The following is a 55,598-nucleotide window of genomic DNA, read 5'->3' on the forward strand; positions in this document are numbered from 1 at the left end:
GTCCCGCACCCGGCCCGGCGGTACCCTGACCCCGTGCTCGTCCTCGCCGTAGACACCTCCACGCCCTTCGTCACCGCAGGGGTGTGCCGACTCGTGCCCGGCGACCGGGACCCGCAGGTGGAGGCACTGGCCACCCGGGTCACCGAGGACGCCCGCGCCCACGCGGAGCTGCTCACCCCGCACATCCTCGAGTGCCTCACCGCCGCGGGCCTCACGCCGGGCGAGCTCGACGCCGTGGTCGTGGGCATCGGTCCGGGACCGTTCACCGGCCTGCGCGTGGGGATGGCGACCGCGGCCGCGTTCGCCGACGCCATCTCCAGGCCGGTCCACGGGGTGTGTTCGCTGGACGGGCTCGCGGCCTCCGCGCGCGCCGCCGGGGCGACCGGAGACCTCGTCGTCGTCACCGACGCCCGCCGCCGGGAGGCCTACCACGCCCGCTACTCCGCGGACGGCGCACGGACCTCGGGCCCCACGGTGGGCCCCGCCGCCGGGATCGACGTGGACGGCGTCGACCACCTGGTCGGCGACCCCGTGCGCCTGGGAGAGGTCACCGCCGCCGGCCACGCCGCCGCGGGGATCCTCGAGGCGGTCACCGCGCCCGACCCCGCCGGCCTCGTCACCGTCGCGGCCCCCGACCTCCTCGCGGGCACGGCCCCGGCGCCGCTGGAACCGCTCTACCTGCGTCGGCCCGACGCCGTCCCGCCCCGGCGCGCCGCACCCTCGACCGCGCTGCGGGGGGTCCAGCGGTGACCGGGACGCCGCCGGACGCGATCGTGCACGACCATCTGGTCGCCGACGACGCCATGCGGTGCGCGGACCTCGAGAGGGTGCTGTTCCCTGCCGACGGTCCGTGGTCGGCGGCGGCGTTCCTGTCGGAGATCGGTTCCCGGCACACCCACTGCTTCGCGGCGCGGGCGGACGGGGTCCTCGTCGGCTACGCCGTGCTGGCCGTGCTCGGCCCCGTGGGCGACCGTGAGTACGAGGTGCACACCATCGGGGTCGATCCGGCCCACCAGGGTCGGGGGATCGGGCGCACGCTCCTGCGCCGCATGCTCGACGTGGCGGACGCGGACGCGTCGCCGGTGGTGCTGGACGTGCGGACCGACAACGTCCCGGCCCGCACGCTGTACGAGGCCCACGGGTTCGAGGTGGTGGGGCTGCGTCCCCGGTACTACCGACCCAGCAGGGCCGACGCGCACCTCATGGTGCGGCCGGCGGGAGCCGCTGGTCAGAACGAGGCAGGGAAGGTGAGCGGCCGGTGAGAACCGTCATGGGGATCGAGAGCTCGTGCGACGAGACGGGGGTCGCCGTCGCGCGCGTGCACGACGACGGCCGCGCCGAGTTGCTGTCCGACGTGGTCGCCTCGTCGATGTCCGAACACGCCCGGTTCGGCGGGGTCGTCCCGGAGATCGCCTCCCGCGCCCACCTCGAGGCGCTGGTGCCCACCGTCCGCGCCGCCCTCGCCGAGGCTGGGGTGGAGCGGCCGGACGCCGTCGCCGCCACCATCGGGCCCGGCCTGTCCGGGGCGCTGCTCGTGGGGTCGTCCGCCGCCAAGGCCTATGCGGCCGCGTGGGGGGCCCCGTTCTACGCCGTCAACCACCTCGTCGGTCACGTCGCCGTCGCGGGCTTCGACGGTGACCCGCTACCCGAGTGCGTGGCGCTGCTGGTCTCCGGTGGGCACACCCAGCTGCTGCACGTGCGCTCGCTCACCGAGCCGGTCGTCGAACTCGGCTCGACCGTCGACGACGCGGCCGGGGAGGCCTACGACAAGGTGGCCCGGCTGCTCGGCCTGGGGTACCCGGGCGGACCCGTGATCGACCGGCTCGCCCGCACCGGTGACCCCGCGGCGATCGCCTTCCCGCGGGGGATGACCGGCCCGCGCGACGCCCGGCACGACTTCTCGTTCTCCGGGCTCAAGACCTCGGTCGCCCGACGCATCGAGGCCGCCGAACGCGACGGCGACCAGCTCGACGTGGCGGACGTCGCGGCCTCGTTCCAGGAGGCGGTGGCCGACGTGCTCACCATGAAGGCGGTCCGGGCCTGCACCGACCTGGGCGTGGACACCCTGCTCGTGGGTGGCGGGGTCGCCGCCAACTCCAGGCTGCGTGACCTCGCCGCGAGCAGGTGTGCCGACGCGGGCCTGACCCTGCGCGTCCCGAGGCCGCGGTTGTGCACCGACAACGGCGCGATGGTGGTGGGGGTCGCCTCCGCGCTCCTCGCCGCGGGCGCGGACCCCAGCCCCCTGACCGTGGCGGCCGACCCCGGGCTGCCGGTCGAGGTCACCCAGGTCGCCTAGTAGCCGAGGAGCGCCATCCCCACGGTGGTGAACGTGAACGCCATCAGCAGGAACGAGGCGACCCCGGCCAGACAGAGGTAGCCGATCACGAGGGCGGACACGGCCATCTCCCTTCCGGCCTCGCCGCTGCGGGTGATCTGCCTGAGGGACGTGTGTCCGATCGCGACCACGACGACCGCGACGGCGGCCGGGACCAGTGGCACGAACAGGCCGAGGAACGAGCCGAACACCACGTTCGCGACGGCGATCACGAGGGCGACGACGGCCAGAGTGTTGGTCCCGGGAGGGTGGAACGATCCCGGCGTGCCGTCGGCGCCCCCGGTTCGGCGGCGCGGCCCCTCGGGCCGGTCCCCTGGCTTCTCGGGTGGGTGCATACGAGGAGGTCACTCCCGGGGTGGGTTGGGATGGCCCGCCGGTGCGCCGGCTGAGCGGTCGATCCGCGTCCGTTGCGCGAAGTACAGTCCCAGCCCCGCGAGGGTGATCCCGCCGATGAAGTTGCCGACGTGCACCGGGATCTGGTTCCACAGCAGCCAGTCGGCGATGCTCACATCGGCCCCGAGCATCATGCCCGCGGGGATCGTGAAGTGGTTGACGACCGCGTGCTCGTAACCGAGGGCGAAGAACGTGAGGATCGGCAGCCAGATGGCGAGGATCTTGCCCGAGGTGCTCGTGGAGGAGAAGGACATGATCACGCCGAGCGCGACCAGCCAGTTGCACAGTACGGCGCTCAACGTCACCCAGCCGAGTCCGGTGACGACGCCGGCCTCCTTGTAGGCCACCGTCTTCTCCACCGCGAGGTCCACCAGGCCCTGGGCCCCGGTGGCGTCGGGTTCGGTCCCCATCCCGGTGAGCACGGAGGTCAGCATCCACGCCGCCGCGAGCCCGCCGACAGTGTGCCCGAGGATCATCCAGCCGAAGATCCGTAGGCAGTCGCGCGCCCGGATGCGGCCCTCCATCGCGGCCAGCGGGACCAGCCCGTAGGCGCCGGTGACGAGTTCCCAGCCGAGCAGGACGACCATGGTGAGGCCCAGTGGGAAGAGCACGGCGCCGAGGATCGCCACTCCGGTCGCCTCGGTGGCCACGACGGCCAGAAGGGTGGCCGCGCCGAGCAGGTAGACGGCGAGGAAGCCGCGGAGGGCCAGTTGCCACCCCGGGGCGTCGGCTTTCGCCTCCCCGCCCTCGACTGCGGCGGTGACGATGTCCGGGGGCGCGACTGCGGTCATTTCTGGGCCTCGCTGTACTCGATCGGGATCGGGTCGGGCAGAGGGGGTGGTCCGGTTGATGTCCGTGCGGTGCGGGTGAGCCTACCCGCGGCGCAGGCCCGCGCCGAGCGTTCTCCGATCCCCGTCGGACCCCGATGGCGGCGAACCCGCACGCGGTTTCCTTGAGTGCTGGCACTCGCCTGTGTAGAGTGCCAATAGACACGGAGCTCCGAGGGCGCCACCCGCGACGGTGCACGCGGCAGCCCGGGTCGTACATAAACCACGGGCCGCCTTCCGGCGTCCCGATCTGTCCAACCACACTCCGAGTCGCCCGGCATCCGGGCGGCCACACCCCATACGGGAGGATCATCGTGGCGATCAAGCCGCTTGAGGACAAGATTCTCGTCCAGGCCCTCGAGGCCGAGACCACCACGGCGTCGGGTCTCGTCATCCCGGACACCGCCAAGGAGAAGCCCCAGGAGGGCACCGTCGTCGCGGTCGGCCAGGGCCGCTTCGACGAGGACGGCGACCGCATCCCCATGGACATCAAGGAGGGGGACAAGGTCATCTACTCGAAGTACGGCGGCACCGAGATCAAGTACGAGGGCAAGGAGTACCTGATCCTCTCCTCGCGTGACGTCCTCGCGGTCATCGACTGACGTGAGCTGTTGACCCCCGCCCCGGCGGCGCCGGCCAGAGCCAGGCACCACCGGGGCGGAGGTGTCTCACCCCGCGGTACCCGCCCGTCACGACCACCCACTTCCCTCCAGGAGTTCCATCGATGTCCAAATTGATCGCGTTCGACGAGGAGGCCCGCAAGGGCATGCTCGCCGGTGTCGACGAGCTCGCCGACACCGTCAAGGTCACGCTCGGCCCGAAGGGCCGTCACGTCGTGCTCGCCAAGGCCTTCGGCGGGCCCACCGTCACCAATGACGGTGTCTCCATCGCCCGCGAGATCGAGCTCTCCGAGCCGTTCGCGAACCTCGGCGCACAGCTGGTCAAGAGTGTCGCCACCAAGACCAACGACGTCGCGGGCGACGGCACCACCACCGCCACCGTGCTCGCCCAGGCACTCATCCGCCAGGGGCTGCGCAACGTGGCCGCCGGCTCCAACCCGATGGCGATGGGCAAAGGCATCGAGAAGGCCTCTGCCGCCGTCGTGGAGTTCCTCCGCGGGGCAGCGACACCGGTCTCCGGCTCGGACGCCGTCTCGCAGGTGGCGACCGTCTCGTCGCGTGACCCCGAGATCGGTCGCATGGTCGCCGAGGCCATGGACGCCGTCGGAGTCAACGGCGTCGTCTCCGTCGAGGAGTCCCAGGGGCTGCACACCGAGGTGTCGGTCACCGAGGGCATCGCCTTCGACAAGGGCTTCCTCTCGCCGTACTTCGTCACCGACCCCGACGAGCAGAAGGCCATCCACGAGGACGTGCTGATCCTGATCCACCGGGAGAAGATCAGCTCCCTGCCGGATCTGCTGCCGCTGCTGGAGAAGGTCGCCGAGACCGGCAAGCCGCTGCTCATCATCGCGGAGGACGTCGACGGCGAGGCGCTGTCGACCCTCGTGGTCAACTCAATCCGCAAGACCCTCAAGGTCGTTGCGATCAAGGCGCCGTTCTTCGGCGACCGGCGCAAGGCCTTCCAGGAGGATCTGGCGATCGTCACCAAGGGGCAGGTCATCAGCCCCGACCTGGGCATGAAGCTGTCGGAGTGCGGCCTGGACGTGCTCGGTCAGGCCCGGCGGGTGACCGTGTCCAAGGACGACACGATCATCGTGGACGGTGCCGGCGACCAGGCGGACGTCGACGCCCGCGTCGCGCAGCTGCGCCGCGAGGCCGAGGCCACCGACTCCGACTGGGACCGCGAGAAGCTCGAGGAGCGCGTCGCGAAGCTCGCCGGCGGTGTCGCCGTGATCCGCGTGGGTGCGGCCACCGAGACCGAGTTGACCGAACGCAAGCTCCGCGTCGAGGACGCCGTCAACTCGGCCAAGGCGGCCGTGGAAGAGGGCGTCATCGCCGGCGGTGGCTCCGTGTTGGTCCAGGCGGCCGCGGCACTCGAGCGGCTGGCCGCCGACACCGCCGACGCCGACGAGGCGGTCGGGGTGAACGTGGTTCGCAAGGCGCTGTCCGCCCCGCTGTTCTGGATCGCCGCCAATGCAGGCGAGGACGGCTCCGTCGTGGTGAGCAAGGTCTCCGAGATGGGCCCGCGCGACGGCTTCAACGCCGCCGTGGGGGAGTACGGTGACCTGGTCTCCGCCGGGATCATCGACCCGGTGAAGGTCACCTCCTCCGCCGTGGTCAACGCCTGCTCGGTCGCCCGTATGGTCCTCACGACCGAGACGGCGATCGTCGAGAAGCCCGAGGAGAAGGGCGCCGGCGGTCACTCGCACGCCGGTCACTCGCACTGATCGCGTCCGGCCCCCGGGCCCCGCTCTCCGCGCCGCGGGGGACGGGGCCCGGCCCCGTTCCGGGCCGGTCACGTGGTCCCACACGCCCCCCAGCGGTTACGCTTGGCGCTCAGCAGTGGTCCCACGACCCAGGGGTCACACGCCTATTCTGAGCCCGAGCCACCTCGGCCGCTGACGGGCCGGGACGTGGGATCCGTCGTGACGTGCATCGCGACCCGAGAGAAAGGCCGTGCCCCGTAACACATCCGTGTAACACGGGGCCCCCGTAATCCGATGACAGGTACAGCAGACGAGTTGGAACTCGCCGTAGCCGAGGCGGTCAAGGGTGACCGTGTCGCTGCCACGCGGGTGCTGGAGCTCGTGCGGCCCGGTGTGGTGCGGTATTGCCGTTCCCGCGTCGGCGGCTCGGAGAGGGTCAACCTGTCTGCTGACGATGTCGCCCAGGAGGTTCTGATCGCGGTTCTCTCGGCTCTGCCGGGGTACCGGGACCAGGGACGTCCCTTCATGGCCTTCGTGTACGGGATCGCGGCCCACAAGGTCGCGGACGCCCATCGTGGCGCCGCGCGGAACAAGTCCGACCCCGTGGAGTACCTTCCCGAGGTGCTCTCGACCGACACGGGGCCGGAGGACCACGTCCTCGACGGCGAGGTGTCGAGAGCGGTGAGCCGCCTCCTCGAGACCCTGCCCGAGAAGCAGAGGGAGATCATCCGGCTGCGTGTGGTGGTCGGACTCTCCGCGGAGGAGACCGCGGAGATCGTCGACAGTACGGCCGGGGCCGTGCGCGTCGCCCAACACCGGGCGATGAAGCAGCTCCGGGCGAGGATCGAGCAGGACGGAGAGGAGCGATGGCGATGAACGACGAAGTCGATCCCGGCACCCGGGACGATGACGCCTCGCTCCACGGGCATGACGTGGACGGCCACGACGAGGACCGGGTCGAGGACGACCGGGTCGAGGTGGATCGCGACGACGAGCTCCTCGACGCGCTCGGACGCGGCGATCGTCCCGAGGGGGATGAGCCTCTCGTCGCGCTGCTCGCGGACTGGCGCGCCGAGGTGGACTCGGCCGGACTCCCGGACCTGCCCAGCGACGAGCAGATCGAGGTGGCCCTCGCCCCGAACGTCTCCCGGTTGTGGCCGCGCCGCGGGTGGGTGCACTCGGGCGAACATCACCACGGCCAGCGTCCGGCCCTGTGGCAGGCGGTGACCGGCGCTGCCGCAGTGGCGGCCGTGGTCGTCGGCGGCCTGTCCGTGGCCGCGCATAGCGCGATGCCGGGCGACCCGCTCTGGGGCGTGTCCAAGACGATGTTCTCCGACCGTGCCGGGAACGTCGAGCTCGTGAGCGATCTCAGCGAGGACCTCGCCGCCGCGGACCTCGCCGCCCGCGAGGGGGACCGGAACGAGGCCGAGCGACTGCTCGATGAGGTGAGCGAGCGGCTCGACGAGGTCTCCGACGCCTCCGAACGTGTCGAGCTGATGAAGCGTCGGGACGCCATCAAGCGCGATCTCAGTCGGGTCACCCCGAGCGTCGTCCCGTCGCCCGCCCCGGCACCCGCGCCGGCCCCGTCGCCCCCGCCCGCTCCGGGTGTGGCGACTCTCGTTCCCGGCCTCCCCGTGCCGTTGCCGTCCAACCTGGTCCCCCCGCCGCCTCCGGGGATGCCGGTCATCCCGCTCCCGCTCGACGGGCTGCGGATCTCGACCACGCTGCAGATCCCGATCGACACCCAGCGGATCCAGGATTTCCTGTCACCGACGACCGGACGACAGGGTGACGAGGCGGACGACGACCGGGTGGTGCCGGCGCCGACGCCGAGCCGCACCACCGTGACTCAGGTCCCGACCCCCACGCAGCCGGCGGCGACCGATTCACAACAGACCTCGCAGTCGGTCCGGCCGACGAACTGACCCCGGGAAACGACTCGATCCCCGCCCTCTCGGAGGGACGGGGATCGAGTCGTCCGGGCCGGGCCGGGCCCGGGTCGAACGGGCGGCACCCGCGCGCGGCGACCGCCTCTGTTCAGCGGCGCCAGTTGAGTCGACGGGGGCGCAGGGCGCGGGCGGCGTCCGCGTAACCGCGGCAGTACTCCCAGGTGACGTAGTCGTCCGGGATCGGGTCGAAGGCCGGCTCGTGGGGGAGCAGGGAGCCGTCCTCGAGGAGCTGCATGAGGTTGGCGCGGAGCATGTCCCACTCGTGGTAGTGCTCCTCGGCGCAGTCGTCACACTGGACCGCGACCCCCTTCACCCCGATCGGGGCCAGCAACCGACGGAACTCCGAGAGATCCGCGAGGTCCTCCTCGATCGCCCGCCGCTCGTCCGCGTCGAGCGGGCCCGTGGGCATGTCGTCATCGACGGGGTCGAGCTCGGCCAGCTCCGCGGCCGGATCATCCGGATCTCCGGCGAACGGGTCGGGCGGCATTCCGTGCCGTAGGGGATCGTCCACGACCTCCACCGTACCCGTGACCACGGTCTCACGTGGTCGACGGTTCGAGCCGTGGCCCCCGGAACCACTATCCTCGAAAGTCAGCACCTAGACGACCCCCCAGGAGGACGGCAGATGAGCGAGTCGAATGGCCCCGTGCGCACCGGCGGCGACGACCCGACCAAGGTCGCGATGGTGGGCCTGACGTTCGACGACGTGCTCCTCCTCCCGGCCGCGTCCGAGGTGGTCCCGAGTGAGGTCGACACCAGCACCCGCCTGACACGGGACATCACCCTGCGGGTGCCGCTGATCTCGTCGGCGATGGACACCGTGACCGAGGCCCGCATGGCCATCGCCATGGCACGGCAGGGCGGGATCGGCGTCCTGCACCGCAACCTCTCCGTGGGGGACCAGGCCGCCCAGGTCGAGACGGTGAAGCGGTCCGAGGCCGGGATGGTGACCGACCCGGTGACCTGCGCGCCCAGCGACACGTTGGCGGAGGTCGACGAGAAGTGCGCCCGCTACCGCATCTCCGGATTGCCGGTGACCGACGAGCGCGGTGAGCTGGTCGGCATCATCACCAACCGCGACATGCGGTTCGAGATGGACAAGTCCCGGCGGGTCGACGAGGTCATGACCCGGGCGCCCCTGGTGGTCGCGCGGGAGGGTGTCACCGCGGAGGCGGCGCTCGGCCTGCTGCGCCGGCACAAGATCGAGAAGCTGCCGATCGTCGACGGTGACGGGCGACTGACCGGACTCATCACGGTGAAGGACTTCGTCAAGACGGAGAAGCACCCCGACGCCACCAAGGACTCGGACGGCCGGCTGCGCGTGGCCGCCGCCGTCGGCACCGGGGAGGACGCCTGGCAGCGCGCCGGGGCCCTCACCGACGCCGGGGTGGACGCCCTGGTGGTCGACACCGCCCACGCCCACAACCGCAACGCCCTCGACATGGTCGCCCGGGTCAAGCGGGAACTCGGCGACCGCGTGCAGGTGATCGGGGGCAACCTCGCCACCCGCGGTGCCGCCCAGGCGATGATCGACGCGGGTGCGGACGCCATCAAGGTGGGCATCGGCCCCGGGTCCATCTGCACCACCCGGGTGGTCGCGGGCGTGGGTGCTCCCCAGATCACCGCGATCCTCGAGGCCTCGGTTGCCGCGCATGCCGCGGGCATCCCCGTCATCGCCGACGGCGGTATGCAGTACTCCGGTGACGTGGCCAAGGCGATCGCCGCCGGCGCCTCGGCCTGCATGTTCGGGTCCCTGCTCGCGGGGTGCACCGAATCGCCGGGTGAGCTGATCTTCGTGGACGGCAAGCAGTACAAGGTCTACCGCGGCATGGGTTCGCTGGGCGCGATGCGCGGGCGCGGCAAGCCCGGGCAGGAGAAGTCGTTCTCCAAGGACCGGTACTTCCAGGACGACGTGCTGTCCGAGGAGAAGCTGGTGCCCGAGGGCATCGAGGGGCGGGTCCCGTATCGGGGAGACGTCGGTCAGGTACTCCACCAGCTCGCCGGCGGGCTGCGAGCGGGCATGGGCTACACCGGAGCCGCCACCATCCCGGAGATGCACCGTGCCCAGTTCGTCCAGATCACGGCCGCGGGGCTCAGGGAGAGCCACCCGCACGCGATCCAGATGACGGTCGAGGCCCCCAACTACAACGTCAAGGACTGAAGTCGCGTGCGCAATGTCGTGGAGATCGGCCTGGGTCGCGAGGCCCGTCGGATGTTCGGGCTGGGCGAGGTCGACATCGTCCCCTCCCGCCGGACCCGCAGCTCCAAGGAGGTGTCCACCTCCTGGCAGATCGACGCCTACCAGATGGACATCCCGGTGATGACCCACCCGACCGACGCGGTGGTCTCCCCGGACTCGGCGGTGGAGTTCTCCAAGCTCGGTGGTCTGGCCGTGCTCAACGGAGAGGGACTGTGGGCCCGTCACGCCGATCCCGGTGCCGTGATCGCCGAGCTGCGGGAGCTCGCGCTGGAGGACGTGACCGGACACCGGGCCGTGGCGCGACTGCAGGAGCTGCACCGTGCCCCGATCGACCGCGAGCTCCTCGCCGCTGCGGTTCACCGCATCCGCGACGAGGGCGCGACCGTGGCGGTGCGGGTCTCACCGCAGCACGCGCGCGAGCTCACCCCGGGGCTCGTCGCGGCGGGGATCGACCTGCTGGTGGTGCAGGGCACGATCATCTCGGCGGAGCACGTCAGCGGTGAGGACGCCCCGCTCGACCTCAAGGAGTTCATCGGTGGCCTCGATGTCCCGGTGATCGCCGGCGGCGTCGTCGACTACAAGACCGCCCTGCACCTCATGCGCACGGGCGCCGCCGGTGTGATCGTGGGATACGGCGGGGTCGACGGCATCACCACCACCGGCCAGGTGCTGGGTATGGAGGTCCACATGGCCACCGCGATCGCCGACGCGGCCGCAGCCCGGCGGGATTACCTCGACGAGACCGGAGGCCGCTACGTGCACGTGCTGGCCGACGGCGACATCTACACCTCTGGTGATATCGCCCGCGCCGTGGCGTGCGGCGCCGACGCGGTGGTCCTGGGTCCGCTGCTCGCGGGCTCGTTGGAGTCCCCGGGCCGCGGTGTCTACTGGGACGCGGTCTCCGCCCACCCCAAGGTGCCGCGTGGGCATGTGTCCGAGGTGGAGGACGAGACGGCCCTGGCGCCACTGGAAGAGGTCCTCGAGGGGCCCACCAGCGTCCCCGACGGCACCCGCAACCTCATGGGCGGACTGCGTCGCGCGATGGCGAAGTGCGGCTACTCCGACGTCAAGGGTTTCCAGAAGGTGGACCTGTCCGTCCGGCCCTGATCGCCCGACCGGGGGTCGGACGGCCCCACTCTCTGGACAAATCGTGACCTACTGTCGGGTAGGTTCGAGGGTGCTCGGGTACTGTGATGCCCACCATCGACCACTCCTGGGAGTTGCACCATGACGCCGCACACACCGTCGACCCCGACCGACGCCCCCACCACGCCGACGGACACGGATGTCGTCGTCATCGGATCCGGTTTCGGTGGCAGCGTCACGGCCCTGCGGTTGTCGGAGAAGGGGTACCGCGTCACGGTCATCGAGGCGGGTCGCCGCTTCGAGGACGCGGACCTGCCCAAGACGTCCTGGCGACTCCACCGGTACGTGTGGGCGCCCAAGCTCAAGCTGTTCGGGATCCAGCGCGTCCACATGATGCGCGACGTGATGATCCTCGCCGGCGCGGGCGTGGGCGGGGGATCGCTCAACTACGCCAACACGCTGTACAAGCCCACGAGCCAGTTCTTCAAGGACCGGCAGTGGGGTCGCATCACGGACTGGGAGTCCGAACTCTCCCCGTTCTACGACCAGGGTCGCCGCATGCTGGGCGTGGTCACCAACCCCACGCACACCCACTCTGACGAGGTCATGAAGAAGGTGGCCCGCGACATGGGCGTGGAGGACACCTTCGTCTACACCCCGGTCGGCGTGTTCTTCGGCGAGAAGACCGGCGGTCAGGGCAAGCCCGGCGAGCTCGTCCCCGATCCGTACTTCGGCGGGGTGGGGCCGGACCGCAACGCGTGCATCGAGTGCGGCGAGTGCATGACCGGCTGCCGGCACAACGCCAAGAACACGCTGATGAAGAACTACCTCGCCCTGGCCGAGCGCGCGGGCGCCCGCATCCTGGACCGGACCACGGTCAGCGACCTGCGCGAGCGCGGCGACGGCACGTGGGAGATCACCCTCGAGCGGACGGGCGCCTGGACGCGTCGTGGCAAGCGCACCACCACGGTGACCGCCGGGCAGGTCGTCGTGGCGGCCGGCACCTGGGGAACCCAGCACCTGCTCCACTACGCCAAGGACTCCGGGTCCCTTCCCAAGCTGTCGGATGCGATCGGTCGGCTCACCCGCACCAATTCCGAGGCGATCCTCGGGGCGATGCGACCGAACTACAAGCCGGAGCAGGACTTCTCCGAGGGGGTGGCCATCACGTCGTCGTTCCATCCCCGGTCGGACACCCACATCGAACCGGTCCGGTACGGCAAGGGCTCCAACGCCATCGCCATCCTGCAGACCCTGCTCACGGACGGTGACGGGCCGCTCCCGCGGTGGCGCACCCTGCTGGGCGAGGTCCGCCGCAACCCGGCCATGTTCATGCAGCTGTTCTACCTGCGCCGCTGGAGCCAGCGCTCGGTGATCGCCCTCGTGATGCAGAACCTGGACAACTCGCTGCAGACCTACGTCAAGCGCTTCGGTCCGTTCAGGTACGTCACCAGCAAGCAGGGTCACGGGGAGCCCAACCCCACCTGGATCCCCGCCGGAAACGAGGCCACCCGCAAGATCGCCGAGGAGATCGGCGGCCTGCCCGGGGGCACGTGGGGCGAGATCGCGAACATCCCGCTCACCGCCCACTTCCTGGGCGGCTGCGTGATCTCGGATTCGCCGGAGACCGGGGTCGTGGACCCGTACCACCGCGTGTGGAACTACCCGACGATGCACATCGTGGACGGATCGGCGATCTCCGCGAACCTCGGTGTCAACCCGGCGCTCAGCATCACCGCCCAGGCCGAGCGGGCCATGTCGCTGTGGCCCAACAAGGGTGAGGCCGACCAGCGCCCGGCCCAGGGCGAGGACTACCGGCGCCTGTCGCCGGTCCCGCCCGTGTCGCCGATGGTCCCGGAGGCCGCGCCGGGAGCCCTGCGGCTGCCGATCGTCCAGGTCAGCTGACGGTCTACCCGTGGTCAGGAGGCGGTGAGCCCGGTCAGGGGGCGGTGAGCTCGAGCAACTCGTCGAGCGCCGCCGCGATCCCACGGGCCACCGCGTCCGGGTCCGGCACCAGGTGTTCGCACGAGATCACCCCCAGGTCGAGCCGCCCGTCGGTCGACAGGCTGGTCACGGACAGCCCCGCACCGTGGAGCAGCGGGCCGAAGGGGTGCATGTGGGTGATCCGCGCGCCGAGGAAGTAGAGGGCGTGACGGGGGCCGGGCACGTTCGAGACGATGAGGTTGTAGATCACCGGGTGGACGTCGGCGAGTCTCAGCGCCTCGTACGCCCGCATGCCCATGTCGAGTAGCCGACGGGGGCCCATGCGGGCCCAATTGTCCAAGAGCGCCGGTCGGATGCTCGCGGCCTGGCGCTTCGTGGTCTCCGCTGCGGCGGAGATCCGCTCGTACCGTTCGACCGGGTCGGCCACATCCGTGGCCAGGGAGGCGAACATGGCCGACACCTGGTTGGCGCCACCGGTGGCCAGATCGTCTCGGGTGGACATGGGGACGATCGCCACCATGGAGGAGGCGGGGGCGTCTCCGTGGGCCTCGAGGTAGGACCTGACAGCGCCGCCGACCACGGTGAGGAGGACGTCGTTGACGGTGCCGCCGAGGCGGGCGGTGACGAGCTTGACGGACGCCAGGTCGAGTGATGCGGTGGCCACGGCGCGGTGCGGGGTGAGCGAGTGGTTGAAGAGGGTCCGCGGCGCCGTGAACGGGGCCGGCATGGATTCCCCGTGGCCGGCCCGGCCGCGGGCGCGTCTCATGGCCGCGGGGACCGACAGCGTCTCGGGGAGCAGACGGAGGAGGGCCAGGGGCCGGCCCAGCACGTCGCGGGCGCCACCGGCGATCAGTTGCAGGGTGTTGGCCCGTCCGACGTGCGTGCGCACGAGCGCGGGATCCTGGTCGGGCGTGGTGGCGTCCGTCGCGGCGAGGGCGGAGAGCAACTCGGCGCCCAGCATCCCGTCGATCACCGAGTGGTGGACCCGGCAGAACGCGCTGACGGTCGGCGCGTGCGGGTCACCCCGTTCGATGATCCAGACCTGCCACAGCGGGTGGGCGCGGTCCAGCGGGGTGGAGGCGAGTCGACCGCACGTCTCCAGCAGCTCGTCCTCGGTGCCGGCCGGCCCGAGTTCGATCCGGCGTAGGTGGTGGGTGATGTCGAAGTCGAAGTCCTCGACCCACGCCGGGTGGCCGGGGTTCCACGGTGAGTCGTGGACCTTGCGGCGGAACGGGGGGACGGCCTTGACCCGGCGGGCGAGCCCGGATCGGAGGCGTTCGAACGAGTAGCCCTCCTCGATGGTGGTCACGTCGAGGTGGACGAGGCCGTTGATCACCATCATCTGCTCGGGGGTCTCGAGGTAGAGGAAGCTCGCGTCGAGCCCGGTCATCCGTTCCACGTGTCAGCGCTCCCCGCCGGCCGCCGACCGCGCCGCCTCCCGGGTGAGTTCCAGCAGTCGGGCCATCGCCTCCCGGATCCCGGTGGCGAGCAGGTCGGGGTCGGGGGCGAGGTGCTCGCAGGCGTTGATCCCCACGTCGAGTCGACCGCCCATGGACATGGCGGTAACCGAGAGTCCGGAACCGTGCATGAGGGGCCCGAGCGGGTAGACGTGGGTGACCCGGCATCCGAGGAAGTCCAGTCCCTGACGGGGTCCGGGGATGTTCGACACGACGAGGTTGTGCACGACGGGATGCAGGTCCGCCAGGTGGAAGTCGCCGTAGATCCGCATCAGCATCTGCAGGGTCCGGGCGGGGGCGAGCGTGGCGACGTCCTGGATGAGGTCCGGCCGCATGCCGTTCCTCGACTGCTTCTTGCCCCGGCTGGTGCGGGCGGCGATGGCGCGCAGGCGCTCGAGCGGGTCGGCGATGTCGGTCCCCAGGGACGCGAACAGGACCGTCACGCGGTTGTTGCCCCGGGCGTCCTCGGCGTCGCGGGTGGAGACGGGGACCACGGCGACGAGCGACGTGTCGGGCAGGTCGTCGTGGGAGCGCAGGTACCGCCGCAGCGCGCCGCCCATCACCGCCAGGAACACGTCGTTGACGGTCACGCCGAAGGCGTCCTTGATCTCGCTGATCTCGCCGAGGTCGAGTGAGGCACCCCAGACCGCCCGGTGGGGGGTGATGGTGGCGTTGAAGCGGGTGCGGGGCGCGGTGAACGGTGCCGCCCTGGGGACGACGACGAGGTCGTCCGTGGCGTCGGCCGTGCCCGTCTCCTCCGGGGCCGGATCGTCCGACTTCTTCCTGGCCGCCGTGGCCCTGCGCAGTGCGAAGGGGAGCGCGACGAACTCGGGTACCAGCCGGGCCAGGGTCAGCGGGCGACGTACGGAGAAATCCCACCACCCGCCGGCGAGGAGCCGGATGGGGTTGGCGTTGCCCGCCTCGACGCGGACCATGTCGAGGTCGCGGGCGGAGGGCTGCTCTCCGGCGGAGGCGAACTTGCGCAGGATGTTCGCGCCGTTGGCCCCGTCGAGGATGGCGTGGTGGGCCCGGAAGTACACGACGATGGTGTCCGGTTCGGCGAGCCGCTCGAGGACCCACATCTCCCACAGGGGGCGTGACCTGTCCAGCGGGCGGCTGCCGAGGGTGCCGCACATCTCGAACACCGCGCGGTCGTCACCGGGGTGGTCCACGTCGACGCGGCGGACGTGTGCGGTGATGTCGAGGTCGTATTCCTCGACCCAGGCGGGGTGGCCGAGGTTGAGCGGGGAGTCGTAGATCTTGCGGCGGAGTTCGGGCAGTTCCTTGATCCGGCGGCCGAGCTCGGTCCGGAGCCATTCGAAGGAGTACCCGACCTCGAGGCCGGAGACGTCGACGAAGAGGACTCCGCCCACCACGAGGGGTTGCTGGGCGGTTTCCATGTACAGCAGGCTCGCGTCGAAACCGGTCATTCGCTCCATCGATGCGCTCCAGCTCTCTCGGTCCCGGGCCGGCCGGGGTCGTGGTGGGGTTCATTGTGAACCCCGGCACGGGGGATGTGGCCGAGTTCGGCGGATGGGCCGCGGGGCCTAGACTCGACCCCGTGGCCGAGAACGCACAGACCGACTCCCAGATCGCCGCCGAGGCGGTGGCGCCCCGCCCGGTACTCGTGGTGGACTTCGGCGCCCAGTACGCGCAGCTCATCGCGCGCCGCGTGCGCGAGGCGCGCATCTACTCCGAGGTGATCCCGCACACCGCGACGATCGAGGAGATCCGCGCCAAGGATCCCGTCGCCCTGGTGCTGTCCGGCGGACCCGCGAGCGTGTACGCCGAGGACGCGCCCTCGCTCGACCCGGCGGTGTTCGAGCTGGGTCTGCCGGTGTTCGGCATCTGTTACGGCTTCCAGGCGATGGCCGGTGCCCTCGGCGGTGAGGTCGCTCGCACGGGTAGCCGCGAGTACGGCCGTACCGACGTGAGCGTGTCCGGCGGCCTCCTGCACGCCGGCCTGCCGGAGCACCACCCGGTGTGGATGAGCCACGGGGACGCGGTCACGGCCGCGCCCGAGGGGTTCACCGTCACCGCGTCGTCGTCCGGTGCCCCGGTCGCCGCGTTCGAGTGCACCGAGCGGCGCATGGCCGGAGTGCAGTACCACCCGGAGGTCCTGCATTCGCCGCACGGCCAGCAGGTGCTGAGCCGCTTCCTCACCGAGGTGGCGGGGCTCGAGCCGACGTGGACCGCGTCGAACATCGCCGACCAGCTGGTGGAGGCCGTCCGCGAGCAGATCGGCGGCGGCCACGCGATCTGCGGCCTGTCGGGCGGCGTCGACTCGGCCGTCGCGGCCGCCCTGGTCCAGCGTGCGATCGGGGACCGCCTCACGTGTGTGTTCGTCGACCACGGACTGTTGCGTGCGGGCGAGCGTGAGCAGGTCGAGAACGACTTCGTGGCCGCCACCGGGGCCCGCCTCATCACGCTGGACGACTCCGACGTCTTCCTCGGGCACCTCGCCGACGTCACTGACCCGGAGACCAAGCGCAAGATCATCGGCCGCGAGTTCATCCGGTCCTTCGAGCGGGCGGTGACGCAGGCGCTCGAACTCCAGGGTTCCGGTGAGGCCGCCGCCTCTTCCGTCGACTTCCTCGTCCAGGGCACCCTCTACCCGGACGTCGTCGAGTCCGGTGGCGGTGCGGGTACGGCCAACATCAAGAGCCACCACAATGTCGGCGGCCTGCCGGACGATGTGGAGTTCACGCTCGTCGAGCCGCTGCGGTTGTTGTTCAAGGACGAGGTCCGCGCCGTGGGCCGTGAGCTCGGTCTGCCCGAGGCGATCGTCGGCCGCCACCCGTTCCCCGGTCCGGGCCTGGCGATCCGCATCGTCGGCGCCGTGGACCGCGACCGACTGGAGACCCTGCGCGCGGCGGACGCGATCGTGCGCGAGGAGATGACCGCGGCGGGCCTGGACTCCACGGTGTGGCAGTGCCCGGTGGTCCTGCTGGCCGATGTCCGGTCGGTGGGCGTGCAGGGCGACGGCCGGACGTACGGTCATCCGATCGTGCTGCGGCCGGTGAGTTCCGAGGACGCCATGACCGCCGACTGGACGCGCGTGCCGTACGAGACCCTGGCGCTGATCTCCAACCGCATCACCAACGAGGTCCCGGACGTCAACCGGGTCGTGCTGGACGTGACGAGCAAGCCGCCGGGCACCATCGAGTGGGAGTGAGCCGCCCCCGCACGCCCACACCACCCCACCGCCCCCACCGCCCGGGCATCCGCTCCCGCGCCTGAACTCTCGCTCGCGCCCCTGAACTCTCGCTCGCGCGCCTGTACGTTCCGGATACAGCCGCCCCCCGCGATGGCGTCTGGCCTGCCCCGCGGCTCACGCGAGACGCCTTCGCGGCGGGCGGCTGTCCACGCCGCCGACGAATTCGGGGCCGATGGATGGCGCAGGGGCCGTGCGGCGCGTATCGCGGTCGGGCGTCAGCGGCGGATGACCATCATCAGTCCCACGAGGACCGCCAGGACGAGTCCCGCGGCCAGCAACGCCGTCGGGGCGATCGCGGGCGCTCCCAGGATCGCCCACACCGCCACTCCCAGCGAGGTCACGCCGGCCAGGGCGAGCACCGGCGATCCGAACCGCCGGTGCTCCACCACCTCGACGGCGCCGGCCGGGGTGGTCGCGGGCTCGGGGGAGACCCCGAATCCGAGCGGTTCGGGTGTCGGGTATCCGGTGCCGTAGGGCAGCGGGTCGTACAGCTGCGGGTCGAACCGCGGCGACTGGTCGGGCGGGGCTCCCGCGGTGGAGTGGTGGCGGTCGTCTGCGGGCGTGTTCGTATTCATCGGGTGACCTTCACGCTTCCCATCTCGGTGGTGATGTCCAGGGTCAGGATTGGCCCGTCGGTGTCGGCGGGCGGGTCGGGGCAGTCGACGGAGCCGATCTCGGTCCGGCAGGCGGCCTGCACGGCGAGCCCGTCGGGCAGCAGCACCCGCACCTCACCGACCTCGTTGGTGATGCTGTAGCTGCGGTCGCGGTCCAGTTCGAGCTCGCGCATGTCGACGGTGACGGTGCCGACCTCGTGGGTGACCGGCGTGTCGAGCTGGGCGGGGGAGGTGATCTCCACCCGCTCGTCGCCGAAGGTCTCCCAGCCACCCGTGGGGACCTGGACCGACAGGGCGAGCAGCACGAACCCGACGAGTGGTCCGGCCACCACGAGCAGCCCGTACCCGCGGCGGGTGACGGCGCCGACGAGCAGCCCGCCGGCCACCACCGCCAGGGCGATCGCAGCGATGCGCGTGGTGTCGAGCCAGGTGAATCCGCCCAGCGTCGACAACCCGGTGGCGACCGCGGTCGCGATGAGTGCCAGGCCGAGCGTGACCTTGGTCAGCCGCGACCGGGGCCGGGTCGGTTCGACCGGGGCGGGGGCGAGGCCGGGTTCGGGCAGGTCCCACGCGAACGGGGCGGCGCCGAGCGGATCCCACGACGGCGGCACAGGGGGCCCGAAGGGGGCTCCGGGGCCGGAGCCGGGCTCCTGCGGGGCCCCGGGCGCGCGCCACGGTCCGGCGCCGGTGGCCGGGGCCCGGCCGCGCGACGCGTCGGGTCCGCGAGCGGCGGAGGGCCGCACCGCGGAGACCTCCGCCCACCCGGCGGGCGGTTCGGGGGTGCGCCGGTGCAGGCCGTACCAGCCGGCGAGCATCGCCGCGACCATGAGGAACCCGGCGCCGAGGAGGAGGGTCTCCCCGGAACCGCCGAAGGTGGGGGCGGACAGGAGGACGACGACGACGAGGACCACCGCGGTGACCTTGGAGCCCGACGCCCGGCCCTTCCCCAGGAGCGCCTCCCCGGAGGAGACCTCGTCGCCGGCGGAGCGCAGGAGCAGCCACATCAGGGCGTACAGGAACACGCCCGCCCCACCCCACAGTGCGGCGACGACGAACGCGACGCGGAAGAGGACCGGGTCGACGCCGTAGCGCCGACCGAAGCCGCCGCAGACGCCGGCGATCCTGGAATCGTCCGGGGTCCGGACGGGACGGGTCCGCCACAGGGAGCGGAGCTCTGACGGGAGGTCGGGGGTGCTCGTTCTGGACATGACCCCATCGTGCTCGGCGGGAGTCCGCGGCACATCGGGGTCCGACCCTGATTTCCGACCCCGAGGCCGCCGGGGAGGGAGGATGGCGGAATGGTCGACACCGTCATGGGTTTCCTGGGCTCCGACGAACAGCTGCGGCTCTTCGGGGTGACGCTGGTCGGGGTCAGCGGGCGGACCGTTCTCAAGGTGCTCCTCAGCATCCTGCTGTTCGTGCTGCTGTCGCTGTTCACGTCGATCTCGCGGGCGGTGATGCAGGCGATCACCGGGCCCGCCGGGTCCGCGTCGAGGTTCTGGACGAAGCAGAGTCTGCAGCTGTTCACCGCCGTCGTGGCCGTGCTGGCGCTCTTCTCCATCTGGGTGACCCCGGGAACCGACCTGACCGTGGGGGTCGGACTCGTCACCGCGGGCCTGGCGTTCGCGTTGCAGAAGGTGATCGCGAGTCTGGCGGGCTACTTCGTCATCCTCCGGGGGCGGGTGTTCGCGGTCGGCGACCGGATCGCCGTGGGTGGGGTCCGGGGCGATGTGATGTCGCTCGGTTTCCTGCGCACGACCGTCATGGAGATGGGATCCCCGTCGTCGATGGCCGGCGCGGAGACCGGCAACTGGGTACCGAGCCGTCAGTTCACCGGCCGGGTGGTCACGGTGTCGAACGGCGTCATCTTCGACGAGGCGGTCTACAACTACACCCGCGGGTTCCCCTTCCTCTGGGAGGAACTGTCGCTCAAGCTGCCGTTCGACGTGGATCTCCGACGTGTCGACACCGTGTTCCACGCCTGCGCCGACCGGCACACGAGGGAGCTGAGCGACGAGGCGATGGCGAGCATGCAGCAGATGAGCCGCATGTACGCGGTCGATGTCCGGGAGTTCGGGCCGCAGGTGTTCGTCTCGCTGCAGGAGGACGGGATCCTCGCCACCGTCCGCTTCGTCGTGGGCAGTCACGGTGCGCGGGCGGTCAAGGACGCCATCTCCCGCGACCTGGTCGCCGGATTGCGGGAGGGGGGTGTCTCGCCGGCGAGCGTGGCCGTGGATATCCGGGTACTTCCCGATTCCCCTCGGGGCGATGATCTGTGACGATGGCGTCCATGAGTGAGAACGCGACCGATCCCGCGCCGGCCACCGCGGTCCGGTCGGCGTCCCCGGTCGCCGGACCACCGGCGCGGCCCGCCACCGTGGCGACGACCGACTTCCGCTGGTACCCGCGGTTGACCCGGGGCAGCGACGGATCCGTGGTCGCGGGCGTGTGCGTGGGACTGGCCGACCACCTCGGGGTGCGGGTCGTCCACGTACGCCTGGTCATGGTCCTGCTGGCCACGCTCTCGGGCGCCGGCGTCGCCCTGTACTCGGCGCTGTGGGCGCTCACCCCGACGGGGCCCGCGCCGGCGGGCGCGGGCCGGGGCGACGAGCGCGAGCGCAGACGCGGCATGGCACTGGCCGTCGTGGCGGTGGCGGGCGCGGTGCTCTCGTTCATGGTGACCACCGCCACGGGACTGAGCGTCATCGTCCCCGTCCTCGTCGTGGCCCTGGGTGCCGGGCTGGTCTGGCAGCAGTACGACGGTGGGGGACGAGTCGCGCCGCGGTCGGTCTTCGACTGGGCCAGGGTCACCGCAGGGGCCACCCTCGTCGTCGTCGGGCTCGCCGTCGTCGTCCTCGGTCAGGTCGAGTTCGCCGCGCTGCGGTCGTCCCTCCTCGCGGTCGTGGCCACCCTCGTCGGCGTGGGACTGCTCAGCGTGCCGGTCGGACTGCGACTGTGGCGGTCCCTCGAGGAGGAGCGCGCGGCGCGGATCCGCGAGTCCGAACGCAGCGACATCGCCTCCCACCTGCACGATTCCGTCCTGCAGACCCTGGCACTCATCCAGAAGAGGTCCGATGACCCGGGCCAGGTGGCGCGGCTCGCCCGCCGGCAGGAACGGGAGCTCCGGCAGTGGCTGTTCGGCGCAGGCTCCCGGATGTCCTCGGGCGCGGCGACCTTCGCGGGGGCGGTCGAGGTGATGGTCGGCGACGTCGAGGACGTCTACGGACTGCGGGTGGACCAGGTCGTGGTGGGCGGTGACGGCCCGGTCGGAGACGCCGGGGAGGCCGTCCTGGGTGCCGTCCGCGAGGCCCTGGTCAACGTCGCCAAGCACGCCGGCGTCGACACCGCCGACGTGTTCGTGGAGAACGACGGACGCACGGTCAGCGCGTTCGTCCGCGACCGCGGACGCGGCTTCGACCCCGATGCCGTGGGCGGCGACCGCCACGGGCTCGCGCAGTCCATCCGACACCGCGTGGAGAGCCGCGGTGGGACCGTGCGCGTGCGCAGTACGCTCGGGCGCGGGACGGAGATCGGGATCGAGATGCCGCTGGAGGGCGAATGACGGACGGGCCGCAGGACGGGTCGGGGGAGTCGACGACGGGCGGCGGCGGGATGTGCCGGGTCTTCCTCGTGGACGACCACGCGGTGTTCCGCAGCGGGGTCCGTGCCGAACTCGCCGGACAGTCGACCATCGAGGTCGTCGGCGAGGCGGGCTCCGTCGCCGAGGCCGTGACCGGCATCGACCGGGTGCGTCCCGACGTGGTGTTGCTCGACGTGCACATGCCCGACGGCGGCGGCGTGGCCGTGCTGCGGTCGGTGCTGGGGGCCGACCCGGGCGGCGTGGCCGATCCCGCCCGCGCCCCGGAACCGACCTTCCTCGCGCTGAGCGTCTCCGACGCCGCCGAGGACGTGATCGCCGTGATCCGGGCCGGCGCGCGCGGCTACGTCACCAAGACCATCACCGGCGAGGACCTGGCCGACGCCGTGTGTCGGGTCGCCGACGGGGATGCCGTCTTCTCCCCGCGACTGGCCGGGTTCGTGCTGGACGCGTTCGCCCGCGCCTCCCCGGGCCCCGCCGATCGTGGCGAGCCCGTCCACGACCCCGAGGTCGACTCGCTCACCCCGCGTGAGAAAGAGGTGCTGCGGCTGCTGGCCCGCGGCTACACCTACAAGGAGATCGCCGAGGAGTTGTTCATCTCGGTCAAGACGGTGGAGACCCACGCCTCCAACGTCCTCCGCAAGACCCAGCAGTCCAACCGGCACGCGCTGACCCGCTGGGCGCAGTCCCGGCACCTGGACTGATCCCCTCGCCCGGCCCGGCCGGAGTGGCTTCTCGCCCGGGTCGGCTCCGCGCATCCACCCGGACCGATAGCGTGACCGGGATGAGCGAACCGCGCGACCTGCCCGTGTGCATCATCGGTGACTCGTTCGTGGCCGGATACGGCGATGACACGGGCCGCGGGTGGACCGCGCACCTGATCGAGGCCGGCCCCTCGGCCGGTGTGCACATCCACGCCGCGGTCGCCGGGATCGGCGGGGACACCTCCGAGATGATCCTGGCCCGCTGGGACGAGGTCGATCGTCGGCGGGCCGCGTTCCCCACGACCGCGGTGATCGCGGAGTTCGGCGTCAACGACGTCATGGAGCACGAGGGCGCGTTGCGTGTCGACGAGGCGGGCACCGTCGCGGCGCTGCGCGGAATGATCGACCGGGCGCCCGAGGGGCGGTTCCTCGTGGTGGGGCCGCCGCCGGTGGTGTGGGACGAGGTCAACGAGCGTATCGCCGCCCGGGCCGAGACCATGGCGCAGGTGTGCGACGAGGCCGGGGTGCCGTTCGTGCCGACCTTCGACGTGCTGCTGGCGGGTGGTCAGTGGATGCGCGAGGTCGCCGCCGGCGACGGCGCCCACCCCGGGCCCGGCGGGTACGAGCAGTTCGGCCAGGTGATCTCCGGTCCTGTGCTCGAGTGGTTGCGTCTCCTGCCGGATGTCGAGCCGGGTTACTAGCGGGAACTCTTCATGGCGGCCCTGACCGTCACCGTCGGGTCCGCCTCGAGCTCGGCCACGCGCGTCGAGTCCATCGGCAGCAGCGCGATGCGCCCGTCGGAGTCGAAGTGCAGCGCCCAGCCGTAGGTCTTGGCCAGCGGGGAGGTGCGCAGGCACGGTTGGCCCGTGGAGAAGAACCGTTCGCGTTCTGCTGCGCGGTCGACTTCGGCTATGTCCTTGCGCTGGCAGTACACGTCGAATATCAGGTCATCGCTCGTCCACCGGTAGTCCTCGCCCGAGAGTCGTTCGTACTGCAGCTCGGCGACCGACCCCTTCCCGGAGGGCGGGGCGGTCGCCGCCACGGCCCTGGCGTCCGGGGCGGGCAGGATCAGGGTGTCGGTGTAGTGGGTGGTGTGCATTGTGCGCCTCTGTTCCTGTAGCGGTCCCGGGTGTCCGGTTGTCCCGGCGGTGAGGTGATGGTCTCCGGTAACCTGATTCTCGTCGTACGCCCCGTACGGCGGCAGGAGGATGAATCATGACGAGTCCGCAGAACCCTGACCGTGTCGGCGAGCATTCCGAGGAGCCCGCGGACAAGGCCCGGTACGACCACGACGACGCGGTCGCCGACGAGTGGGGTGACGAGTCCTTCCCGGCCAGTGATCCCCCCGGCGCGCTCTGAGTCAGCGCAGGATCTCGAACTGTTCGGACACCGCCCGCAGTGCACTCGCGCTGCGGGCGAACTGTTCGCGTTCGGTGGTGTCGAGCTCCAGCTCCACCACCCGCTGGACGCCGGTCCGCCCGATCACCGCGGGCACCCCGATGAAGATCCCGTCCTGGTCGTACTCGCCCCGCAGCAGGGTGGAGACCGGTAGCGAGACCTGCTCGTTGCGCAGCACCGCCCGGGTGATGCGGGCCAGCCCCATCCCGATGCCGTAGCTGGTGGACCCCTTCGAGTCGATGATCCGGTAGGCGGCGTCCCGGGTCTCGTCGAAGATCTGCGTCAGGCGTTCCCGCTTGGCCGGGTCGCCCGCCAGGTCGCGGCGCAGCGGCACCCCGGAGACGTTGGCGGAGGAGAATACCGGCAGCTCGGTGTCGCCGTGTTCCCCGATGATCGAGGCGTGCACGCTCATCGGTGCCACGTCGTAGTACTGGCCCAGCATGAACCGGAAGCGCGCCGAGTCGAGGATCGTGCCGGAGCCGATGACCTGCGCGGCGGGGAGCCCGGAGTAACGCCACGACGCCTGGGTGAGGATGTCGACGGGATTGGTGGCGACCAGCAGGATGCCATCGAACCCGGTCGCCATGACGTCACCGACGATGTTCTCGAACAGCGTCATGTTCTTGCCCACGAGGTCGAGGCGGGTCTCGCCGGGTTTCTGGGCTGCGCCGGCGCAGATGACCACCATGGTGGCGTCGGTGCAGTCGGCATAGGTGCCCTCGGTGACGAGGGTGGGGGAGGGCGCCCACACGACCCCGTGGTTGAGATCCATGACCTCTCCGACGAGTTTGTCGTGGTCGATGTCGATGATGGTCAGATGGTCGGCCAGCCCCTGGTTGACGAGCGCGTAGGCGTAGGCGATACCCACGTCCCCGGCGCCGATGAGCACGATGCGATTCCCGACGGAGGCCTTCATGCCCGCAAGGGTAGAGGCGTGGGGTCGCCGCCCGGAGGGTATCGGAGGAACGTCGGTGGGCCCTGCCGTCCGGCTCGGCCCCGCTATCCGGCGGCGTCGAGCACGGCGCGGTGACGACGCTCGATGGTGATCCGGTCGTCGGCGTTGCGGGTGGCTTCGAGGGCGTCGTCACGGAGCTTCGTGGCGTGGTGGGTGAGGACCGCACGACGGTCAGGGTCATCGAGGACCTGCGTCGCGACGGCGAGGACGTCGAGAATCCTGATGCTGACCGCTGGCGCACCCGCACCGTACTGCCGCATCTGGTCGAACATCGTGGCGACGAGGCCGGCGAAGTCGGAGGTCGCCACGACGAGGCGGACCTCCCCGTCCCTGGCGTGCACCCCGGTCGGCCATTCCCTGTCCTCGAGGGTGCACAGGGCGTCCCCGAAGCGGTCCACGACGTCGACGGCGGTGAACGGGTCGTTGGTCCCGGGGCTCAGGGCACGCGTGCCCACCTCGGCGAGTAGACGGACGGCGTGCTCGACATCCTGGTCGCGGGTACGGGATTCACCGACCGTGAGGGCGGGCATGATGCCCTCGGGCAGGGTGGGGACGGCCTCGGCCACGGGGGAGTTCGGATAGAGATAATCCCCGGGTCGCACGAGGAGCCGGATCGTCGTCCCGGTCTCGACGGCGAGTTCGACGAGCCGCCCGTGGTCGACGAGCTGCAGGTAGCCGCCCTTCTCCACGAGGAGAGTCTCCGCGTCCGCCCAGAACTCCTCCTCTGGTGGGGGCAGCACATCGCGGTCCGGATCCGTCAGCTCGGTGGCGGTGAGCAGGGAGGAACGTAGATCCGTGGTGAGGAGGTTCACGACGCGGGTGGTGTTGATCGACCCGGTGACGTGGCCGATGAAGTACACGAGTGCGCTGATGCACCCGAGCGCCAGGATGAGGGCGAGGGTGACGTTGTACTGGGGGACGAACGGGGTCCCCTCGTCGCCACCGGTGACCGTGCGGAGGCTGTAGAGGCTGAAGGCGAAGGTGGAGATGAAGACGCCCAGTGTGATCTGGTTGCCGCGGTCCTCGGTGAAGTTCTGGAGCAGGCGCGGCCCCATGGTGCCGGCGGCGTAGGAGAGGGCGGCGATGGTGATGGAGAAGACGGTGCCGCCGACGCCGATCGAGCTGCTCGCCACGGCGGCGAGGATGCTCCGGGAGCCCTCCACGCCGCCGCCGTAGATCCAGGAGGCCGCCTCGTCACTCGTGCCCGGGTTGGTGGACAACCACGTCCCCAGGTGGGCGAGGCCCAACGCGACGAGGGTCATCACGGCGGGGAGAAACCAGAAGCGGCGGCTGATCTGTCGGAGTCGGAAGCGTAGTCCGGCCATGGCTGTCCTCTCTGTGGTGGACACAGCGTAGCCGGTGGGTCCGACGGTGAAGCGCGTTCCGGCCTGTCGAACAGGTGTTCTTGCGCGATGTCGTACCCGTGGTGTTCACTGATCGCGTACTCGAAAAGCCATTCGATCAATGGTCTGTCCGGCGTGTCGGACCCGGTGGGAGGTGGGGATGATGGTAGTGGCGACGTCACCTGTCGACCTGTCCGGCCTCGGCCGGGATGAGCGTGTCACGGAGCTGCGTCGCCGCCTGGCCGCGATGCCCGGCGGCGGTGCACCCGCCGCGGTTCGCGCCCAGGCCCCGGCAGGGCCGGCTTCGGTCGTCTCTGCGCCCTCTGCGCCCTCTGCTCCGGCTGCCCCCGTTGCCCCCGCGGAAGCGGCGGAGATCGCGGTTCCCGGAGTCGCGGTTCCGGGGTCGGTGGCGCCCCTGTTGCCGGGTGGGGTGCTGCCCGCGGGCCGCGTCACGGCGGTGTCCGGCAGCGCCACCCTACGGGTGGGGTTGCTCGCCGCGGCCACGGCCGCCGGTGCCAGGTGTGCGGTGGTCGGGTGGCCGGAGCTCGGCGTGGCCGCGGTGGCCGAGCAGGGAGGTCGACTGGACTGTCTGGCGCTGGTCCCGGATCCCGGCCCGGATCCCGCAGCGGTGGTGTCCGTCCTGCTCGACGGGCTGGACCTGGTCTTGCTGGGGCCTGGTGTGGCCCCGGTCGCCCCGTCCCGTGCGCGGGTGCTGGCGGGGCGGGTCCGAGCCGCTGGCGCGGTGTTGCTCGTGGGCGCCGGGTGGCCCGGGGCGGAGCTGACACTGGCGGGGCGGCACTGCCGCTACGGCGGACTGGGTGCGGGCGCGGGTCGGCTGGCCTCGGTCTCCACGGTGGTGCGCTGTTCCGGCCGGGCGGCACCCGCCCGGACCGCGGAATGGGTGGCGGCGGGATGAGCGCCCGGGTCATGGCGGTGTGGTGCCCGGACTGGCCGACGGTCGCGGCGGCACGGGCCGAGGGGCACGGGCTGCATCTTCCGTTGGCGGTCGTCGGGCCCCGGGGGGTGCTCGCGTGCAACGCCGTCGCCCGCGCGGTGGGGGTGCGTCGTGGTCTGCGCCGGCGTGAGGCGCAGTTCCGCTGTCCCGAACTCGTGGTGGTCGCGGCCGACCCGGCCCGGGACGCCGCGTGGTTCGAGCCCGTGGTGCAGGCGCTCGATGCCGTCGTCCCGGGTATCGAGGTGCTGCGCCCCGGACTGTTCGTGTTCTCCGCAGCGGGTGCCCTGCGCTTCCACGGTGGGGTCGAACAGGTCGTCACCCGCGTCGTCGACGCGGTGGCGGCCGCCGGCGCGGAGTGTCAGGTGGGCCTCGCGGACGAATTGCCCACGGCCGTGCTCGGGGCCCGCGGTTCGGCACTGCTGGAACCAGGTGGGGACGCTGACTACCTGGCCGGATTGCCTGTGGACGCACTCGTGGTGGAACCCGCGTTGGGGGACCCCGAGGTGCTGTCCGAGTTGGTCGGGTTGCTGCACCGCCTCGGCGTGCGGACGCTCGGCGACTTCGCCGCGCTACCGCCGCGTGATGTGGCCACCCGCTTCGGGGAGGGGGGTGCGGTGGCGCACCGTATCGCCCGCGCCGTCCCGTGGCGTCCGCCCTCGGTGTCCGCGGTGCCCACGGGGTCGGCGGTCGAGCACCGGTGCGACCCGCCACTGGAGCGTGTCGACGAGGCCGCGTTCCTCGGTCGGCGGCTGGCGGGGGAGCTGCACGCCGTGCTCGCCGCGTCCGGCGTCTCGTGCCTGCGTCTGTCCATTACCGCCCGGGTGGAGGGCGGTACGGAGGTCAACCGGGTGTGGCGGTGCTCATCGCCCCTCACCCCGGAGGGCACCGCCGATCGGCTCCGCTGGCAACTCGAGGGGTGGCTCACCGGGACCGCGATCGCCGGTGGGGCCGGGGGCGCGGTCACCGCCCTCGTCCTGGAACCGGTGGAGGTGGTCCCCGCCGGCCGCGTACAGGAGGGGCTCTGGGGCGAGGCCGGGCTCGCGGAGGCCCGCGTCCACCGCGCACTGGTGCGGGTCCAGGGTCTGCTCGGGCCCGAGGCGGTCCGTGTGCCCGTGGAAGTGGGCGGCCGCGGGCCGGCCGAGCGGGTGCGGTCACTGCCGTACGGTGACGCCCCGGCCGAGCCCGCCGCTCAGGGGCCGTGGCCGGGGGCGCTGCCTGCCCCCTCGCCGTCGGTGGTGTGGCCGGGGCCGGGCTACCGGTTGGAGATCCGCGAGAGCGGCGACCCGGGAGCCGCCGTCGCGGCGCGGGTGACACTCGTCAGGGGAGTCGTGCTGCGCAGCGCAGCCGGAGATGTCGTGGGGGTGACCCCGCGGGGTCTGCTCAGCGGCAGGCCTGCCGCGGTCGAGGTGGGCGGTCGCCGTTGCGCGCTGCTCGGCTGGTCACGGCCGTGGCCGATCGACGAGGCCTGGTGGGAGCCGACGCCCGACGGCGGGCCTCGCCGCCCTCGGGCCCGCATACAGGTCGTCCCCGAGCGCGCGGCGGCATTGCTGCTCTGCGGCGTGCTCGGGGACGAACAGGGGAACTGGATCGTGGAAGGAGTCTACGAATGAGCCGTTCGCGGATGAGGCGCCCCCGGCGCGGCTCAGCGCTCGATGTCGACCACCAGGCGGGTCGGGTTCTGCAGCAGGAAGGCGGAGAATGCCCGGTCCGAGCCCTCGAGGCCGATCACGGACTGCGCCTGCCCCTCGAACTGTCCCGTGAACGCCACGCCCGCCACCCCGGTCGCGTCGTCGCCGGCCACGGTGCCCACGGGGACCTCCTCCATGCCGGTCTGGGTGGGCAGGACCTGGCCGCCGATCGTCACCTGCAGGAAGGAGTCGCCCGGCACTTCCACCGGAAAGCCGCTGCCCTGCTGGGCCGGGCTGTCCACATAGTCCACGGAATAGCTCGGGGTCCCGCGGCCGTCGAGTTCGAAGACCACACGGTCCTTGCCCTGGAAATTGCCCATGCGGATCTCGGATACCACCAGTTCTGCGCGTCCGGCGGCAGCGTCCGCCTCCTCGCGCTTGGGGGCGGAGTCCGTCGGGCCGGCGGTGGGGTCGGCGGCCTCGGTCTCCTCCGGCGCCAGAGCCTGCGCCAGGGCGGCCGGGGAGGATCCCGCAGTGGTTGTCTGGCTGGTGGCGGGGGCGTCGGTCGAGGTGTCGGCCCCGCAGCCCGCCATGGCCAGGGACGCGGCGGCGGTCAGGGCGGCGGCCGCTGCGAGGCGGCGATGTCGGGTACGCATGCCCCCAGCTTAAGTCCCTCTCATCACTTTTGTCCCACGAGGTGGCTACAGTTACACCACGTCGCGCGGTGGGGCACCATGGGGGCGTGTCAGTCATCGATCCCACCCCACTCACTGCCTGGTGTTCCCTCCAGTCGGCCGATGAGCCGCCCGCCGGTACCGCGGCCCACGAGGAATCGTGGGTCCTGTTGGAGGTTCCCGCGCGCTGGGGACGCGATATCTTCGACGGCGAAGCCCTGGGCGAGGAGCTGTCCGAGCGACTCAAGGAACATGTCTCGGCCTGCGGATCCCGGATGCTCTTCATCCGGCGCCCGGGCCGCGAGGGCCAACGCATCGACCGTCACCGTTTCTACCTGTGCGACACCAGGCCCGGCCGGCGGAGTATCCGGGTCGGCCGTGTCGACCGTCCCGCGGACATGCTCGACCTGGACCTCTCGCCCGGTGGGCACGTGGCGGGTACCCGCGAGATCTCGGCCCCGGTGCCGCTGGTGTGCACCCACGCCAAGCGTGACCAGTGCTGTGCGGTCCGGGGGCGTCCGGTCGTGGCCGAACTGGATGAGCTGGTCGGAGCCCGCCTGTCCGCGCTCGATCCGGACGCCGCGGTGTGGGAGTGCTCCCACACCGGCGGGCACCGCTTCGCCCCGGTCCTGCTGCTCCCCGGCACCGGCTACACCTACGGACCCGCGGAGGCGGATCTCGCGGCCCGCATCGTCGAGGCCGAACTGGACGGTCGGGTCGTCACCGAGCACCTGCGGGGTCGCAGTACATGGCCGCCGGCCGGGCAGGTGGCAGAGGTCGCCGTCCGGGACTCCGGCGTGGAGGCGGGGATCGACGATCTCACCGTCGACATCGACCCGGATGACCCGCTCGTGGTCGTCGTCCGGCACACCGACGGGCGCGCCTGGCGGGTCGAGGCAGGGAAGCGACCGCTCCCGCCACGCCAGCAGAGTTGCCGCAAGCCCGCCGGCGAGGCCTCGGCGTGGGTCGTGGAGTCCCTCACCGTGCTCTGAGCCGGCCCACCGGCACCCGGCGGGTGAGCACCGGTGAACTGGTACCACGGGCCCAGAACGTGGTCGGAACTCGAACGGGTGCTCTCCGGACGACCGGGACCGCGCGGGGTCGAGAACCCGCACCCCGGCGACGGCAGCGACGCACCCGCCTGGTCACGCAAGCGTGGCGGGTACACGGCCCCTCCGCGGGCCCGAGCCCAGGGGAGAGTGCCGTACGCGGAGCTGCACGCCCACACCGCGTTCAGCTTCCTCGACGGGGCCTCCTCTCCCGAGGCCATGGCAGAGGCAGCGGCGGAACTGGGGCTCACAGCGCTCGCGATCACCGACCACGACGGGTTGTACGGGGTCGTGCGTTTCGCCGAGGCCGCCTCCGAGCTGGGACTGGCCACGGTGTTCGGGGCGGAACTCTCGCTACCGGGCGGGGAGCACCTGCTGGTCCTGGCCAGGGGAGAGGAGGGCTACCGGCGGTTGTCGCGCTCGATCGCCCACGCCCACCTACGGGGTGGGGCCAAGGGCGAACCGCGGTACGAGATCGCCGAGCTCGCGGAGGCGGCCGGCGGTCACTGGTATGTGCTCACCGGCTGTCGTCGGGGCCGGGTCCGTCGGGCCCTGGAGCGCGGCGGGACGGGGGCGTCCGACTTCGACATCCCCGCTGCCGGTGTGGCCCTGGACCAGCTCGTCGAGCTGTTCGGTCAGGACAGGGTGGTCGTGGAGCTGACCTGTCACGGGGTTCCCGAGGACACGGAACGATGCGACGCGTTGGCTGGCCTCGCCGCACAGGCGGGCCTGCCCGTCGTGGCGACCACCGCTGCCCACTGCGCCGGGCCGGAGGACGCGCGACTGGCCTCGGTCATGGCGGCGCTCGGTGCGCGTGACGCGCTGGAGACCCACGCAGCGCACCTGCCCGCCGCAGGCGGGGTATACCTGCGCTCGGGCGAGGAGATGGCGGAGCTGTTCGACCGCTGGCCCGACGCCGTGGCCGGGGCGGACAGGCTGGGCCGGGAGTGCGCGTTCGACCTCCGACTCATCGCCCCGCAGCTACCTCCGTTCGACGTCCCCGAGGGCTACACCGAGGACACGATGCTCGCCGAGCTCGCCTACGCCGGCGCCGCCCGGCGCTACGGGACACGCGAAGAGGCCCCGGAGGCGTATGCGCAGATCGACCGCGAACTACAGGTGATCGCCGAACTGGGCTTTCCCGGGTACTTCCTCGTCGTCCACGACATCGTCGAGTTCTGCCACCGCGAGGGCATCCTCTGCCAGGGCCGCGGCTCGGCCGCCAACTCGGCGGTCTGCTACTCGCTGGGGATCACCAACGTCGACCCGGTGCGTGCGCAGCTGCTGTTCGAGCGGTTCCTGGCGCCGGAGCGCGACGGCCCGCCGGACATCGACGTGGACATCGAGTCGGGCCGTCGGGAGGAGGCCATCCAGTACGTCTACTCCCGGTACGGCCGGAACCACGCCGCCCAGGTCGCCAACGTCATCACCTACCGCGGACGATCGGCCGTGCGGGACGTGGCCCGGGCCCTGGGCTACTCCCCGGGGCAACAGGACGCGTGGTCGAAGAGCGTCGACCGGTGGTCGGGGTTGAAGAACCACGAGAGGGAGGCCACCGAGCACACCGTCCCGCCCGATGTGCTCGCGCTGGCACGGCGGCTCGTCGGACTGCCCCGCCACCTGGGGATCCACTCGGGAGGCATGGTGATCTGCGACCGCCCGGTGGCGGACGTGGTACCCGTCGAGTGGGCACGCATGCCGGGACGGACGGTCCTGCAGTGGGACAAGGACGACTGCGCGGCGGTCGGGCTGGTCAAGTTCGACATGCTGGGCCTGGGCATGCTCACCGCACTGCATCACGCCATCGACCTCGCGGCGGAACACAAGGATCTCGACGTGGACCTGGCCCGGTTGGACCTCGCGGACCCGAAGGTCTACGAGATGCTGTGCCTGGGCGACTCGGTGGGTGTGTTCCAGGTGGAGTCCCGCGCACAGATGGCCACCCTGCCCCGGCTCCGACCGCGGACGTTCTACGACCTGGTGGTCGAGGTGGCGCTCATCCGTCCCGGCCCCATCCAGGGCGGGTCCGTGCACCCCTACATCCGTCGCCGCAACGGCCGGGAGAAGGTGGTGTTCGACCACCCCGCGCTGGAGGAGGTGCTGGGACGCACGCTGGGGATCCCGCTGTTCCAGGAGCAGCTCATGCAGATCGCCACCGTCATCGCGGGCTTCACCGGAGCGGAAGCCGACCAGTTGCGCCGCGCGATGGGGTCCAAGCGGTCACCCGAACGGATGGCCCGACTGAAGGAACGGTTCTTCGACGGGATGCGCGACCTGCACGGGATCGGCACCAGCCCGCCCGGGACCCCGGTCACCGGGCCGGAGGTGGGGGAGCGGATCTGGGAGAAGATGTGCGCCTTCGCCAACTACGGCTTCCCCGAGAGCCACTCCCAGTCCTTCGCCGCCATCGTCTACTACTCCGCATGGTTCAAGTGCCACCACCCGGCGATCTTCTGCGCGGCGCTGCTGCGCAGCCAGCCCATGGGCTTCTACTCGCCGCAGTCGCTCGTCGCCGACGCCCGCCGGCACGGTGTCACCGTGCACCGCCCGTGCGTCAACCGCTCACTCGGTGGGGCCACCTGCGAGAACGATGGTGCCGAGGTGCGCCTCGGACTGGAGTCGGTCCGGGCGATCGGTGAGGACCTGGCCACCGCGATCGCCGATGAACGCGACACCCACGGCCCGTACACCTCCGCCGCCGACCTCGCCGGCCGCACCGGCCTGTCCGTCCGGCAGATGGAGGCACTCGCCACCGCCGGGGCGCTCGACTCGCTCGGCACCGGGGGCCGTCGGTCCGCCCTGTGGTCGGCGGCCACCGCGGCCCGCGAGAAGCCCGGCATGCTGCCCGGGCTCAGCCAGGTCGACGCCCCGGCCCTGCCCGGCATGAGCGTCCTCGAACTCACCTCCGCCGACCTGTCGGCCACCGGGATCAGCCCCGAGGAATACCCGACCGTCCACGCCCGGCCGTGGCTCGACTCCCGCGGCGTATGCACCACCGCCGGGCTCGCCCACGTCCCCGACGGCAGCCGCGTCGAGGTCGCCGGAGCCGTCACCCACCGGCAGCGCCCCGCCACAGCGGAGGGCGTGACCTTCCTCAGCCTCGAGGACGAGACGGGCATGACCAACATCGTGTGCTCGGTCGGCCTGTGGGCGCGATACCGGCCGATCGTCTCCGCGTCCCCGGCGCTCATCGTCCGCGGCACCGTGGAGAACCGCTCCGGCGCGGTCAGCGTGGTGGCGGACAAGATCGAACGCCTGCACCTGGGCATGGCGATCGGCCGCAGCCGGGACTTCCGATGACCGCCCTACGATGTCCGCGCCCACAGCACGGCGCGGACGCTCGCGACCGCACAGAGCAGCCAGATGCCACACAGGGCGACCACGGTCACCAGGCTCGCGGCCGCCCAGCCGAGGTGATGGGCGCCCAGCGCGCAGGTGCCCAGCGGGTAGGCCATCGCCCACCAACCCGGATTGAACGGCATCCGGGCGAGGAAACCCCGGATGGTCGACACCACCGCGAACGCCCCCAGGCCGGCACCGGCGATCAGGACGACAGCGCCGTACAGTCGGGCGATCCCCGCCTGACCCGGCCCGGCCAGCACCTGCGCGGCGGCCGCCGACTGGCCGACGATGCCCAGCGGGATCCAGGTGGAGGGCGACAACGCCACCGGAACGGGGGTGCGGAACCACGCGTGGTGATAGGCCATCGTGATGACGGCGCCGCCCAACCCGAGGGCCGCGATGAAGCCGAAGGTGCACACCGCCACCACCGCCGTGCGCACGGTGGGGGAGTCGATCTGCCCGGCCAGGACACCGCCGGTGGTCGCCGAGACCATCGGCGGCACCATCGGCAGCGCCCACGTGGGCAGCGGATGGGCGGGACGGGTGGTGAACAGCCAGACGGCGAACCCCGTCGCGGTGGCCAGGCCCAGGACGGTGCCCGCCCCCCACAGCGCCGCGTCCACGCCGAACGCGACCGTGGACAGGGACGGGGCACGCGCGTCGACCACGACGAAGCTCGCCGACCCCACCGCCAACAGACCCATCGAGACCATGCCCCACAACGGCAGCATCGCCGCGTCCCGCACCGACCGGGTCCAGACGTCAGGGTCCCGGACGATCGACCGCGCGAACCCGGCGCCCAGACCGACCAGCAGCAGCCAGCCCAGGGCCAGCATGACGAGCGCGAGCGGCCCGAAGCCGGGCACGCGCTCGGCGTGGATCTGCAGGAGGGCGGAGAGGCCGCCCGTCCCCATGACGGCCCCGAACCAGGCAGGTCCGGGGCCGGGTACGGCGGGCGCCCCGGGGCCGGGTCCTGTCGCTGGGGCCGAAGTCACCAGGACACTATGCCGGGGCCTCGTCGTCGTCGGATCCCCGGCCCCTCACGGCGCCCGGAAGGGGCTCGGGCGCCACAGAGGGCTCAGACGTAGCGGAAGTCCTCGCCGCGCGCCCACTGCACCAACCGGTCGGCGGTGTCCCGGCGCGACGGGGGGTGGTAGCCGAACACCTGGACGGCCTCGAAGGCGTACGCGAGCTCCGGGTCCTGCATGTACGCGAAGCCCCCTACTGCCTCGCGGACCAGGGACTGCACCCGGACCAGGGCGTCGCGCATCGACCACCGGACCAGCGCGAGTCGCGCGGAGACGTCGCCGCCGCGGGCGCCCTCGTCGAACTCGCGGGCCACGGCGTGCAGGGCTGTCCGCATGGTCTCGACCTCGGCGAGCGCGGAGGAGAACACCTTGGGGTCGAGCCGGTGCCGGTCGGCCAGCCGCTCGACCAGTCGCGTCGCCACCCCGAGGTAGCAGCCGCTGATCAGCAGCCCGAACCACAGGTAGCCGGTCATCTCGTGGACGTCGTCGGGGTCGTTCTCGGAGGTGAGAAAGACCATGTCGGCGCCGACCCGGACGTCGTCGAGGACCAGGGCGTCGCTCTCGGCCGCCGCGAGGACGGGGCTGTTCCAGAACGGCTCCCGACGCAGACCCTCGGCCCCGTCGAAGACCAGGACGACGGCCCGCTCCGAGTCGTCCACCAGGGCGCTCGCCACCAGGAGGGTCATGGACCGGGCGAGGCTGCAGGGGGCCTTGCGGCCGGAGAGCAGGTAGCCGTCGCCGTCGCGGCGAGCGGTCATGGTCGGGCGGAACACAGAGCCCCCGGGGGAGCCCTCGGAGAAGCCGGAGGCCATCACAGTGCCGTCCTCGACCAGCGCCTTGATGAGGTCGCGCTCGTCCTGGGAGGCGTCCTCGGCCGCCTCGAACAGGGTCGCGCACGACAAGTGGTGCATCGTGGTGGCGGCGGCCAGCGAGGGGGCGACGGCCCCGATCGCGGTCTGGAAGCGCACAGCGTCCACCGCGCTCGCCCCCGCGCCCCCCAGAGAGGTGGGGACGATGAGTCCGGTCCCGCCGGTGGCGGACCAGTCGGACACGGCGGTGCTCGCGGAGCTCTCGTTGGCGAGGAGCCCGTTCTGGTACAAGCGCTCACGCAGCCGGGGGGCGTAGTGGTCGAGGGTCTGGTTCTCGGTGGTGAGGAGCATGGGGCCCTTTCGGTGAGGGGTCGGCGGAGGGGGTCAGCGGGCAGGGATGGCGGGCAGAGTCGGCGGGGGCGGTTCAGCCGGCGAGCATGAGGCGGGCGGCCTCGGTGCAGTCGTACCGCGGCTGCCACCCGGTGGCGTCCCGGAGTCGGCGCGAGGTGGTGACCGGTTCCCCGCGGGTCACCCAGTGGGAGGAGTAGGGGAGAAGGCGCAGTCGGAAGCCGAGGTCGGCCAGGAGTCGGGCGGGACCGAGCGGCACGGGGACGCAGATCGAGCGGTTCATCCGGCACAGGTCGGCGACGGTCACCGCGCCCTCGGGGCCGAGGTTGAACTCGCCGTCGACCCGACCTTCGACCCCGGCCAGGACCACCCGCAGGTAGGCGTCGACGAGGTCGTCCTGGTGCAGGAACTGGAAGTAGGACCGCCCGGGGCTCGGGTAGAGGACGACGCGCGAGCGCATGGTCTCCAGCCCGGAGTTGGCCATGTCCGGCCCCACCACGTAGGTGGGGCGCAGGACCGCCACCGCCATCCGGCCGCCGGATTCCCGTCGCCACCGGCGCACATCCTCCTCCATGAGCGCCTTGTGGTGGAAGTAGTAGTGCTCCTCGCCGGCGCCGATGGCGGCCATCTCGTCGATGACCTCGGCGCCGCCGCGGGGGCCGTAGGCGTTGATGCTCGAGGTCATCACGCACACCCGGGCGCCGGCGGCGTCGGCCGCGAGGAGCACCCGCCGCGACCCGTCGACGTTGACGATGCGCGCCGAGTCCTTGTCGCGCGGCTCCTCGACCATGAAGGCGCAGTGGATCACCGCGTCGGCGCCGGCGAAGACCTCGTCGAGGTCGTCGGTGGCGAGGTCGATCTGATGCTGTTCGATCTTCGGGTCCAGGACCCGTAGCGGCGACCGGGCCAGTGCGACCACGCGCTCGACGTGGTCGCGGCCGACCAGTCCGCGCAGGAGAGCTGTGCCGACGTCGCCGGACGCCCCGGTGAGGACCACCCTCACGACGCCGCGTCCAGGCGGGTGGCGGCGAGGGCGTGGGCGATGGACACCGCCGCCCCGACCAGCTGTTCCTCGGTGTGGTCCGCGGTCACGCACAGGCGCAGGATCGCGCCGGCCGCCGGGACGGCCGGGTGGACCGCGACACCCGTGTACACGCCGGCCTCGAGCAGCAGGTTCCACGTGTGGGCGGCGCGGAGGTCGTCCCCGACGGGGACGGGCACGATGGGCGACCAGGAGTCGTCGGGCAGCCCGGAGTCGCACTCGATCCCCTTCCCGCGCAGTTCGGTGCGCAGGAGGATTGAGTTCCGGCGGACCGCGTCGGTGCGCCGGGCGCCCTCGTCGGTGCGCATCAGCCGGATCGAGGCGAGGGAGGACGCGGTCGCGGCGGGCACCGAGGAGGTGCTGAAGATCATTGGCCGTGCGGTGACCCTGAGTCCGGTCACCAGCTCGGCGCTGCCGGTGATGAACCCGCCGCAGGAGGCCGAGGACTTGGAGAACGACGCCATGGTCACGTCCACGGCGTCGACGGTCCCGGTCTCGTCGACCCGCCCCCGCCGGGTCGGTCCGTAGAGGCCCATCGCGTGGGCCTCGTCGACCATGAGCGCGGCCCCGAACTCGCGGGCCAGGTCGGCGACCCCGGTCAGGGGCGCGAGGCTGCCCTCCATCGAGTAGAGAGAGTCGACGACGACGAGGATCTGGTCCGGCGACTCACCGCGGGCCGCTACCAGGGCTTCCTCGAGCGCACTCAGGTCGTTGTGGCGGAACGGGTGGACGGAGGTCCGCGCCATGCGGAGCCCGTCCCGGAGCGAGGCGTGCGCGAACTCGTCGATGACGACCGCGTCCCGCCCGCCGACCAGGGCCGCCAGGGTGCCGAGATTGGTCTGGTACCCGGTCGAGAAGCACAGCGCGTCCTCGGTGCCGAACCAGTCGGCGATCTCCGCCTCCAGCTCCTCGTGCAGCGACATCGTGCCGTTCAGCAGCCGGCTCCCGGTGCTGGCCGACCCGAACCGGCGGACCGCCTCCGTGGTGGCCTCGATGACCTGGGGGTGGTTGGCCAGGCCGAGGTAGTTGTTGGAGCCGAGCATGATCCGGTCGACGCCCTGGACGTTGCTCGTGGCACCGGAGCTGGAGTGCATTGTCCGGTAGTAGGGGCTCTGGCCGGCGTCCTGGAGGGACGAGAACAGCCGGACCCGGTCGTCAGCGGCGAGGCGGTCGATGAGGGGATGGTTCACGGGTGGTCCTTCCGGTGGGCTACCCCGGGTATTCGTGTCGTGGGTGCGGTCGGATGGGTCCGACGTCGACCTTTCCTGAACGCGCCGATGTCCGGGTCGGCCATCCGCGCACGGGCGGGCGACGAATGAGTGGGGCACACCGACCGCAGGGAGACCTATGAGCCATAGAAGCGACGTCCGGACGCGGCGGCGGGCGCACCGATGGCGGTCGGTCCTGGCGAGAGGGTGGCCGCTCGCCGCGGCCCTGGTCCTCGCGGTGCTCGGGGCGCTCTCCGCCGGGGGAGTGGAGGAAGCGCTGACTCCCGGGGGGTTCCGCGCCGATTCCACACCGTCCGCCGTCGCCGAGAGTCGGCTCAACGCGGAGCTGGGGGTGGGCACCCCCCCTCGTCATGGCGGTGGTCCTGCCCCTGGTCTTCCTGCTGACCGGTGGCGTGGTGGTCACCCTCAAGACGCTGCTCATGGCGGCGCTGAGCCTCACCGCGACGTTCGGTGTGATGGTCCTGGTCTTTCAGGAGGGGCACCTCGCCGACCTGGTGGGGGTCACGGCCACCGGGGTGGTGGATTCCTCCTCGCCCCTGCTCATGGCGTGCCTGGCCTTTGGCCTGTCGATGGACTACCAGTTGTTCCTGCTCTCGCGAGTCCGTGAGGAGTACGACCGCCACGGAGACACCACCCGGGCCGTGGTCGACGGTGTCGGGCGGACCGCCCCTGTGGTGGGTGCCGCGGCGGTGCTCGTCGCCGTGGTGTTCCTGGCCATCGGAACATCGGGGATCAGCGTGGTCCGGATGCTCGGGTTCGGGATGGCGCTCGCCGTGCTGGTGGACGCGTTCGTCATCAGACTGTTGCTCGTACCGAGCGCGATGCTCATCCTCGGGGACGCCAACTGGTGGGCGCCCCGGCCCCTCCGGGTGGTCTTCGACCGACTGCGGATCCGGGAGAGCTGATCGCGATACGCCCGCGGCAATACGGCCGTAGGTTCGGGGCATGTCGATCGACGCCCTCCGCAGCCGCCTCTCCGGCGCCACGATCCTCACCGACCCCGACGTCGTGCAGTCCTACCGCCAGGACTGGGCCCAGGCCCCCGACCCGGGGATGCCGCTGGCGGTGGTGCGGGCGCGGTCGACCGAGGACGTACAACAGGTGATGCGCTGGGCCGCCGAGTTCGACGTGCCGGTGGTCCCCCGCGGGGCCGGCTCGGGCCTGTCCGGCGGGGCCACGGCGGTGGAGGGCGGGATCGTGTTGACCAGCGAGCTCATGCGGGAGATCCACGTGGACCCCGTCACCCGCACCGCGACGGTCCAGCCCGGCCTGCTCAACGCGGAGGTCAAGCGGGCCGCCGCCGAGCACGGGCTCTGGTACCCGCCGGATCCGTCGTCGTACGAGATCTGCTCGATCGGCGGCAACGTCGCGACCAACGCCGGTGGGCTGTGTTGCGTCAAGTACGGCGTGACCACGGACTACGTGCTGGGGCTCACGGTGGTCCTGGCCGACGGCACCGCGGTCCGGCTGGGCGGCCCGCGGCTCAAGGACACCGCCGGGCTCAGCCTGACCAAGCTCTTCGTGGGCAGCGAGGGCACGCTGGGAATCGTCACCGAGATCATCGTCAGACTGCTCCCCGAGCAACCTCCCCGCTCAACCGTCGTGGGCGTGTTCCCCGACGTCGTGGCGTGCAGCGAGGCGGTCCTGGCCATCACCCGCCGGATCCGCCCCGCGATGCTCGAGTTCATGGACAACACCTCGATCCGGGCGGTGGAGGCGGACCTGCGGATGGGGCTGGACACCTCGGCCGGGGCGATGCTGCTGGCCCAGTCCGACCTGACCGGTCCCGACCGGGCGGCCGAGGCAGAGTTCATGGCCGAGGCGTTCCGCACCCACGGCGCCACCGAGGTGTTCGCCACCGACGACCCCGACGAGGGCGAGCAGTTCACCATCGCCCGCCGGGCCGCGTTCACGAGCCTGGGCAGGACCGGCACGCTGCTGTTGGAGGACGTGGGTGTCCCGCTGCCCGCGCTGCCTGCCCTGGTGGCGGGGATCGAGGAGATCTCCGCCCGGCGGGACGTGCCCATCGCGCTGGTCGCCCACGCCGGGGACGGCAACACCCACCCGATCATCGTGCTGGAAGACGACGACCCGGACCGGGCCGCCCGCGCCCAGCTCGCGTTCGGTGAGGTGATGGACCTGGCCATCGACCTGGACGGCACCATCACCGGCGAGCACGGGGTGGGCAGGCTGAAGAAGGACTGGCTGCCTGATCAACTCGGTGAGGACGTCATGGCGCTCACCCGCCGCATCAAGGACGCCCTGGACCCGCAGGGGCTCCTCAACCCGGGCGCGATGTTGTGAGGGGCGCGAGGCGGTGTGGTGAGCGGGCCGTGAGGTGTGCTCACCGCTGGTCGGGCCCGACCTCGTCGTCGTCGCCCGTCAGGACCCGGACCCGCACCGCCGCGGCGACCGGCGTGCCGACCGGCACCACCCGCCCGTCCAGGGACACGGTGATGATCCCCAGCTCGACCTGACGGGAGACCACCTCGACCGGTGAGTCGGGCCACAGGCCGATCTCGGCCAGGTGGCGCAACACGGTGTTGTCCCGGTCGGACACCCGCGTCACCACGCCGGCGGCGCCCTCGGGGACCCGGTCCAGGGGGATGTCGCCCAGCTTGTCGAGGTGGCCGTCCCGGGTGGGGATGGGGTCGCCGTGCGGGTCGCGCCGCGGGTGGTCGAGGAAGGCGTCGAGGGCGTCGACGAACCGGTCGGACACCACGTGCTCGAGCGCGTCGGCCTCCGCGTGCACCTCGTCCCACGGGTAGTCCAGGCACCGGGCGAGGAACGTCTCCAGGATCCGGTGCCGCCGGATCATCGCCACTGCGAAGTCCCGCCCGGTGTCGGTGAGCTCTACAGGTGCGTACGGGCGGTGCTCGGCCAGGCCCAGCGCGACGAGTCTACGGACGCCCTCTGTGACCGAGGAGGGAGACGCTCCGAGGCGCTCGGCCAACGCCCCGGAGGTCACGGGGTCGCCGCCGGCTCCCAGTGCGTGCGCGGCCATGAGGTAGGACTGGGTTGTCGGGGTGAGATCTGCGAGGTCTCGGGGGGGATCGACGGTCATGCGGGCATCATCCCTGATCGTCGTGACCGCGCGCTCGCCGCGGCCCGGGGGATCACCCCGCGACCGGGCGCGAACAACTGTGCTGCCGCGAAGATCACCGCCTGGGTGAGGACCACGACGGGACCGGGCGGGAGGTCGGCGTAGTAACCGACGTACAGGCCGACCACGCCACCGAGAAGTGCGACGACGACGGAGAGGATCATGGTCCCCCGCATGGTGTCGGCCAGCAATTGTGCGGTCGCGCCCGGGATGATGAGGGTCGCCACCACCAGGATCACACCGACCGACTGGACTCCCGCCACGGTAGCCGTGGCGAGGGTGGCCAGGAGGAGTGCGGTGAGCGCGCCGGTCCGCAGTCCCAGGGTGTGGGCGTGGAGGCGGTCGAACGCCACCATGATGAGGTCGCGACGGAATGCCAGCAGCACGATCACGGTGAACACCGACACCGCCAGCACCTGGTAGAGGTCGGAGTCACGGACTCCGAGCACGCTGCCGAACAGGATCGAGTGGAGATCACGCTGACTGGGGAAGCGGGCGATCAGGACCAGGCCGAGGGAGAACAGGGCCGTGAAGACGATGCCCATCGCGGCGTCCTCCCGGACCGTCCCGCTCCCGCGCACCGCTCCGATGAGCGTGACCGCCACCAGCGCCGCGATGAGCGCTCCGGCGGCGAACGGGATGCCCGTCATGCCGGCGATCACCACACCCGGGAGAACGGCGTGTGAGACCGCGTCGCCCATGAGAGACCAGCCCATGTGCACCAGCCAGCAGCTCAGCAACGCCCCGGCGATCCCTGACGCCGTCACCACCAGGAGCGCGCGGCGCATGAACTCGTACGTCATTGGTTCGACGATCAGGTCGATCACGGTAGGGCCCCCTCAGTGGTCGCGACGCGCTCGGTGGGATCCGGCACGCGGGCGCCGAGCAGGGTGGTCAGTATCTGCGGAGTGGTGGTCTCGTCGACCGGGCCGTGCGCCACGAGCCGGACGTTGAGCAGTGCGACCGAGTCGGCGAGTTGTGCGATGGTACCCAGGTGGTGCGTGGAGACCAGTGCTGCCCGCCCTGAGGCGGCGAGTTGGCGCAGCACGTCGATGTACACCGACTCGCTGCCGGCGTCCATGCCGTTGAACGGCTCGTCGAGCAGGAGGAGTTCGGCCTCCTGGGCCAGGCAGCGCGCGAGCAGCACCCTGCGTCTCTGGCCGCCCGAGAGTTCGCCGATTCGCCGACCGGCGATCGCGGACAGTCCGACCCGGTCCAGCGCGTCGTCGACGGCCAGGCGGTCGACGGTGGACGGGCGGCGCCACGGACCGGTGAAGCGTCGGCGGCCCTGCATGACCACTTCTGCCCCGGTCACGGGGAAACGCTCGTCGATGCCGTCGGACTGGGGGACGGCCGCCACCCGCCCCGTGCGCAGGGCGAGCGCCACGGGGGCGTCCAGGATGCGGACCGTCCCGCTGCTCGGAGTGACCAGGCCCAGGATCGCCTGGATCAGGGTTGATTTTCCCGACCCGTTCGGGCCGAGCAACACGGTGATCTCCCCGCGGGGGACGGACAACGAGACCGAGTCGAGTGCGCGGACCTGGCCGCGATCGACGGTGAGGTCCGTGACCTCGATGGCCGGCGGGCCCGCGGACGTGGCCGAGGGCTGCGGCTGTACGGTCACGACGCCAACTCCCGGGTGATCGTCTCGAGGTTGTGGTCGAGCAGGTCCAGGTAGGTGGGCACCGGACCGGAGGGGGTGGAGAGGGAATCGACGTAGAGCATCCCGGCTAGTCGGCTGCCGGTCTCTGCCGCAACCTGTTCCATGGCTGCGCCGGAGACCGTCGACTCGCAGAAGACGGCGGGGATATCACGCCCGCGCACCTCCTCGATCATGCTCGTGACCTGCCGCGGCAGCCCCTGGTTCTCGCTGTTGACCGACCACAGATATAGCTCGTCCAGGCCTATGTCTCTGGTCAGATACGAGAACGCGCCCTCACAGGTCGTCAACACCCGGCGTTGCTCGGGCACGGAAACCACGGCCGTCCGGGCGCGGCTGGCCAGGTCGACGAGGTCGGCCACGTAGTCCTCGGCGCGGGCCGTGTAGGCGGCGGCACCGTCCGGGTCGAGGTCAGCGAGTGCCCGGGCGATCGCCCGGATGTATTTCGCGCCCTCGACGGGCGACATCCACGCGTGGGGATTGGGGCGTCCGGTGTACTTGCCGGAGCGGACGGGCAGGGGATCGACTTCGCTCGAGGTGATCACGTGCCGGGCGTCGGTCCCGTCGATGAACCGCAACAGCCAGTCGTCCATGCCAAGCCCGTTGCTCACGATGAGGTCGGCGTCCTCGACCCGCTTGAGGTCGTTGACTCCCGGCTCGTACAAGTGCACGTTCGCACCGGCGGTCGTCACGGACTCCACGCGGACCCGATCGCCTCCGATACGGCGCGCCATGTCGGCGAGGATCGTGAAGGTCGTGGCCACGACCACCCGGTCCCCCGGACCTGCGGACCGTCGGCCGTCGTCCGTGAATGCCACTTCGTCACTGGTGTCGGTCCTCACGGACGTACACGCGGACGTCGCGAGGACGACCAGCAGGGCGAGAGTGAAGACGGGAACGACGGCGGTGCGGCATGTGCGCGGGCCGCCCTCTTTACGGTTCACTGCTGGACAAAAGTTAAGCATGGCGAAATCTTAAATCATGGCGCCGGAAATACCACACTGTCGACGTAATCCTGTTGCCGCCACGCCTCGTAGACCACCACCGCGGCCGCGTTGGAGAGATTCATCGAGCGCCGGCCCGCCAGCATGGGGATGCGCACCCTCGCCGTCACCCGCGCGTCGGCCAGGACGTCGTCGGCCAAGCCGGTGGGCTCGGGACCGAAGAGCACCACGTCACCGGGCGTGAACCGCACCTCGGACAGCGAGAGTTCGGCATGAGCGGTGAACGCCCACACCCGGGCGGGGAGGAGTCGCGCATATGCGGCCTCCAGGTCCTCGTGGACCTCCACGTGGGCGAGGTCGTGGTAGTCGAGACCCGCTCGGCGCAGTTGCGGCTCGGACAGGTCGAAGCCCAGGGGGCCGGCCAGATGCAGTTCACAGCCCGCGCCCGCCGCCATCCGGATCGCGTTTCCGGTGTTGGGCGGGATGCGGGGCCGGTCGAACAACACGCGTACGCCCGCTCCGGTCATAACGGACATTCTCGCAGTGCGCTGCGGCCGCGGCGACGCCGAGTGGGATACTGGCACCCGTGACCGCGATCAAGCTGGACGGCAAGCTCACCCGCGACGAGATCGTCGCCGACCTCACCACCCGCGTTGCTGCGCTGCGGGACAAGGGTGTCACCCCAGGACTGGGTACCGTCCTCGTCGGCGACGACCCGGGCAGCCGCTCCTACGTCAAGATGAAGCACCGCGACTGCGAACAGGTGGGCATCTCCTCCATCCGGCGTGATCTGCCCGTAGAGACCACGCAGGCGGAACTCGAGGCCGTGATCGACGAACTCAATGCCGACCCCGCGTGCACCGGCTACATCGTGCAGCTGCCGCTTCCCGAGCACCTGGACGAGAACGCGGTCCTCGAGCGGATCGACCCGGCCAAGGACGCGGACGGACTCCACCCGGTCAACCTCGGCCGGCTGGTCCTGGGCGAGCCGGCGCCGCTGCCGTGTACCCCCAACGGGTGCATCGCCCTGCTCCGCCGGTTCGGGGTCGAGTTGAACGGTGCGCACGTCGTGGTGATCGGCCGCGGCGTCACCGTCGGTCGGCCGATCGGGCTCATGCTCACCCGGCGCAGCGAGAACGCCACCGTCACCCTGTGCCACACCGGCACCCGCGACCTGGCCGCCGAGACCCGGCGCGCCGACGTGATCGTGGCCGCCGCCGGCGTGGCGCACATGCTCACCGCCGACATGGTCAAGCCCGGTTCGGCGATCCTTGACGTGGGCGTGTCCCGGCTCGACGGCAAACTCGCCGGCGACGTCCACCCCGACGTGTGGGACGTGGCGGGTGCCGTGTCGCCGAACCCGGGCGGAGTCGGCCCGCTGACCAGAGCGTTTCTTCTGACCAACGTGGTCGAGCGCTGCGAGCGGCTCGCCGCCGACGCCTGAGACGCCCGTGACCCATCCCGCCCCCGGCTGGTCCCGGCCCTCCGGTAGCCAGCCCGCCGGCAACGAGGCCACCGACACCCAAGCGACCGACGCCCGTCCGCGCCGGGCCCGCCCGGCGCGCCTGAGGTGGTCGCAGCTCCGGGCCCAGTGGCCACTCGCCCTGGTCGTGGTCGGGCTCGCGGTGGCGCTGGGGTTCGTGATGTTCGAGCGGTGGCGCCGCGGGGCCTTCCTGCTGGGGCTTGTGGCGCTGGCCGCGGCGGTCCTGCGCGGCGTGGTCCCGGAGCACCGCGCCCGCTTGCTCGGGGTCCGTGGGAAGGGCTTCGACGTGGCGTTCTACTCGGCGATCGGCGTGGTCGTGCTGTGGCTGTCGATCTCGATCGACGCCCTCGGGACTGGCTGAGGGCGAATCCGCGCTCGATCGGGCTCGTCGCGCGGGGCCCCGCTGGGTCAGCGAAGCCCCAGAGGAACGCCCTCGCGGACGTGCTCCCGAATGCTGTCCGACGCGAGCAGATAGCCCATCGTCACCAGGACCAGCAGGGAGAAGATGCTTCCCACCACGGAGATGAACGTGAGGCTGTCCAGCACGACTCGTGCCAGTGAGTTCGCAGCCAGGAGCGCCACCGCCGCCCCGAGGACCACCCGGGACCAACGGTGGGCCCGCCACAGGAGCACGCCGCCGACGATCAGCAGTATGCCCAGGGCAGATGAGGACACGGCGGTCACAGCCATCGGCCGGTACCGGGTGATGTCGTTGCCGCCGCTGGCGGTTGCGGTGATACCCAGGAGGGTGGCGAACCCGACGGCCACCCCGATGGCCCCGAATCCCACGGCGAGACCCGCAAGTCCGAGGGCGGCAGGCCGGGGGGTGCGATCGAATTCGGTCATACGTGTCCTCGTGTCCGGTCCGTGGATCCCTGCTCGGCGAGTTCCAGGGTCCGCTGAAGCATCGGTCCCACCACGTCGGATTCGGTGAGGAACCCGTCGTGGCCGGCCGGGCTGTCGATCACCACGAGTGGGTCGGCAGCCGGGAGCAGCGCCGCCAACTCTCGCTGCTGCCGTAGGGGGTAGAGCCGGTCGGTGGTGACCCCGCCGATCACGCACGGGACCGGGCACGACCGCAGCGCTTCCTCGACGCCACCGCGGCCCAGGCCCACGTCGTGCCGGTTCAGGGCGTCGGTGAGCAGGACGTACGAGCAGGCGTCGAACCGTGAGACGAGCTTGCCGGCCTGATGGTCGAGGTAGGACTGGACGGCGAACCTTCCGGACATCGACAGGTCCTCACCGCGGGGATCCTCCCCGGGCTGCGGGCGGTTGGAGAACCGCTCGTCCAGTTCCTGCTCGCCCCGGTAGGACAGGTGAGCGATGCGCCGGGCGATGCCCAGCCCGGTGACCGGGGTGCGGCCGGTGCCGTGATAGCCGCCCTGCTGCCAGTGCGGGTCGGAGGTGACGGCCATGATCTGCGCGGTCTGCACCCCGATCTGGTCCGCGGAGGCGCGGGCGCCGACGGCCAGCACGCACGCCGCGCGCACGCGGTCAGGGTAGGAGACCATCCACTCCAGGGTCCGGGCGCCGCCCATGGACCCGCCGATCACGGCGGCCCACCGTTCGACGCCCAGCAGGTCGGCCATCACCCGCTCCGCCTCGACCATGTCGCGTACGGAGACGGCCGGGAACCGGGCACCCCAGTAGTGACCGTCGGGGTGGAGCGAGCTCGGGCCCGTCGAGCCGCGGCAGCCGCCCAGCACGTTGACGGACAGGACGCAGTAGCGGTCGGTGTCCAGCGGCAACCCGGGCCCGACGAGCCCGTTCCACCACCCTGGGGTGGGGTGCAGGGAGTCGACCGAACCCACGAGGTGGGAGTCCCCGGTGAGCGCGTGCTCGACCAGGACGATGTTGGACAGGTCGTCCGCGATCCTGCCCCACCGCTGCACGGCGAGCGTCACCCCCGGGATGACGACACCCGTGACCAGGGTCAGATCGCCGATGGCGAGGTGGCCGAGGGTGCCGTCGCCCGGGGGCAGCAGCGCGAGTGGATCGGAGGACCGGATCATGCGGACGGTCCCTCAGTCGAGCGCGGCGAAACCGAGCACGAGGTCGGCGAGGATGTCCTCGACGGCCTCGATGCCCACCGACAGGCGGACGGTCGCCAGGGTGACCCCGGCGATCGCGTTGCCCTCTGCGGTGCCCTGGGAGTGGGTGGTGGTGGCGGGGTGGGAGACCAGCGAGCGGACGTCGCCGATGTTGACCAGGCAGGAGTGCAGCTTGAGCGCGTCGATGAACTTCCACGACTGCGCCTTGACGTCCTCGTCGGACGCGCCCTCCGGGACCGCGAGGTCGAAGGTGACGATCGCGCCGGCACCCTTGGGCGACAGCTTCTTCTGCAGCTCCTTGTACGGTGACGAGGCCAGGCCCGCGTACTGCACCTTGGACACGTCCTGGCGAGCCTCGAGCCACTCGGCGATCCGCTGCGCGTTGGACACGTGCCGCTCGACCCGGAGGCTGAGGGTGTCGATGCCCTGGACCAGGGTCCACGCGTTGAACGGCGAGGCCGCGGCGCCGGTGTCGCGCAGGAGCGTGACGCGGGCCTTGAGCGCGAGGGCGGGTGCACCGAGGTCGGCGTAGACCAGGCCGTGGTAGGCCGGGTCGGGCGTCGTGAAGGACGGGAAGACGTCCTGACCGTCGCGCTGGACGCGCCAGTCGAACTTGCCGCCGTCGACCAGGACGCCGCCGAGCGAGGACCCGTGGCCGCCGAGGTACTTGGTGGCGGAGGAGACCACGACGTCCGCACCCAGCTCGAGCGGGCGGATGAGGTACGGGGTGGCCACGGTGTTGTCGATAACGAGCGGCACCTGGTTGCGGTGCGCGACCTCGGCGATGGCCGGGATGTCCAGGATGTCGTTGAGCGGGTTGGAGATGGACTCGCCGTAGAACAGCTTGGTGTTGGGCCGGACCGCCGCCTGCCAGGAGGCGGGGTCGTCCGGGTTCTCCACGAACGTGGTCTCGATGCCGTACTTGGGCAGCGTGTGCCGGAGCAGCGTGTCGGTGCCGCCGTAGAGGCGGGGGGAGGCCACCACGTGCCCGCCCGACTGGGCGATCGCCTGGATGGCGGCGGTCTCGGCCGCCTGGCCGGAGGCGAACAGCAGCCCGGCGACGCCACCCTCGAGGGAGGCGATCCGGTCCTCGGCCGCGGCGACCGTCGGGTTGGTGATCCGGGTGTAGATGGGACCCATCTCGGCGAGGGCGAACCGGTCGGCGGCCTGCTTGGCGTCGGCGAAGACGAACGAGGTGGTCTGGTAGATCGGCAGGTTGCGTGCCCCGGTGTCGGAGTCCACGGGCTGACCGGCGTGGACCTGGCGGGTCTCGAAGGCCCAGTCGGGGTTGGTGTTGTCGTAGGTCATAGGGGCGGAGCCCCTCCTCTCGTCAGAAGGGTCCGACCGCTTGACGACAGCGGACCCGCGCTTGCCTGCCACCCGAACGGGTGAGGGCCAGGTCGTCTCCCGGGGCACCCCACCGCGGTGGAGGGTTGCCGCCCAGCAAGCCGGGGCTCGATGCTGGGACTCATGACCTGGGGACAGGCTAGCCTAAGCCGCCGCTCGCCTGCAACGAGCGGAAACGGCTGGACAGGCCGCCTCTGAGCAGGCCACGCCGGTAAGATGAGGCCCACGTCACGATCGGTACCGGAGAAAGAGGGCCCGATGTCCAAGATCAAGGTCGAGGGGACGGTCGTCGAGCTCGACGGCGACGAGATGACCCGCATCATCTGGAAGTTCATCAAGGACGAGCTGATCCACCCCTACCTCGACGTGGACCTCGAGTTCTACGACCTGGGCATCGAGAGTCGGGACGCCACGGACGACCAGATCACCGTCGACGCCGCCAACGCCATCAAGAAGCACGGCGTCGGCGTCAAGTGCGCGACCATCACCCCGGACGAGGCGCGGGTGGAGGAGTTCGGCCTCAAGCGGATGTACCGCTCGCCCAACGGCACGATCCGCAACATCCTCGGCGGGACGATCTTCCGCGCCCCGATCATTATCTCCAACGTGCCGCGCCTGGTTCCGGGCTGGACCAAGCCGATCATCGTCGGCCGCCACGCCTTCGGCGATCAGTACCGGGCCACCGACTTCACGGTTCCCGGAGCCGGCACGGTCACCATCACCTTCACGCCGGACGACGGCTCGGAGCCGATCGAACACGAGATGGTGACGTTCCCGGAAGACGGCGGCGTGGTGATGGGCATGTACAACTTCACCACGTCCATCGAGGACTTCGCGCGCGCCTCCTTCAACTACGGGCTGCAGCACGAGTACCCGGTGTACCTGTCCACCAAGAACACGATCCTCAAGGCCTACGACGGCGCCTTCAAGGACATCTTCCAGGACGTGTTCGAGCGCGAGTTCAAGGCCGAGTTCGACAAGGCCGGCCTGACCTACGAGCACCGGCTCATCGACGACATGGTGGCCTCCGCGCTCAAGTGGGAGGGCGGGTACGTGTGGGCCTGTAAGAACTACGACGGCGACGTGCAGTCCGACACCGTGGCCCAGGGCTTCGGCTCGCTCGGCCTCATGACCTCCGTGCTGCTCACCCCGGACGGGAAGACCTGCGAGGCGGAGGCCGCCCACGGCACCGTCACGCGACATTTCCGGCAGCACCAGGAGGGCAAGGCGACCTCCACCAACCCGATAGCCTCGATCTTCGCGTGGACCCGGGGTCTCGAGCACCGCGGCAAGCTCGACGGCACCCCGGAGGTCATCGAGTTCGCCCACCAACTCGAGGACGTGGTCATCAAGACCGTCGAGGAGGGGCAGATGACCAAGGACCTCGCGCTGCTCGTCGGCGATGGCCAGGAACACCTCACGACGGAGGAGTTCCTCGCGGCGCTGGATGAGAATCTCAAGCGCACCCGAGCAGAGGCCTGATCCCGCGCGCCCACCGTTCGGCGACGACCCCGCGCCCGCCGGTGTGGGGTCGCGGCGGCGCCCGATCGGTTACCGTAGTCGGACAGTGGTCCACGTCACAGGCGTGGCTAGCCGTTCCGTCGTGAGCCCAGGAGACGTCCGTGGATCAGAGCCCCTTGGTCGATATCGGCCTGCCGATCGCCCTGGCCATCATCATGGTCGGCATCGGGTTGAGTCTGACCAGGGAGGACTTCGCGGTCCAGGCCAGATCGCCCAGGGCCACGATCGTCGGACTGTTCGGCCAACTGGTCCTGGTTCCGCTGGTCGGTGTCGGTGTGGCCCTGCTCTTCGGCCTCACGCCGATGCTGGCGCTCGGGGTGGTGCTCGTGGCCGCGACGCCGGGCGGGGCGACGTCGAACCTCATCACTTATCTCTCCCGCGGCAACGTCGCCCTCTCGGTCATCCTCACCGCCCTCACCTCCGTCGCCGTCATCCTCACCCTGCCGATGTGGTTCGGCATCGGCGCGCGCCTCATCCCCGGAGCCGCGGACGAGGAGGTGACCGTCCCTCTCGGCCAGACTTTCGGACTCCTGCTGGGCGTCATCCTCATCCCGGTCGCGATCGGGATGATCCTCCGTGCCAGGAGGCCCGCGCTCGCCTCCCGCATCGAGCGCTACGTCGGGATCGTGGGCCTCGTCGTGCTGGTCCTGCTCATCGTGGGGATCGTCCTCGGCGAACGGGACCGGATCGTCGACCTCGTCGTGACCGTCGGCCCCGCCGTGATCGTCCTCAACCTCGCACTGATCGTTCTCGGCGGCCTCCTGGCATGGGTGAGCAGGCTGAGGCGGGCGGAGCAGATCGCGATCGCCGTGGAGTTCGGCATCAAGAACACCACCCTGACGCTGTTGATCGCCTTCACCGTGATCGGTGACGAGGAGGTCGGGCTCGCGGCCGCCGTCTACAGCATCGTCATGTACGTCACGGCGTTCGCGCTGGTCTACGGTGGCCGACGCCTCATGCGCACCGCCCCCTGATCGGGCTGACGTGGCAGGCCCGGCCGGGGTGGTGGGCGTAGCCTTCGTCGGTGACCACGAGCCCCGCAGCCGCCCCGGCGCCGGACACCGAGCCCGCCGCACCCACCCCTCGCCGTGTGGCGCTGGCGATCCTCGCGCTCGCGCTGGGCGGGTTCGGCATCGGCGTCACCGAGTTCGCGGCGATGGGACTGCTGCGGTCGATCGCCGAGGGCTTCGGGCTCACCGAACCACAGGCCGGCAACGTCATCAGCGCCTACGCGCTCGGCGTGGTCGTGGGTGCCCCGCTGCTGACCGTGTGGACCTCACGGTGGCGGCGCCGCACCCTGCTGCTCGTCCTCATGGCGATGTTCACCGCGGGCAACGTCGCGGCGGCCTTCGCCCCGGCCGCCGAGATCCTGGTGGCGGCCCGGTTCGTCGCCGGAATCCCGCACGGGGCGTACTTCGGGGTCGCCTCCCTGGTGGCGGCCTCCCTCGCGGGTCCCGGACGGCAGGCGCGGGCGGTGTCCCAGGTGCTGCTCGGACTGTCGGTCGCGAACGTGATCGGTGTCCCGGCGGCGACCTGGCTCGGGGAGACGATCGGGTGGCAGTCCGCCTTCCTCGCGGTCGGGGTGATCGGCGCGCTGACCGTGGCGGCCATCTTCGTCGTCGTCCCCGAACCCACGGGGACGGTGGTCGTCAGGGCGTGCGAGGAGCTCGCCGCGTTGGCGAGGCCACAGATCCTGGCGACGCTCGCCGTGGGGTCCGTCGGGTTCGGCGGCATGTTCGCCGTCTACACCTACATCCAGTGGACGATGGTCGACGTCGCCGGGATCGATCCCGGCTGGATGCCCGCGGTGCTCGCCGTCTACGGACTCGGCATGGTGGCCGGCAACCTGCTCGGCGGTGTGGTTGCGGACCGGGACCTCGACCGCGGGCTGGTCGCGATCGCCGCGGTGATGACCGTGGTGCTGGCGCTGTTCGCCGTCGCCGCGCACCATCCCATCACGGCGCTGGTGGGTCTGTTCCTGGTGGGCACGACCGGATCCGCGTTGGTGCCGGGGCTGCAGTCCCGACTGATGACATACGCGGGCAGGGGACAGACGCTCGCCGCCTCGCTCAACCACTCGGCCCTCAACGCCGCCAACGCGCTGGGCGCGTGGCTCGGCGGGGCCGTGATCGCGCTGGGCTTCGGCTACACGTCCCCGGCGCTCGCCGGGGCGGCCCTGGCGGCGGCGGGTCTCGCGATCCTGGTGGGCGCGGTCTGGGCGGCGCGGCGGACGGCGACGGGGTAGCCGAACCGTCACGTCCCCGGCGATCGGTAGCCTGTGGGCCGTGAGCCTCACCGTGAGCACCGTCAACGTCAACGGGATCCGCGCCGCCGTCAAGCAGCGGTCGGAGACCAACCTCGGATTCCTGCCCTGGCTGGAGGGCAGCGGGGCGGACGTCGTCGCCCTCCAGGAGGTGCGCGCCGACTCCGACCAGACCCGTAAGGCGCTCGCGCCCGCCCTCGACGCCGGGTGGCATCTGGTGGGCGCTCCGTCCTCGCTCAAGGGTCGAGCCGGTGTGGCGATCCTGTCCCGCGCCGAGCCGACCGACGTGCGCGTCGGGTACGGCGACGAGGAGTTCGAGGAGTCCGGCCGGTACATCGAGGCCGTCTACCCCGGGGCTGTCGACGGTGAGACCGTCACCGTCGCCAGCCTCTACCTGCCCTCGGGGTCTGCCGACACCCCCAAGCAGGACGAGAAGGACCGTTTCCTGGGGACCTTCCGCGAGTACCTCGCCGAGCGGGCCGGGCATCTGAAGACCCGTGAGGGTCACGAGATGGTCATCTGTGGCGATTGGAATATCGCCCACCGTGAGGCCGACCTGAAGAATCACAAGGGCAACCACAAGAGCTCCGGTTTCCTGCCGCACGAGCGGGAGTGGATGACCGACGTCTTCGCCGACGGCAGCGGCTGGACCGACATCGTGCGGTATCGCCGCCCCGACCAGATCGGCCCGTACTCGTGGTGGAGCCAGCGCGGTAAGGCCTTCGACAACGACGCGGGCTGGCGGATCGACTACCACGTGGTGTCCGACGGACTGGTCGACCGGGCGGTGTCTGATCGAGTGGACCGGGCGAGCGCGTACGACATGCGGTGGTCCGACCATGCGCCGGTCACCGTCGTCTACGAGTAGGTCCGAGACGAGTATGTCCGAGACGAGTGGTGACGACGACGAAGGCGACTTCTGAGATCGGGCCCGCGGTCGCGGATGTCACGCGGGGGACGGGTCCGTAACCTCGGCACCATGCCGAAGTATGCGACCGCCGAACGTCCCGATCGAGCCGGCCTCGACGATTTCGTCCGCCCCCGACACCGCGCCGTCCTCATCACCCGTCGGTCGTCCGGCGGGCTGCAGACCTCGCCGGTGACCTGCGGTGTCGACTCCGAGGGCAGGCTCGTCGTGGCCACCTATCCGCAGCGGGCGAAGGTGACCAACATCCGCCGCGACCCGGCCGTGAGCGTGTGCGTACTGTCCGACGACTTCAACGGCCCGTACGTCCACCTCGACGGCACCGCGGAGATCGTCGACCTGCCCGAGGCGGTGGAGCCGCTGGTGGAGTACTTCCGCAGCATCGCCGGGGAGCACGACGACTGGGACGAGTACCGGGCGGCGATGGTGCGGCAGGGCAAGTGCCTCATCCGGGTGGCCATCGATGACTGGGGCCCGATAGCCACGGGCGGCTTCCCGCCGGAGATGGCGCCGCCCGCCGACCGCTGACAGTGCGGCGACCGCCCGCGCGAGGGCGTGGGCGGTGGGTTGTCGGGGACGTGGGAAGATGAACGCCATGTCTGAGCAGTCCTCCTCCGCAGATCCCACGCCCGCAGAGCCGACCGGGTCGCAGGCGCCCGCGAAGCGCCAGCGTGTCCTGTCCGGCATTCAGCCGACCGCCGACTCGTACCACCTCGGCAACTACCTGGGCGCGGTGCGGCAGTGGGTCGAACTGCAGGACGACTACGACGCGTACTACTTCATCCCCGATCTGCACGCGATCACCGTCAAGCAGGACCCCAAGGAGCTGCGCGAGCGGGTCTTCCGCGGCTGTGCGCAGCTTCTCGCGCTGGGGGTGGACCCCGCCCGGTCGGTGCTGTTCGTGCAGTCGCACGTCCCCGAACACGCCGAGCTGGCCTGGGTGCTGGGGTGCATCACCGGGTATGGCGAGGCCGCCCGGATGACGCAGTTCAAGGACAAGGCCGCCAAACAGGGCACCGACGGCACCACGGTGGGTCTGTTCACCTACCCGGTGCTCATGGCCGCCGACATCCTGCTCTACCGCCCGCACCTGGTGCCGGTGGGGGAGGATCAGCGTCAGCACCTCGAGTTGACCCGCGACCTGGCGATGCGGTTCAACTCCCGCTACAAGAAGACCTTCGTGGTGCCGGGAGGGAAGATCCTCGAGGGGTCCGCCAAGATCTACGACCTCCAGGATCCCACCGCCAAGATGAGCAAGTCCGGTGAGAACCCGAAGGGCATCGTCAACCTGCTCGACGACCCCAAGGTCTCCGCCAAGCGCATCCGCAGTGCGGTCACCGACTCCGACGGCACCATCCGCTACGACCGCGAGATGAAGCCGGGGGTGTCCAACCTGTTGGCGATCCAGTCGGCGTTCTCCGGGCGACCGATCGCCGACATCGTGGCCGACTACCAGAGTGCCGGCGCCGGCTACGGGGCCCTGAAAACCGACACGGCCGACGCGCTCGAGGCGTTCGTGACCCCACTGCGGGGCCGGTTCGACGAGTACATGTCCGACCGTGCCGAGCTCGAAAGGATCCTCGCCGACGGCGCGGACCGTGCCCGCGCGGTGGCCAGCCCGGTCCTCTCGCTGGTGTACCAGGCAGTCGGCTTCACCGCGCCCCGCCGTGGCTGACCAGTGATGATAGGCCCAAAAACTACTAGTCAGGTGTAGTAACTCTAGCGGCGGTCGAGTTCACGACGTTCATCGTCGACTGAAACGTCGACGTCACACTACGTCCTTAGAGTCGGACCCAGCTCATCGGAGACGAAGCTCCGACGAGCGGTCGTATCCCGTCACCTGACAAGGAG

Annotated in this window: 54 protein-coding genes and 1 riboswitch (1 of these 55 only partly in view); of the genes, 31 read left to right on the forward strand and 23 right to left on the reverse strand. The window is 71.2% G+C overall.

The annotated features are described in order from the left end of the window. The 4 genes in view from G6R20_RS12650 to tsaD are tightly spaced (at most 53 nt apart) and all read left to right on the forward strand, a layout consistent with a single transcriptional unit that may run on beyond the window. Positions 1 to 29 carry the 3' portion of a tRNA (adenosine(37)-N6)-threonylcarbamoyltransferase complex ATPase subunit type 1 TsaE gene (locus tag G6R20_RS12650; RefSeq protein ID WP_163376617.1) on the forward strand. The gene continues 493 nt to the left of window position 1, outside the view, so the window shows 29 of its 522 coding nt (coding positions 494-522); the start codon falls outside the window, past its left edge; the stop codon is at positions 27 to 29. Between the two features lie 4 nt (positions 30 to 33). Continuing rightward, positions 34 to 750, forward strand: coding sequence for a tRNA (adenosine(37)-N6)-threonylcarbamoyltransferase complex dimerization subunit type 1 TsaB (gene tsaB, locus G6R20_RS12655; protein WP_163376618.1), 717 nt, complete (start codon positions 34 to 36; stop codon positions 748 to 750). Between the two features lie 53 nt (positions 751 to 803). Continuing rightward, the gene (gene rimI, locus G6R20_RS12660) at positions 804 to 1,262 is read left to right on the forward strand and encodes a ribosomal protein S18-alanine N-acetyltransferase (protein ID WP_163376671.1); all 459 of its coding nucleotides are present in this window, start codon (positions 804 to 806) and stop codon (positions 1,260 to 1,262) included. An 8-nt stretch (positions 1,263 to 1,270) separates the two neighbouring features. Next, on the forward strand, positions 1,271 to 2,296 hold the full coding sequence (gene tsaD / locus G6R20_RS12665) for a tRNA (adenosine(37)-N6)-threonylcarbamoyltransferase complex transferase subunit TsaD (protein ID WP_163376672.1): 1,026 nt from the start codon (positions 1,271 to 1,273) through the stop codon (positions 2,294 to 2,296). On the opposite strand, the gene G6R20_RS12670 is transcribed toward tsaD, so the two are convergent. Both G6R20_RS12670 and G6R20_RS12675 read right to left on the reverse strand, forming a co-directional pair. Further along, the gene (locus G6R20_RS12670; protein WP_163376619.1) at positions 2,293 to 2,670 is read right to left on the reverse strand and encodes a DUF4190 domain-containing protein; all 378 of its coding nucleotides are present in this window, start codon (positions 2,668 to 2,670) and stop codon (positions 2,293 to 2,295) included. The two genes, tsaD and G6R20_RS12670, sit on opposite strands and share 4 nt — an antisense overlap. A gap of 9 nt (positions 2,671 to 2,679) precedes the next feature. After that, positions 2,680 to 3,519 carry a formate/nitrite transporter family protein gene (locus G6R20_RS12675; protein WP_163376620.1) on the reverse strand — a complete coding sequence of 280 codons (840 nt, stop codon included), beginning with the start codon at positions 3,517 to 3,519 and terminating at the stop codon, positions 2,680 to 2,682. A gap of 344 nt (positions 3,520 to 3,863) precedes the next feature. Between G6R20_RS12675 and groES the strand changes: the two genes are divergently transcribed. The 4 genes from groES (at position 3,864) to G6R20_RS19020 (ending at position 7,806) form a co-directional block, all read left to right on the forward strand. Further along, positions 3,864 to 4,157 carry a co-chaperone GroES gene (gene groES, locus G6R20_RS12680; protein WP_182636259.1) on the forward strand — a complete coding sequence of 98 codons (294 nt, stop codon included), beginning with the start codon at positions 3,864 to 3,866 and terminating at the stop codon, positions 4,155 to 4,157. Positions 4,158 to 4,279: 122 nt separating this feature from the next. Next, a complete protein-coding gene (gene groL / locus G6R20_RS12685) occupies positions 4,280 to 5,902 on the forward strand; it encodes a chaperonin GroEL (RefSeq protein ID WP_163376621.1) in 1,623 nt (540 codons plus the stop codon). Positions 5,903 to 6,175: 273 nt separating this feature from the next. Next, positions 6,176 to 6,757 carry a sigma-70 family RNA polymerase sigma factor gene (locus G6R20_RS12690; RefSeq protein WP_132063545.1) on the forward strand — a complete coding sequence of 194 codons (582 nt, stop codon included), beginning with the start codon at positions 6,176 to 6,178 and terminating at the stop codon, positions 6,755 to 6,757. After that, on the forward strand, positions 6,754 to 7,806 hold the full coding sequence (locus G6R20_RS19020; protein ID WP_275898249.1) for an anti-sigma-D factor RsdA: 1,053 nt from the start codon (positions 6,754 to 6,756) through the stop codon (positions 7,804 to 7,806). Before G6R20_RS12690 ends, G6R20_RS19020 begins: the two co-directional genes overlap by 4 nt. Positions 7,807 to 7,918: 112 nt before the next feature. Here G6R20_RS19020 and G6R20_RS12700 read toward each other — a convergent pair whose 3' ends face one another. Continuing rightward, a complete protein-coding gene (locus G6R20_RS12700) occupies positions 7,919 to 8,317 on the reverse strand; it encodes a DUF5319 domain-containing protein (RefSeq protein WP_119192283.1) in 399 nt (132 codons plus the stop codon). Between the two features lie 138 nt (positions 8,318 to 8,455). Here G6R20_RS12700 and guaB point away from each other — a divergent pair, with 138 nt between their 5' ends. The 3 genes from guaB to G6R20_RS12715 all read left to right on the forward strand — a co-directional run bounded on the left by guaB (position 8,456) and on the right by G6R20_RS12715 (position 13,021). Next, positions 8,456 to 9,991, forward strand: a complete 1,536-nt coding sequence (guaB, locus tag G6R20_RS12705; protein ID WP_163376623.1) for an IMP dehydrogenase — start codon at positions 8,456 to 8,458, stop codon at positions 9,989 to 9,991. Between the two features lie 6 nt (positions 9,992 to 9,997). Next, the gene (locus tag G6R20_RS12710; RefSeq protein WP_163376624.1) at positions 9,998 to 11,137 is read left to right on the forward strand and encodes a GuaB3 family IMP dehydrogenase-related protein; all 1,140 of its coding nucleotides are present in this window, start codon (positions 9,998 to 10,000) and stop codon (positions 11,135 to 11,137) included. A gap of 120 nt (positions 11,138 to 11,257) precedes the next feature. Beyond that, positions 11,258 to 13,021, forward strand: coding sequence for a GMC family oxidoreductase (locus G6R20_RS12715; protein WP_163376625.1), 1,764 nt, complete (start codon positions 11,258 to 11,260; stop codon positions 13,019 to 13,021). 34 nt (positions 13,022 to 13,055) lie between these two features. On the opposite strand, the gene G6R20_RS12720 is transcribed toward G6R20_RS12715, so the two are convergent. Both G6R20_RS12720 and G6R20_RS12725 read right to left on the reverse strand, forming a co-directional pair. Beyond that, on the reverse strand, positions 13,056 to 14,450 hold the full coding sequence (locus tag G6R20_RS12720; protein WP_240341461.1) for a wax ester/triacylglycerol synthase family O-acyltransferase: 1,395 nt from the start codon (positions 14,448 to 14,450) through the stop codon (positions 13,056 to 13,058). 12 nt (positions 14,451 to 14,462) lie between these two features. Further along, complete coding sequence (locus G6R20_RS12725) at positions 14,463 to 15,956, reverse strand: wax ester/triacylglycerol synthase family O-acyltransferase (protein ID WP_163376627.1); 1,494 nt, start codon at positions 15,954 to 15,956, stop codon at positions 14,463 to 14,465. A 122-nt stretch (positions 15,957 to 16,078) separates the two neighbouring features. Here G6R20_RS12725 and guaA point away from each other — a divergent pair, with 122 nt between their 5' ends. After that, on the forward strand, positions 16,079 to 17,692 hold the full coding sequence (gene guaA / locus G6R20_RS12730) for a glutamine-hydrolyzing GMP synthase (RefSeq protein WP_275898250.1): 1,614 nt from the start codon (positions 16,079 to 16,081) through the stop codon (positions 17,690 to 17,692). Between the two features lie 257 nt (positions 17,693 to 17,949). Here the strand turns inward: guaA and G6R20_RS12735 are convergent, their stop codons facing one another. Both G6R20_RS12735 and G6R20_RS12740 read right to left on the reverse strand, forming a co-directional pair. Next, positions 17,950 to 18,309, reverse strand: coding sequence for a hypothetical protein (locus G6R20_RS12735; protein ID WP_159148598.1), 360 nt, complete (start codon positions 18,307 to 18,309; stop codon positions 17,950 to 17,952). Next, positions 18,306 to 19,556: a PspC domain-containing protein gene (locus G6R20_RS12740; protein WP_163376628.1), complete on the reverse strand. Its 1,251-nt coding sequence runs from the start codon at positions 19,554 to 19,556 to the stop codon at positions 18,306 to 18,308. The genes G6R20_RS12735 and G6R20_RS12740 overlap by 4 nt, the downstream gene beginning before the upstream one ends. Before the next feature lie 90 nt (positions 19,557 to 19,646). On the opposite strand from G6R20_RS12740, the gene G6R20_RS12745 reads away from it, so the two are divergent. From G6R20_RS12745 to G6R20_RS12760, 4 genes are all read left to right on the forward strand, one after another. Beyond that, complete coding sequence (locus G6R20_RS12745) at positions 19,647 to 20,627, forward strand: mechanosensitive ion channel domain-containing protein (protein ID WP_083249738.1); 981 nt, start codon at positions 19,647 to 19,649, stop codon at positions 20,625 to 20,627. A gap of 11 nt (positions 20,628 to 20,638) precedes the next feature. Further along, a complete protein-coding gene (locus tag G6R20_RS12750) occupies positions 20,639 to 21,910 on the forward strand; it encodes an ATP-binding protein (protein WP_163376629.1) in 1,272 nt (423 codons plus the stop codon). Then, positions 21,907 to 22,650 (forward strand): response regulator transcription factor, encoded by a 744-nt coding sequence (locus G6R20_RS12755; protein WP_269502345.1) that lies wholly within the window; start codon positions 21,907 to 21,909, stop codon positions 22,648 to 22,650. The genes G6R20_RS12750 and G6R20_RS12755 overlap by 4 nt, the downstream gene beginning before the upstream one ends. 80 nt (positions 22,651 to 22,730) lie before the next feature. After that, entirely contained in the window at positions 22,731 to 23,351 is a 621-nt protein-coding gene (locus G6R20_RS12760; protein WP_069389174.1) for a GDSL-type esterase/lipase family protein, read from the forward strand. On the opposite strand, the gene G6R20_RS12765 is transcribed toward G6R20_RS12760, so the two are convergent. Then, positions 23,348 to 23,749: a DUF6157 family protein gene (locus G6R20_RS12765; protein WP_163376630.1), complete on the reverse strand. Its 402-nt coding sequence runs from the start codon at positions 23,747 to 23,749 to the stop codon at positions 23,348 to 23,350. The genes G6R20_RS12760 and G6R20_RS12765 overlap by 4 nt on opposite strands. A 116-nt stretch (positions 23,750 to 23,865) precedes the next feature. Here G6R20_RS12765 and G6R20_RS18530 point away from each other — a divergent pair, with 116 nt between their 5' ends. Then, entirely contained in the window at positions 23,866 to 24,009 is a 144-nt protein-coding gene (locus G6R20_RS18530; protein WP_167457923.1) for a hypothetical protein, read from the forward strand. 1 nt (position 24,010) lies between these two features. Here G6R20_RS18530 and G6R20_RS12770 read toward each other — a convergent pair whose 3' ends face one another. Continuing rightward, positions 24,011 to 24,964 (reverse strand): L-lactate dehydrogenase, encoded by a 954-nt coding sequence (locus G6R20_RS12770; protein WP_069389173.1) that lies wholly within the window; start codon positions 24,962 to 24,964, stop codon positions 24,011 to 24,013. An 83-nt stretch (positions 24,965 to 25,047) separates the two neighbouring features. Next, positions 25,048 to 26,328, reverse strand: coding sequence for a DUF2254 domain-containing protein (locus G6R20_RS12775; protein WP_069389172.1), 1,281 nt, complete (start codon positions 26,326 to 26,328; stop codon positions 25,048 to 25,050). Positions 26,329 to 26,509: 181 nt separating this feature from the next. On the opposite strand from G6R20_RS12775, the gene G6R20_RS12780 reads away from it, so the two are divergent. Continuing rightward, complete coding sequence (locus G6R20_RS12780; RefSeq protein ID WP_240341462.1) at positions 26,510 to 27,262, forward strand: hypothetical protein; 753 nt, start codon at positions 26,510 to 26,512, stop codon at positions 27,260 to 27,262. Beyond that, positions 27,259 to 28,911 (forward strand): DNA polymerase Y family protein, encoded by a 1,653-nt coding sequence (locus tag G6R20_RS12785; protein ID WP_163376632.1) that lies wholly within the window; start codon positions 27,259 to 27,261, stop codon positions 28,909 to 28,911. Before G6R20_RS12780 ends, G6R20_RS12785 begins: the two co-directional genes overlap by 4 nt. Positions 28,912 to 28,943: 32 nt before the next feature. Here the strand turns inward: G6R20_RS12785 and G6R20_RS12790 are convergent, their stop codons facing one another. Continuing rightward, positions 28,944 to 29,585: a hypothetical protein gene (locus G6R20_RS12790; RefSeq protein ID WP_067712563.1), complete on the reverse strand. Its 642-nt coding sequence runs from the start codon at positions 29,583 to 29,585 to the stop codon at positions 28,944 to 28,946. An 86-nt stretch (positions 29,586 to 29,671) separates the two neighbouring features. Here G6R20_RS12790 and G6R20_RS12795 point away from each other — a divergent pair, with 86 nt between their 5' ends. Then, complete coding sequence (locus tag G6R20_RS12795) at positions 29,672 to 30,595, forward strand: sucrase ferredoxin (RefSeq protein ID WP_120286212.1); 924 nt, start codon at positions 29,672 to 29,674, stop codon at positions 30,593 to 30,595. Positions 30,596 to 30,628: 33 nt separating this feature from the next. After that, a complete protein-coding gene (locus tag G6R20_RS12800) occupies positions 30,629 to 33,952 on the forward strand; it encodes an error-prone DNA polymerase (RefSeq protein WP_205475867.1) in 3,324 nt (1,107 codons plus the stop codon). A 5-nt stretch (positions 33,953 to 33,957) separates the two neighbouring features. Here the strand turns inward: G6R20_RS12800 and G6R20_RS12805 are convergent, their stop codons facing one another. From G6R20_RS12805 to G6R20_RS12820, 4 genes are all read right to left on the reverse strand, one after another. After that, positions 33,958 to 34,989 (reverse strand): C4-dicarboxylate ABC transporter, encoded by a 1,032-nt coding sequence (locus G6R20_RS12805; protein ID WP_205475868.1) that lies wholly within the window; start codon positions 34,987 to 34,989, stop codon positions 33,958 to 33,960. An 83-nt stretch (positions 34,990 to 35,072) separates the two neighbouring features. Further along, on the reverse strand, positions 35,073 to 36,182 hold the full coding sequence (locus G6R20_RS12810; RefSeq protein WP_067712556.1) for an acyl-CoA dehydrogenase family protein: 1,110 nt from the start codon (positions 36,180 to 36,182) through the stop codon (positions 35,073 to 35,075). Positions 36,183 to 36,255: 73 nt separating this feature from the next. Next, positions 36,256 to 37,182: an NAD-dependent epimerase/dehydratase family protein gene (locus tag G6R20_RS12815; protein WP_159981087.1), complete on the reverse strand. Its 927-nt coding sequence runs from the start codon at positions 37,180 to 37,182 to the stop codon at positions 36,256 to 36,258. Beyond that, complete coding sequence (locus G6R20_RS12820) at positions 37,179 to 38,411, reverse strand: pyridoxal phosphate-dependent aminotransferase family protein (protein WP_069389968.1); 1,233 nt, start codon at positions 38,409 to 38,411, stop codon at positions 37,179 to 37,181. The genes G6R20_RS12815 and G6R20_RS12820 overlap by 4 nt, the downstream gene beginning before the upstream one ends. A 389-nt stretch (positions 38,412 to 38,800) precedes the next feature. On the opposite strand from G6R20_RS12820, the gene G6R20_RS12825 reads away from it, so the two are divergent. Continuing rightward, entirely contained in the window at positions 38,801 to 39,355 is a 555-nt protein-coding gene (locus G6R20_RS12825) for an MMPL family transporter (RefSeq protein ID WP_069389967.1), read from the forward strand. A gap of 40 nt (positions 39,356 to 39,395) precedes the next feature. Continuing rightward, positions 39,396 to 40,754, forward strand: a complete 1,359-nt coding sequence (locus G6R20_RS12830) for an FAD-linked oxidase C-terminal domain-containing protein (protein WP_067712544.1) — start codon at positions 39,396 to 39,398, stop codon at positions 40,752 to 40,754. Between the two features lie 40 nt (positions 40,755 to 40,794). Here G6R20_RS12830 and G6R20_RS12835 read toward each other — a convergent pair whose 3' ends face one another. From G6R20_RS12835 to G6R20_RS12855, 5 genes are read right to left on the reverse strand one after another with little or no spacing between them, the layout of a single operon-like run. Further along, positions 40,795 to 41,514 (reverse strand): metal-dependent transcriptional regulator, encoded by a 720-nt coding sequence (locus G6R20_RS12835; RefSeq protein WP_067712537.1) that lies wholly within the window; start codon positions 41,512 to 41,514, stop codon positions 40,795 to 40,797. After that, positions 41,511 to 42,380: a metal ABC transporter permease gene (locus tag G6R20_RS12840; protein WP_067712535.1), complete on the reverse strand. Its 870-nt coding sequence runs from the start codon at positions 42,378 to 42,380 to the stop codon at positions 41,511 to 41,513. The genes G6R20_RS12835 and G6R20_RS12840 overlap by 4 nt, the downstream gene beginning before the upstream one ends. Further along, positions 42,377 to 43,177 (reverse strand): metal ABC transporter ATP-binding protein, encoded by an 801-nt coding sequence (locus G6R20_RS12845; protein ID WP_067712533.1) that lies wholly within the window; start codon positions 43,175 to 43,177, stop codon positions 42,377 to 42,379. The genes G6R20_RS12840 and G6R20_RS12845 overlap by 4 nt, the downstream gene beginning before the upstream one ends. Next, the gene (locus tag G6R20_RS12850; protein WP_240341447.1) at positions 43,174 to 44,157 is read right to left on the reverse strand and encodes a zinc ABC transporter substrate-binding protein; all 984 of its coding nucleotides are present in this window, start codon (positions 44,155 to 44,157) and stop codon (positions 43,174 to 43,176) included. Before G6R20_RS12850 ends, G6R20_RS12845 begins: the two co-directional genes overlap by 4 nt. A gap of 35 nt (positions 44,158 to 44,192) precedes the next feature. Continuing rightward, the gene (locus tag G6R20_RS12855; protein ID WP_067712531.1) at positions 44,193 to 44,684 is read right to left on the reverse strand and encodes a tRNA (cytidine(34)-2'-O)-methyltransferase; all 492 of its coding nucleotides are present in this window, start codon (positions 44,682 to 44,684) and stop codon (positions 44,193 to 44,195) included. A 59-nt stretch (positions 44,685 to 44,743) separates the two neighbouring features. Here G6R20_RS12855 and G6R20_RS12860 point away from each other — a divergent pair, with 59 nt between their 5' ends. Next, entirely contained in the window at positions 44,744 to 45,601 is an 858-nt protein-coding gene (locus tag G6R20_RS12860) for a bifunctional methylenetetrahydrofolate dehydrogenase/methenyltetrahydrofolate cyclohydrolase (RefSeq protein WP_067712529.1), read from the forward strand. Positions 45,602 to 45,608: 7 nt separating this feature from the next. Continuing rightward, a complete protein-coding gene (locus G6R20_RS12865) occupies positions 45,609 to 46,001 on the forward strand; it encodes a DUF3017 domain-containing protein (protein ID WP_082923698.1) in 393 nt (130 codons plus the stop codon). Between the two features lie 47 nt (positions 46,002 to 46,048). On the opposite strand, the gene G6R20_RS12870 is transcribed toward G6R20_RS12865, so the two are convergent. Genes G6R20_RS12870 through G6R20_RS12880 form a run of 3 tightly spaced genes read right to left on the reverse strand, consistent with a single transcriptional unit; the run spans position 46,049 to position 48,999 of the window. Next, positions 46,049 to 46,486, reverse strand: coding sequence for a hypothetical protein (locus tag G6R20_RS12870; RefSeq protein WP_067712526.1), 438 nt, complete (start codon positions 46,484 to 46,486; stop codon positions 46,049 to 46,051). Next, positions 46,483 to 47,652, reverse strand: coding sequence for a homoserine O-acetyltransferase (locus tag G6R20_RS12875; RefSeq protein ID WP_067712524.1), 1,170 nt, complete (start codon positions 47,650 to 47,652; stop codon positions 46,483 to 46,485). Before G6R20_RS12875 ends, G6R20_RS12870 begins: the two co-directional genes overlap by 4 nt. A gap of 12 nt (positions 47,653 to 47,664) precedes the next feature. Beyond that, positions 47,665 to 48,999 carry a PLP-dependent transferase gene (locus tag G6R20_RS12880; RefSeq protein ID WP_067712522.1) on the reverse strand — a complete coding sequence of 445 codons (1,335 nt, stop codon included), beginning with the start codon at positions 48,997 to 48,999 and terminating at the stop codon, positions 47,665 to 47,667. Positions 49,000 to 49,051: 52 nt separating this feature from the next. Continuing rightward, a riboswitch (SAM riboswitch) is annotated at positions 49,052 to 49,167 on the reverse strand. Between the two features lie 129 nt (positions 49,168 to 49,296). Here G6R20_RS12880 and G6R20_RS12885 point away from each other — a divergent pair. The 6 genes from G6R20_RS12885 (at position 49,297) to trpS (ending at position 55,422) form a co-directional block, all read left to right on the forward strand. Next, a complete protein-coding gene (locus G6R20_RS12885) occupies positions 49,297 to 50,520 on the forward strand; it encodes an NADP-dependent isocitrate dehydrogenase (protein ID WP_096905910.1) in 1,224 nt (407 codons plus the stop codon). Positions 50,521 to 50,660: 140 nt separating this feature from the next. Continuing rightward, the gene (locus tag G6R20_RS12890; protein WP_067712517.1) at positions 50,661 to 51,533 is read left to right on the forward strand and encodes a bile acid:sodium symporter; all 873 of its coding nucleotides are present in this window, start codon (positions 50,661 to 50,663) and stop codon (positions 51,531 to 51,533) included. Positions 51,534 to 51,649: 116 nt separating this feature from the next. Next, positions 51,650 to 52,804 (forward strand): MFS transporter, encoded by a 1,155-nt coding sequence (locus G6R20_RS12895; RefSeq protein ID WP_275898261.1) that lies wholly within the window; start codon positions 51,650 to 51,652, stop codon positions 52,802 to 52,804. 40 nt (positions 52,805 to 52,844) lie between these two features. After that, complete coding sequence (locus tag G6R20_RS12900) at positions 52,845 to 53,690, forward strand: exodeoxyribonuclease III (protein ID WP_069389964.1); 846 nt, start codon at positions 52,845 to 52,847, stop codon at positions 53,688 to 53,690. A gap of 111 nt (positions 53,691 to 53,801) precedes the next feature. Continuing rightward, positions 53,802 to 54,275, forward strand: coding sequence for a PPOX class F420-dependent oxidoreductase (locus tag G6R20_RS12905; RefSeq protein WP_067712723.1), 474 nt, complete (start codon positions 53,802 to 53,804; stop codon positions 54,273 to 54,275). A 67-nt stretch (positions 54,276 to 54,342) separates the two neighbouring features. Further along, the gene (gene trpS / locus G6R20_RS12910; protein WP_240341448.1) at positions 54,343 to 55,422 is read left to right on the forward strand and encodes a tryptophan--tRNA ligase; all 1,080 of its coding nucleotides are present in this window, start codon (positions 54,343 to 54,345) and stop codon (positions 55,420 to 55,422) included. Positions 55,423 to 55,598 lie beyond the last annotated feature (176 nt).

The organism is Dietzia sp. Alg238-R159, assembly GCF_900537145.1.
Lineage (GTDB): Bacteria > Actinomycetota > Actinomycetes > Mycobacteriales > Mycobacteriaceae > Dietzia > Dietzia kunjamensis.

Bases quoted from the DNA above. Each gene is read 5' to 3' on its own strand.
- rimI (WP_163376671.1), top strand. From the start codon at position 804: ATGCGGTGCGCGGACCTCGAGAGGGTGCTGTTCCCTGCCGACGGTCCG.
- tsaD (WP_163376672.1), top strand. From the start codon at position 1,271: ATGGGGATCGAGAGCTCGTGCGACGAGACGGGGGTCGCCGTCGCGCGC.
- G6R20_RS12670 (WP_163376619.1), bottom strand. From the start codon at position 2,670: ATGCACCCACCCGAGAAGCCAGGGGACCGGCCCGAGGGGCCGCGCCGC.
- G6R20_RS12675 (WP_163376620.1), bottom strand. From the start codon at position 3,519: ATGACCGCAGTCGCGCCCCCGGACATCGTCACCGCCGCAGTCGAGGGC.
- groL (WP_163376621.1), top strand. From the start codon at position 4,280: ATGTCCAAATTGATCGCGTTCGACGAGGAGGCCCGCAAGGGCATGCTC.
- G6R20_RS12690 (WP_132063545.1), top strand. From the start codon at position 6,176: ATGACAGGTACAGCAGACGAGTTGGAACTCGCCGTAGCCGAGGCGGTC.
- G6R20_RS19020 (WP_275898249.1), top strand. From the start codon at position 6,754: ATGAACGACGAAGTCGATCCCGGCACCCGGGACGATGACGCCTCGCTC.
- G6R20_RS12700 (WP_119192283.1), bottom strand. From the start codon at position 8,317: ATGCCGCCCGACCCGTTCGCCGGAGATCCGGATGATCCGGCCGCGGAG.
- guaB (WP_163376623.1), top strand. From the start codon at position 8,456: ATGAGCGAGTCGAATGGCCCCGTGCGCACCGGCGGCGACGACCCGACC.
- G6R20_RS12715 (WP_163376625.1), top strand. From the start codon at position 11,258: ATGACGCCGCACACACCGTCGACCCCGACCGACGCCCCCACCACGCCG.
- G6R20_RS12720 (WP_240341461.1), bottom strand. From the start codon at position 14,450: ATGACCGGGCTCGACGCGAGCTTCCTCTACCTCGAGACCCCCGAGCAG.
- G6R20_RS12725 (WP_163376627.1), bottom strand. From the start codon at position 15,956: ATGGAGCGAATGACCGGTTTCGACGCGAGCCTGCTGTACATGGAAACC.
- G6R20_RS12735 (WP_159148598.1), bottom strand. From the start codon at position 18,309: ATGAATACGAACACGCCCGCAGACGACCGCCACCACTCCACCGCGGGA.
- G6R20_RS12740 (WP_163376628.1), bottom strand. From the start codon at position 19,556: ATGTCCAGAACGAGCACCCCCGACCTCCCGTCAGAGCTCCGCTCCCTG.
- G6R20_RS12745 (WP_083249738.1), top strand. From the start codon at position 19,647: ATGGTCGACACCGTCATGGGTTTCCTGGGCTCCGACGAACAGCTGCGG.
- G6R20_RS12750 (WP_163376629.1), top strand. From the start codon at position 20,639: ATGAGTGAGAACGCGACCGATCCCGCGCCGGCCACCGCGGTCCGGTCG.
- G6R20_RS12755 (WP_269502345.1), top strand. From the start codon at position 21,907: ATGACGGACGGGCCGCAGGACGGGTCGGGGGAGTCGACGACGGGCGGC.
- G6R20_RS12760 (WP_069389174.1), top strand. From the start codon at position 22,731: ATGAGCGAACCGCGCGACCTGCCCGTGTGCATCATCGGTGACTCGTTC.
- G6R20_RS12765 (WP_163376630.1), bottom strand. From the start codon at position 23,749: ATGCACACCACCCACTACACCGACACCCTGATCCTGCCCGCCCCGGAC.
- G6R20_RS18530 (WP_167457923.1), top strand. From the start codon at position 23,866: ATGACGAGTCCGCAGAACCCTGACCGTGTCGGCGAGCATTCCGAGGAG.
- G6R20_RS12770 (WP_069389173.1), bottom strand. From the start codon at position 24,964: ATGAAGGCCTCCGTCGGGAATCGCATCGTGCTCATCGGCGCCGGGGAC.
- G6R20_RS12775 (WP_069389172.1), bottom strand. From the start codon at position 26,328: ATGGCCGGACTACGCTTCCGACTCCGACAGATCAGCCGCCGCTTCTGG.
- G6R20_RS12780 (WP_240341462.1), top strand. From the start codon at position 26,510: ATGGTAGTGGCGACGTCACCTGTCGACCTGTCCGGCCTCGGCCGGGAT.
- G6R20_RS12785 (WP_163376632.1), top strand. From the start codon at position 27,259: ATGAGCGCCCGGGTCATGGCGGTGTGGTGCCCGGACTGGCCGACGGTC.
- G6R20_RS12790 (WP_067712563.1), bottom strand. From the start codon at position 29,585: ATGCGTACCCGACATCGCCGCCTCGCAGCGGCCGCCGCCCTGACCGCC.
- G6R20_RS12810 (WP_067712556.1), bottom strand. From the start codon at position 36,182: ATGCTCCTCACCACCGAGAACCAGACCCTCGACCACTACGCCCCCCGG.
- G6R20_RS12825 (WP_069389967.1), top strand. From the start codon at position 38,801: ATGGCGGTGGTCCTGCCCCTGGTCTTCCTGCTGACCGGTGGCGTGGTG.
- G6R20_RS12830 (WP_067712544.1), top strand. From the start codon at position 39,396: ATGTCGATCGACGCCCTCCGCAGCCGCCTCTCCGGCGCCACGATCCTC.
- G6R20_RS12835 (WP_067712537.1), bottom strand. From the start codon at position 41,514: ATGACCGTCGATCCCCCCCGAGACCTCGCAGATCTCACCCCGACAACC.
- G6R20_RS12855 (WP_067712531.1), bottom strand. From the start codon at position 44,684: ATGACCGGAGCGGGCGTACGCGTGTTGTTCGACCGGCCCCGCATCCCG.
- G6R20_RS12870 (WP_067712526.1), bottom strand. From the start codon at position 46,486: ATGACCGAATTCGATCGCACCCCCCGGCCTGCCGCCCTCGGACTTGCG.
- G6R20_RS12875 (WP_067712524.1), bottom strand. From the start codon at position 47,652: ATGATCCGGTCCTCCGATCCACTCGCGCTGCTGCCCCCGGGCGACGGC.
- G6R20_RS12880 (WP_067712522.1), bottom strand. From the start codon at position 48,999: ATGACCTACGACAACACCAACCCCGACTGGGCCTTCGAGACCCGCCAG.
- G6R20_RS12885 (WP_096905910.1), top strand. From the start codon at position 49,297: ATGTCCAAGATCAAGGTCGAGGGGACGGTCGTCGAGCTCGACGGCGAC.
- G6R20_RS12905 (WP_067712723.1), top strand. From the start codon at position 53,802: ATGCCGAAGTATGCGACCGCCGAACGTCCCGATCGAGCCGGCCTCGAC.
- trpS (WP_240341448.1), top strand. From the start codon at position 54,343: ATGTCTGAGCAGTCCTCCTCCGCAGATCCCACGCCCGCAGAGCCGACC.